This window comes from Delftia sp. K82 (assembly GCF_002193035.1).
Lineage (GTDB): Bacteria > Pseudomonadota > Gammaproteobacteria > Burkholderiales > Burkholderiaceae_C > Comamonas > Comamonas acidovorans.
The window spans coordinates 323,504-375,087 of the sequence record NZ_MYFL01000005.1; the positions used below are offsets into that span (position 1 = coordinate 323,504).

The window sequence follows — 51,584 nt, forward strand, 5'->3', positions numbered from 1 at the left end:
GCGCTGTTTGGCAGGCGTCCTGCGCCAGGCGGGGAAGGCGGCATGCGCGGCGTCCAGCGCGGCGCGGGCCTCGGCGGCGCCGGAGTCGGGCACCTCGGTGATCAGTGCGCCCGTGGCGGGGTCGGTCACTGCCAGGCGTGGGGTTGGGGCGGAGGGCGTGGCCGTCGCGGTCGTCCATTGGCCGGCGATGAAGTTGGCGCTGCGCAGCAGCTCGGGGCGGGTCAGGGTCAGTGGCATGGAATCGGTGGATGCAGGTGTTGTAAGGGGCGGCTCAGCTCACGATGCCCAGGTGCCAGGGCACGAACTCATGGTCGCCCAGGCCCAGGGCCTCGCTTTTGGTGGGCTCGCCGCTGGCGTGGCGCAGGATCTGCGCGAAGATGCGCCGCCCCATCTCGGGCACGCCGCATTCGCCGTCCACGATCAGGCCGCAGTTGATGTCCATGTCTTCCTCCAGGCGCCGGAACATGGGCGTGTTGCTGGCCAGCTTGATGGTGGGCGCGGGCTTGCTGCCGAACATGGAGCCGCGCCCGGTGGTGAAGCAGATCAGGTGCGCGCCGCTTGCAATCTGGCCCGTGGAGGCCACGGGGTCGTAGCCTGGCGAATCCATGAAGACGAAGCCCGGCTCGGTGATGGGCTCGGCGTATTCGTAGACGGCGCGCAGCGGCGTGGTGCCGCCCTTCATGGCCGATCCCAGCGATTTCTCGAAGATGTTGGCCAGGCCGCCGGCCTGGTTGCCGTGGCCGACCACGCCGTTGAACTGGGCGTTCTGGCCGGCCGCGTAGCGCTCCCACCAGGCCAGGCGGTCCAGCAGCTTCTGCCCTACGGCCGGTGTGATGGCGCGGCGCGTGAGCATGAATTCCACGCCATGGATCTCGGGCGTTTCCGACAGGATGGCCGTGCCGCCGTGGCGCACCAGGATGTCCATGGCTGCGCCCAGGGCCGGGTTGGCCGTGATGCCCGAAAAGCCGTCCGAGCCGCCGCACTCCAGCCCGATCTTCAGGTGGCTGGCGCTGACCGTGCTGCGCCGCGCTGCATCGGCCTCGGGCAGCATCTCTTCGATGGCGCGGATGCCTGCCTCTATGGTCACGCGCGTGCCGCCGACCTCCTGCATCACCAGGGTGCGCATGAGCCGGCCTTCGCTCAGGCCCTGCGACTGCACCAGGGCATCGACCTGGTTGCGCTCGCAGCCCAGGCCCACGATGAGCACGCCGGCCAGGTTCGGGTGGCGCGCATAGCCGGCCAGCGTGCGGCGCAGCACGTCGAAATGCTCGCTGGGCGAGGACATGCCGCAGCCGCTGGTCTGGGCGAAGGCCACCACGCCGTCCACGTTGGGGAATGCCGCCATGCGCTCGGCCGTGAAATGCGCGGCAATGCGCTTGATCACCGTGGCCGAACAGTTCACCGACGACAGGATGCCGATGAAGTTGCGCGTGCCCACGCCGCCGCCCGCGCGCACAAAGCCCTGGAAGCTGGCGCGCTGCGCCTCGGGCACATAGTCCACGGGCCGCACATCGGCGCCGAAGGCCGGGTCGCGGTAGTAGTCCACGATGCGCAGGTTGTGGCTGTGCACATAGTCGCCGGCCTCCAGTTCGCGCATGGCCACGCCGATCACGGTGTCGTACTTCTTCACCTGCTCGCCCTCGGCAATGCGGCGCGCGGCGATCTTGTGGCCCGCGGGCACCTGGGCGCGGGCGCGCACGCCCAGTTCGGGAATATCCTGGCCCAGCGACAGAGCGGTCTTGGCGACCAGCACGTTGTCGTTGGGATGCAGGTGCAGCAGGGGGCTATCGGTGCGGGACATGCGGGGCTTTCATCGGTGTGGGTTCGCGGGCTGTCAGCCCTTCATCAATTCGCGCAGCTTGAGCTTGTCGATGAGCACGGTCTCCTTCTGGTAGACCGTGTTCACGTACTTCTCGTAGTCGGGGCCGTCCAGGTAGAGCAGCGGCGCATCCAGCTTCTCGGCCACGGACTTGAACTCGGGGCTGGCCACGGCGGCGCGGAAGGCCTCGCGCAGCCTGGTCGCCACGGCCGGGTCCAGGCCACGCGGCGCGCCAATGCCGTTGGGCGCATCGACCACCACGTCGTAGCCGCATTCGCGCAGCGTGGGCACGTCCTTGAAGCGCGCCGTGCGCTGCTCGCCCCAGGTCGCCAGCAGGCGCAGCTTGCCGGCCTCCACATGGGGAGCCCAGGAGCTGGAGTCGGCCAGCGCATCCACATGGCCGCCCAGCACGCCCTGCAGTGCCTCGGCGCCGCCCTTGTAGGGCACATGGTTGAGCTGTATGCCGGCCACGCCCGCAAATTCCTCCATGCCCACATGCGTGGCACCGCCCACGCCTGCATGGGCATAGGTCACCTGGCCGGGCCTGGCCTTGGCGGCGGCCACGAAGTCCTTGAGCGTCTTGAACGGCGAATTGGCTGGCACGGCAATGCCGAAGGTCTGGCCCGAGGTACGCGCGATGTAGGTGTAGTCCTTGCGCGGATCGGCCTGCAGGCTGCCCAGCTGCGAAAAGCGCGTGACCGAGATGGGAATCTGGCCGATGGTGTAGCCGTCCGCCCTGGCCGAGGCCAGCGCCTTGGCGCCGATCATTCCCGATGCGCCCGCGCGGTTCTCCACCGCGATCGGCTGGCCCAGCAGCTTGCCGGCCACGGTGCACAACGCGCGCATGGACTGGTCGGCCGTGCCGCCCGCCGGCCAGGGGCAGATGAAGGTGATGGGGCGTTCGGGCCAGTTCTGGGCGAAAAGAGGTCCGGTGGCTGCCAGTGCGCTGGCGCCGAGGGTGGCGAGCACGAATTCGCGCCGGCTTGCATGGCGTGTGCGTGGGGTGTTCATCGCTTGTCTCCTGTATTGGCTTTTTGCAGCCCTGTGATCCGGGCCTTGGGCTGACTGGCGCGATTGTTCAGCGCCTGATCATGACAATCCAATGAAAAGATAGACTGGCTTCATAACCTCAAAGCTATGAAGACTCCATGAGCAAGATAGACCGCGTGCTGCGCTCCAACCTCAAGCTGCGCCACCTGCAGCTGCTGGTGGCGCTGGACCAGTTCCGCCACCTGGGCCGCGCCGCCGAGTTCCTGGCCGTGACCCAGCCCGCCGTCTCCAAGACCCTGGCCGAGATAGAGCGCATGCTGGACATGACGCTGTTCGAGCGCTCCACGCGCGGCACCGAGCCCACGGCCGCCGGCGTCAGCATGGTGCGCTTTGCGCGCTCGGTGCTGGCGGGCTTCGAACGCACGCGCGATGAAATGGCGGCCGAGGCCAGCGGCACACGCGGGCGCACCAGCGTGGGCGCCATGGTCGTGGCCACGCCCGTGCTGCTGGCCCGGGCCGTCGAGCAGTTGAAGGTGCGATCGGCCCAGACCACGGTGCTGGTCGAGGAGGGCGATCTCACGCGGCTGCTGCCCAAGCTGCGCATGGGCGAGCTGGACCTGTTCGTGGGCCGGCTGGAACCCGGCTACGCCTCGCCCGACCTGGAGACCGAAGCCCTGTACGACGAGCCCATGGTCGCCGTCGTGCGCCCCGGCCATGCGTTGCTGGCGCAGCCTGCCAGCTGGCAGGCGCTGGCCGACATGCCCTGCGTCATGCCCCCGCCCTGGGCATCGCTGCGCGTGAAGCTGGAGCAGCAGTTCTTCGCCCACGGCCTGCATCCGCCGGCCGACCTGGTGGAGTCCGCCTCATTCCTGTCGCAGATCAGCTTCCTGCACCAGCGCGGCGCCGTGGCCTTCATGGCGCGCGGCGTGGCCGAGCATTTCGCGCAGCAGGGACTGGTCGCCGTGCTGGACCTGCCCGTGCCCATCGACCTGCCGCCCGTGGGCCTGATCACCCTGCGCGGCCAGCCGATGACGGCGACGACGCGGTTGCTGGTGGAGTGTTTGCGGGCGGTGGGGAACGGTCTGGCGTCGCGCTGAAATCGTCTTGGGAAGTGGAAGCGGGAGCGGAAGCGGAAGCGGAAGCGGAAGTGAGCCTGGGGCCGGCCGGATGCCGCGTCAGCTCTGCGCCACCGGCATGCCCACCACCAGCCCGTCGAGCTGCGGCGATACCGTGATCTGGCAGGCCAGCCGCGAGTCGCCGCGCACGTCGAGGGCGAAGTCCAGCATCTCCCTTTCGCCGCCCTGGGCCGGGCCCACGCGGTCCAGCCACTCCGGTTGTATGTAGACATGGCAGGTGGCGCAGGCACAGGCGCCGCCGCATTCGGCATCGATGCCCGGCACGCCGTTGGAGATGGCGGCGCGCATGAGGCTCTGGCCGTCCGTGGCCTGTACCACGTACTCGCGGCCGCTGTGTTCTATGAAGGTGATGGTGGTCATGGCGTGGGTGGGGCTTTGGGGTGGAGGGGCGGGAAACCGGGGTCGGCGCAGTGCGTGGCGGCGATGGCCTTGCGCGCTGCCATGAATTCGCCCGGTGAGTTCACGCATTCGGCGGCGCACAGCTGGCCGCTGCGCAGGTGCAGGACGGCGAACCTGCCGCTGGCCGGGTCGCCGCGCAGCACGGTCTGGTCACCATGGCCGGGCAGGCCGGCGATCTGCAGCTTGGTGTCGTACTGATCGGACCAGAACCAGGGCGCTTCATGGGCGGGCAGTGCGCGGCCCGTGATGGCGCAGGCCGCGCGCCGGGCCTGTTCGAGCGCGCTGGGCACGCTTTCGAGCCGGTGCAGCCCGGGGTAGCCGGCCAGCGGGCGGCGCGTGGCATCGCCTATGGCGTAGATGCCGGCCATGGCGGTACGGCCTTCGCCGTCCACGGCAATCCCGCCCGCGCAGTCCAGGCCGAGGGACTGCGCCAGCTCCACGCTGGGCGCTGCGCCCACGCCGATGAGCACGGCATCGCACTCCAGGCGGGAGCCATCGGCCATCCTCAGGCCCGTGATGCCGGTGGGGCTGTCGCCCTGGATGGCGGTGACCGAGGCGTTGAAATGCACCTCCACGCCCTGGCCTGCATGCAGGCCGTGCAGATGTGCGGCCATCTGCGACGAGGCGCTGCGCGACAGCAGCCTGCCTTCGCGCTCGATGACCCGGACCTGCACCCCCAGCTTGCGGGCCGTGGACGCGACTTCGAGACCCACATAGCCGCCGCCGATGATGGCCAGGCAGCGGGCGGTCTGCAGGTGGCCCCGCAGCGCCTGCGCGTCTTCCATGGTGCGCAGGTAGGTCACGCCGGGCCGCTCACCCCCGGGCAGGGCCAGCCAGCGCGGTGCGGCGCCTGTGGCAATGACCAGGTGGTCGTAGTGCAGTGCCGACCCGTCGTTCAGCGCTACCTGCCGCGAGCCCGGCTCTATGGCCATGGCGCGCACGCCCAGGCGCAGGGCAATGGCCTGGTCGGCATAGGCGCTGGCGGGCCGCAGCAGCAGGTCGTCCGGGCCCATGGCCTGCTGCAGCCAGGCCTTGGACAGCGGCGGGCGCTGGTAGGGCGGCAGGTCTTCGCCGCCGACCAAGGTGATGGGACCCGGGTGGCCGTACTGGCGCAGCAGGGCGGCCAGTGTGCCGCCAGCATGCCCGGCGCCGATGATGACGGCGTGGCCTTGGGGGTGTTGTGCGGGGGTCATGATGCACCTTTGCACGGGGCATGGACTGCGGGGCGGGCGCAGATCTCGGCCCAGGCTTGCCGCATGAAGCGTGCGGCCGCCACGTTCTGCGCCAGCAGGTCATAGCGTGCGCCCAGGCCGTAGTCGGGCAGGTTGATGAATTCGGTGGTGAGGTGGCGCAGCGGACTGTGCGGGTGCGCGTGGTGGTAGGCCAGCACCTTGCGGATGGCCTCTTTGGAGGGCTCCAGCAGGTAGGCGTGCCAGGGCGAATGCCATTCGCCGGGACCGGGCCGCAGCATGGGGTACTGGATGCCCCGGCCCGGGCTGCCGTCCTCGTTGCGGTGCCACAGGTTCAGGGGTTGGTTGGGGCCGGCTGCGCGCAGCTGGGCCCAGCGCACGATGCCCATGTCCAGCCATTGTTCGCACAGCGAGCCGGGCTCGAAGGGGTCCAGCACCAGTTCGCCGCTCTCGACCAGTTCGCGCACGCCCGACAGTTCCTGCTCGGCCGGGTTGCCGATCTTGAAGTTCACATGGCTGTAGTCCAGCGTGAAGTGGAAGGGCACGCCATGCGCCTGCACGCGCCGGGCCACCTCGCGTACGCGCAGGAAATCCTCGGTCCACATGTTGACGTGCAGCTCGAAGCTGGGCTCCACGCCCAGAGACATGGCGTCGTCGTAGACGCGCAGGTAGTGGTCGGTGATCTCGGCATCGTCCAGCACATGGCCGTCGCGGTGGTGCTTGAAGGTCATGATGTTGTGGCAGCGCGCGCCTATGGCCTGGCAGATGCGCAGGTTGTGGGCCAACAGGGCCTCGTCCTCGCCCAGGTGGTAGAACCAGCTGGCCGTGTGCACGGGCAGGTTGAACTCGGCGATGGCGGCCTCGTACTCGGCCATTTGCGTGCGCAGAGGCAGGCGGTCGAAGCAGTCGAAGGCGCCGGTTTCACTGACCAGGCGGAACTGCTCGCGTATGGGCAGCTCCTGAAGGCCGATGGGCTGGTGGCGCGAGGAGCGCTGCACGCCACGGCCGTTGCAGCCGATCGGCGGGAGGGTCGGGTGGGTGTCGTCGTGCATGGCCCGCTCCTCAGCCGCCCGTGGGCGCGCCCTCGATCATGCGGTCCACCATGCGGCGCATGCGCCGGGGGGCCGCATCGATGGCGATCTTGATGGTCTTGCGCGTGGCAAAGCGCTTTTCGTTGCGCTCTATGGCTTCGAGGATGGCCTTGTCCTCGGCGAAGGCGACGCGGAAGTCGGCAGAGAGGGCCGCATTGGTGTCGGCATCGGCCGTGAAGTTCTTGACGTGCAGCCAGTGGTCGATGGAGGTGTTCCGGTCCACGGGCGTCATGAAGTGGCAGGCATAGATCTGCATGCAGTTGTCGCGCCGGCCCTCGGGGGCGCCCGTGCCCGTGGCGGCACTGCCGAAGTCGATGATGGCGATGCTGGGCGCGTGGTAGTGGTAGTAGTGCCAGCGGTCCACGTTGCCGCTGAAATTGCCGTACTTGGCGAACAGCGGAATGGCCGGCGCATCGATGATCCAGCGCCAGGTGACGATGCGGCCGTCCAGCTCCTCGTGGTGCACGGGGATGTCCTCGCTGGCCGCGTTGCCCAGCGTGCTCAGGTGCACGAAGCTCACATGGGCGGGGTCGCAGAGGTTGTCGGCCAGGTTCAGGTAGTTGGCCTCTATGCGCAGCGCATCGCCTTCGACGGCGCTCCACGCCGGGTCGTGGTACTGGGGCAGGTCGAACACCGGCACGCTGTCGGCGCGCGAGGGATCGCCCATCCAGATCCAGACCAGGCCCATGTTCTCCTTGACCGGATAGGTGGTCACCACGGCGTTGCCCGGGATCATGTCCTGGCCCGGCACGCGCGTGCAGCGGCCGCTGCAGTCGAAGGTCAGGCCGTGGTAGCCGCATTCGATGGCATCGCCCTTGAGCTTGCCCATGGACAGCGGCAGCAGGCGGTGGGGGCAGGCGTCCTCCATGGCCACGACGGCGCCGGCCTCGGTGCGGTAGAGCACCACGTCGCGTTCGACGATGCGGTGCGCCGACAGCTGGCGGCCCACGTTGCGCGACCAGGTCAGCGGGTACCAGGTATCGAGTACATAGGTTTCCATGGTGGGCTCCTTGTTGAGTGTTCGCTCAATTTGGTTTGAGTGAACACTCAATTTCAATATGGCGTTTTTCCCTAGAATGGCCGACGCAACGCCCCATTCACCTGACGCCGTGCCCATGACCACTGATCCCGAGGAAGTTCCCGCCACCCCGAAGCGCAAGGCTGCGCCCGCCAGGAAAGCCGCTGCGAAGTCGGCCCCTTCCAAGGCCCCTGCCAAGGCCCCTGCGGGGCGCAAGCGGACTGCCAAGACCGGCAAGACGACCAAGGAGGCCATCTTGCTGGCGGCCGAGATCGAGTTCGCCAGAAGTGGCTACGACGGCGCCAGCGTGCAGCGCATCGGCAAGCAGGCCAAGTGCTACGAGAGCCTTCTCTACTACCACTACGGCAGCAAGGACAAGCTGTTCGCCGCCGTGCTGGAGAACGCCTACCGCAAGCTGGTGGAGGCCGAGGCGAAGCTGCTGGTGGACTTCGACGATCCGCGCGCGGCGCTGGAGGCCGTGGTGCGCTTCATGTGGCGCTACTACCAGGAGCACCCGGAGCTGATCTTCCTGCTCAACACCGAAAACCTGCTCAAGGGCAAGCACCTGAAGAAGGCCTCGGGCATACGCGACTTCTTTCCCAACGCCATCACGCTGCTGCGCAAGGCCGTGGAATCGGGAATGGCCCAGGGCCTGTTCCGTCCCGATGTGCACATCGACGATCTCTACATCACGGTCATGGGACTGGGCTACTTCTACCTCTCCAATCGCCACACGCTGAGCGCCTTCTTCGACAAGGAGCTGCTGCAGCAGGCCGAGCTGCAGCGCTGGGGCGACCACATGGTGGAGACGGTGTTGCGCGTGGTGCAGCAGCCACCGGCCCAGCCCCAGCCCAGGACTCAGAAATAGTGGCGCAGGCCCAAGCCCCAGGTCTGGCCGCTGCCGGCGCCCGTGCCCGTGATGCTGTCGTGCAGGCTGTTGAGGTAGATGTCCGTGCGCTTGGACAGGGGGTAGTCATAGCCCACGGCCCAGGTGTTGCGCTTGGCCTCTTCGGCGCCCGAGGTGCGCGCATGGCCATATGAGGCCAGCACGGCGCCCGGGCCTGCGGGAATCGACAGGCCGAACTGGCCGCTGTTCCTGCGGCGGTCTGCGCCGGCCACGGTGTCGGCCAGCCGCTGGTATTGGGCGAACAGCTTGACCATGCCCAGATCGTAGGAGCCGCCCAGCAGCCAGGCGCTCTGGCGGTCAAAGCCGGTGGCGGTAGCGGTGGTGGCGGCATTGGGATAGGCCACGCTCTGGTAGGCGAGGGCGGCGGCGAATGCGCCGCCCGCATAGCTGAGGCTGGCGCCGTACTTGTCCGCATCGCGGCGCTGGGATGCGGGCGTGCCGGCAGGCGGCTCGAACGAATACTGCAGCCGTGCCGTGAATCCGCCCCAGGACGGGCTGGTGTAGAGCAGGCTGTCACTCCAGCCCGAGTCGCCCCGCAGCGGCGCGGCGGCCGTGCCGTTGGGCCCGAAGCTGTGCAGCACCGCGGGTGAGAACGAAAAGGACCCTGCATACGGGTTGACGGCGATGGTGGCCAGCCAGTAGGGCGTGGTGTTGCGCCCCAGTTGCAGCGTGCCCCAGCCGCTGCTCAGTCCCACATAGGCGCTGCGCGCAAAGAAGGCGTCATTGGCAAAACGCCCTTCGGCGCCGCTGTCCGCGCGGTAGAAGGCCTCCAGTGCAAACACGGCCTTCAATCCAGAACCCAGGTCCTCCGTTCCGCGCAAGGCCCAGAAATTCGTCTGCATGCCGCCTGGCGTGAGCACGCCCGTGCCCTTGTCCGCGCCCAACGGGCGCGAGAACCCCGCGAAGGCATCGATCTGACCCTGCAGCGTGACCTGCGCGCCCGCCGGCAGCGGGGCGATGGCATGGAGCAGGGCAAGTGCCGGGGCGGCCAGGGCAATGGCGTGTCCTGTCCTTGAATGCAGTCTGGGCATGGGGTGTCTCCTCGGTTCTGATCACGGATGTCATTCCGCGGGTTCGGTGTTTTTAAAGCGTATGCACTTGAATTGAGTCGGGTTCACTACAAAGGAGCACCAAGGCATTGCGTGAGTTGATGCCCCTTGTTTCCCTTGCGTGCAGGGATTTTTGTGCGACTTGATCGATGATTGCTATCGGGAAACTACTTGATTTGTTTTTGACTATCGTGCGTAGCATTGAGCGTAGGCACTTGAAATTTCCACTGCAGACAGATGTTTCCACCGGATCCGGCTGCAGTGCGCCAACGCGGCGACGCAGGGCCATGAACGGTGGCAATGGTCAACACAGCAAGGAGCTGAAATGTCAGTTCACAGCAATGCAGGCATTGGCGGTATGCAGGGGCAGGGGGTCCATTTGCGGGAGCAGGAGAAGGAGCGGCGGCAGCTGTACGGGCGTGTGACGTGGCGGCTCGTGCCCTTCTTCTGCCTGTGCTACCTGGCCGCCTATCTGGACCGCATCAACGTGGGGCTGGCCAAGCTGCAGATGCAGCAGGACCTGGGCTTCAGCGAGACGGTCTACGGCCTGGGTGCGGGCCTGTTCTTCGTGGGCTACATCCTCTTCGAGGTGCCCAGCAACCTGGTGCTGGCGCGCATGGGCGCGCGGCTGTGGATCGCGCGGATCATGATCACCTGGGGCCTGATCTCGGGCGCGACCATGTTCGTGAGCACGCCCATGCAGTTCTATGTGCTGCGCTTTCTGCTGGGCGTGGCCGAGGCAGGGTTCTTTCCCGGCGTCATGCTGTACCTGACCTACTGGTATCCCACGCGCATGCGCAGCAAGATCATGGCGCTGTTCCTGATCGGCCTGCCGCTGGCCAGCCTGGTCGGGGCGCCGCTGTCGGGCTGGATCATGACGGCCTTCGCGGGCGTGGGCGGCCATGCGGGCTGGCAGTGGCTGTTCTTCCTGGAGGCGATTCCCTCGGTGGTGCTGGGCCTGCTGGTCTTCGTCTACCTGCCCAACAGCATCGAGTCGGCCCAATGGCTGTCGCCGCGCGACAAGGGCGTGCTGCGCGCCAACCTCGACAGCGACAGGCTGGCCGAGTCCCACCATTCGCTGTGGGCGGCGCTGTCCAGCGGCCGCGTCTGGCTGCTGGGCATGATCGACCTGAGCCTGATGATGTCCACCTATGCGATCAGCTTCTGGCTGCCCACCATCATCCGCGAGGCGGGGGTCAGGAGCACGGCCGAGATCGGCCTGCTCACGGCCGTTCCCAATGCCTTTGCCATCGCTGCGCTGCTGCTCAACGGCATCAGCTCCGACCGGCGCCGCGAGCGGCGCTGGCACATCGTGCTGCCGGCACTGGCGGGCGCGGCCGCCATGGCGCTGAGCACGCTGTACACCGGCCATGTGTTCGCCACCGTGCTGCTGTTCTCTCTGGCGACGGCGGGCATCATGGCAGCCTTTCCCGTGTTCTGGTGCCTGCCCGCCACGTTCCTGACGGGGCCGGCGGCGGCCGCAGGCATTGCGCTGATCGCCTCCATTGCCAACCTGGGAGGCTTTGCGGCCACCTATTTGCTGGGCTGGCTCAAGGATCTCACGCACTCGTCGAGCGCAGGCCTGCTGCTGTTCGCCGCCTGCCTGGTGGCCGGCAGCCTCTTGACGCTGGCCCTGCCCAAGGCCGTGGTCAACCGCTGAGGTCAGCCTGTGCGCCTGTTCAGCGCATGGTCACGAACTCCTCGGCCGCCGTGGGGTGGATGGCCACGGTGTCGTCGAAGTCGCGCTTGGTGGCGCCCATCTTCAGGGCCACGGCAAAGCCCTGCAGCATCTCGTCCATCCCCAGGCCGATGCCGTGTATGCCCACGATGCGTTCCTCGGGGCCCACGCAGACCAGCTTCATGCGTGCGGGCTGGCGGTGGCGCGTGACGGCCGTGTACATGGCGGTGAAGGCCGATTGGTAGACCTTGACCTGATCGTCGCCAAAGCGCTCGCGTGCCTGCGGTTCGGTCAGGCCCACGGTGCCGATGGGCGGGTGGCTGAAGACCACGGTGGGTACGTTGTCGTAGTCCAGGTGCTCGCCGGTCTTGCCGTTGAACAGGCGCTCGGACAGGCGCCGGCCTGCGGCCACGGCAACGGGCGTGAGTTCGATGCGGCCCGTGATGTCGCCCACGGCGTGGATGCCGGGCACATTGGTGTCCTGGAACTTGTCCACCGCGATGTGGCCGCTGTCCTGCAGCGCCACGCCTGCGGCCTCCAGGTTCAGGCCCGAGGTGTCGGGTCGGCGGCCCACGGCCCAGACCACGCAGTCCACGGTGTGGCTGCTGCCGTCCTGCAGTTGCAGATCCAGGCTGCCGTCGGCATTGCGGACCACGGCCTTCGGGGTGGCCTGGCGGTGCACGGCGGGGCCTTCGGCCTCCATGATCTCCATCAGGGTCTGGCTCAGCAGCGGATCGAACCCGCGCAGTGCCGAGTTCTGGCGCAGGAACAGATGGGTCTGCGAGCCCAGCGCGTGCAGCACGCCGGCAATCTCCACGGCGATATAGCCGGCACCCACCACGGCCGTGCGCGCAGGCAGGGCCTTCAGGGCGAAGAAGCCGTCGGAGTCGATGCCCAGCTCGGCGCCCGGAATGTCGGGCCGTGCCGGCCGCGTGCCCGTGGCGATGAGGATGTGATCGGCACTGAGCCGCTGGCCGCCCACCTCCACGGTGCGCGCATCCACGAAGCGGCCAAAGCCCTGGATCAGCTCGACCTTGTTGCGCGCCAGGCCGCTTTCATACGAGGCATGGATGCGGTCGATGTAGGCGCTGCGGCTGTCCAGCAGGCGCTGCCAGTCCAGGCGGTTGACGGTGGCATCCCAGCCGTAGTCGGGGCCGTAGCGGTGCATGGCCTCGCCGATCTGGGCCGCATGCCACATGACCTTCTTGGGCACGCAGCCCACGTTGACGCAGGTGCCGCCGATCTCGCCGGCTTCGATCAGCGCGCAGTGGCGCCCGTGCATGGCGGCGCGGTTGGCCGATGCAATGCCGCCGCTGCCGCCGCCGATGACGATGTAGTCGTAGTGCTTCATGGAGATTCCGTGCTGTGTCTGAGCGGCCCGAATGCCGCAGCCGGCCATCTTGCCCTGTTCGCTGGCCAGGGGCCTGCGGCGGGGGCAATGCCGCCATCTCCGCGCCCAGACGACGGCCCGGTCGACCGGCACATCGCCGCTTTGCAGGCCCGGGGGGCAGCAGGAGTGTGCTGGCGGGTGACGGGACCGTGGCGCGGCAGCCCGCGTTGCGCAGGGGGGGCGGGACGCACTGTCAAGAAAAGCGCAACGCGCAGTCAAGGCGCGGGCAGGTGCGGCCGCTAGGCTCCTGCATTGCCGGTACACCCGGCATGGACCAGAGGAACAGCAAGTTGAAACGGGAGTGCATGTGAGAGAACGAGGCAGTCGCCTTCAGGCGGAATTTTCCAGGGCCATGATGCCGTGGGTGGCGGTATTCGGAGCAGGCCTGCATTGCGCTGCTGCCGTGGCCGCGCCAGCACAGGGGTTGGTCATGACGGGCTACCAGACGCAGTCCAACGCTTTGTATACGAGCATGGTGACCGAATACACGTTCAGCGTGGGCGGTGTGGTGCAGCAAGGCGGCACGCCACCGGCCACAGCGGACTGGGCCACCCCTTCCAACTACTGGGATGGCGGCTGGGCGCTCAACAGCTGGAACGAGCGCTACACATACAGCTACCAGGGCCAGATCCTGCAGACGACCAACCCCCTGGACATTCCTGCGGCGGCAGCCTGGGCCACGATCAGCTCCTTTCAGATCGAGGGGTCCTCCTTCCCGCGTCCCATCGACAGTACTGTTTTCCACTATTCGCTCGATGGCATCCAGACCCTGCTTGCCATGGACGCATCGTCCATCCCCGCCAATGCGGTCTGGGCGGGCCTGTCATCCCTGTCCGATGGGTGGAATGCAACACAAAACCATGGGTTTGCCAGCTATGTGCTGGGCCGCCCGGTCTTCAGTCTGCCTCCCGCAGTCGACCCGCAGGCGGGCGGTGTGACGGCCAAGGCCCGCGTGGCGCTGGACCGGGACGGCACGGGTTACTGGCAGGTACTTGCTGCGGCCGCGGCGGCGCCGGATGCCGCCGCGCTGCGGGCCGGCGGCTCCCCGGTCGGCATGACGGCAGGCGTGGTCCACGATATCGATATCGGGGGGCTGGCGGTGAATACGGCCTACAGGCTGCACTTCATCGCCAGGGATGGCGCAGGCCGCGTGCAGCCGGATGTGGCCAGCGTGCCCTTCACCACGCTCAGGCGGGAGCAGACCATCGACTTTGCGCAGCCGGCGGCGCAAACCTTCGGCACGACATTCACGCCTGTTGCAACGGCTACCTCCGGCCTGGCCGTGACGTTTTCCGCATCTGCGCCAGAGGTTTGCACTGTCGATGCCGCAGGGGTGTTCAGCTTCCATTCCGCAGGCACTTGCAGGATGACGGCCCGGCAGGGCGGCGATGCGACCTATGGTCCCGCCCCCGAGGTGGCTTACCCTGTGACGGTGCAGCCTGCTGCGCAGAACATCGTCTGGAGCATGCCGGCGGCCCTGGTCGTGGATGCACGGGTGGCTCTGAGCGCCGCCGGCGGTGGCTCGTCCCAGGCCGTGCAGTTCAGCTCCCTGACGCCGGCGGCGTGCTCCGTCAGCGGTGCCGAGGTGGCCGGCAGGCTGGAGGGTACGGACAACTGCCTGCTGGCTGCCGATCAACAGGGGGATGCCAACCATCTGCCTGCGGCCCGGCAAGTCCTGTCCTTGAGCATCGGCAAGGGCCCGCAGGCCATTGCCTTCACTTCCGTGGCGCCAGCGGCCGCCAAGGTGGGCGATACCTATGCCGTGGCAGCAACGGGCGGGGCTTCCGGCAAGGTGGTGGTGTTCTCCGTGGATGCGGCGACGGCTGCCCATTGCACCATCGCGGGCAGTTCTGTCTCCTTCACTGCGCCGGGACCCTGCCGCATCCTGGCCGACCAGGCCGGCGACGCGAACTACGAGGCGGCGGCAAGGCAGCAGCAAAGCGTGCAGATCGCCCAGGCCACAACCACCCTGGCGATCACCTCGACCCCCAACCCTTCCCGGCCCGGCGACGATGTGACCATCAGCGTGTCGGCCGTGACCGGGGCACAGGACCGACGGGGGGCGCTGCGGGCGATGGCGGCGGCGCTCCCCTCGGGCAGCATCACGGTCTCGTACAACGGGGCGCAGCTGGGGTCGGCTCCCCTGGTTGGCGGCGCCGCCAGCATCACGGTCCGGCTGCCCGTGGCGGCCGGATCCCACGGCCTTGTGGTCGACTACAGCGGGGATGCAGTCCACGCCCCGATGAGCCAGGGCTTCACACAGGCCGTGGTGGCGGCGCCGGTGCCCACACCTGTGCCGGCCCTGCACACCGTGGCGCTGGTCATGCTGAGCCTGCTGGCGGCCGGGATGGGGGCCGGCAGGCTGCGCAGGGGCCGCATGGGCCGGTAGGCCGGGCTGCCGGGCGGCATGAGAACCCCGGCGTGGCGCCTCAGGCGGCAGCGATGCGCCGGGCGATGGCCTGGCCCACCTCGGTGGTGCTGGCCGTGCCGCCCAGGTCGGGCGTGCGCGGGCCGCTCCTGATGACTTCCTCGATGGCCGAGACGATGGCGTCATGGGCTGCGCGGCCTGCGCCCTGGCCGTGGGTCAGGAAGTCCAGCATCAGCGCCGCCGACCAGACCATGGCGATGGGGTTGGCGATGTTCTTGCCGTAGATGTCGGGCGCCGAGCCGTGCACGGGCTCGAACAGGCTGGGGAAGCTGCGGTCGGGATTGAGGTTGGCCGAGGGGGCCAGGCCGATGGTGCCCGTGGTGGCCGGGCCCAGGTCGCTGAGGATGTCGCCGAACAGGTTGGTGGCGGCCACCACGTCGAAGCGGCCCGGCTGCAGCACGAAGCGCGCGGTCAGGATATCGATGTGCTGCTTGTCCAGCGTGACTTCCGGGTAGGCCTTGGCCACGTCCTCGGCGCGCTGGTCCCACCAGGGCATGCTGATGGCGATGCCGTTGCTCTTGGTGGCCAGGGTGACGTGCTTGCGCTCGCGGCTTTGGGCCAGGTCGAAGGCGTACTTGAGCAGGCGCTCGGCACCCTTGCGCGAGTAGACCGATTCCTGGATCACGATTTCGCGGTCCGTGCCCTCGTACATGATGCCGCCCAGCGAGGTGTACTCGCCTTCGGTGTTCTCGCGCACCACGTAGTAGTCGATGTCGCCGGGCTTGCGGCCGGCCAGCGGGCAGGGCACGCCCTCGAACAGGCGCACGGGGCGCAGGTTGATGTACTGGTCGAACTCGCGGCGGAACTTGAGCAGCGAGCCCCACAGCGAGACATGGTCGGGCACGGTGGCGGGCCAGCCCACGGCGCCGAAGAAGATGGCGTCCATGCCGGAGAGCTGCGCCTTCCAGTCGTCGGGCATCATTTTTCCGTGGGCCAGGTAGTAGTCGCAGTGGGCCCAGTCGAAATGGTGGAATTCGAGCTTGATCGCAAAGCGGCTGGCGGCGGCCTCCAGCGTGCGCAGGCCTTCGGGCATGACTTCCTTGCCAATGCCGTCACCGGCGATGACGGCGATCTTGAATGTGTCTTGCATGGTGTCTGTCCTTGGATCGAATGGATGGATATGAAGCGGCGCCGCTGACAGCCTGGCCGCATGCATGGCATTGTTGGCTGCGCCAGGGCTAAATACAATCGGCCAACTGTGGTTCCATTGTTTACAGATCGTGAATAAACAACCGGCTCCCGAAGACCTGCGTGTCTTCACCGTGGTGGCCCGCAAATCCGGCTTTGCCGCTGCGGCCGAGGAATTGGGTGCATCGCCCGCCTATGTGAGCAAGCGCATCCGCCTGCTGGAGCAGGAGTTGGGCGTGAAGCTGCTGCACCGCACCACGCGCCGAGTGGCCGTGACCGAGGAGGGCGAGCGCGTATTCCACTGGGCGCAGCGCATCCTCGACGACATGGACCAGCTGATGCAGGAGGTGGCCATCACGCGCAGCGAGCCGCGCGGCCTGCTGCGCGTGAGCAGCAGCTTCGGCTTCGGGCGGCATGTGATCGCGCCGGCGCTGTCCCGGCTGGTGGAGCGCCATCCGGGGCTGCAGGTACGGCTGGATGTGTTCGACCGGCTGGTGGATGTGGCGGGGGAGGGCTTCGATCTGGATGTGCGCGTGGGCGACGAGATCGCTCCCCACCTGATTGCGCGGCGGCTGGCCGACAACCACCGCGTGCTGTGCGCGGCGCCTGCCTACCTGGCGCGCCGTGGCACGCCGCGCACGCCGGCCGAGCTGTCGACCCACGACTGCCTGGCCATCAAGGAGCGCGACCAGGCCTTTGGCGTGTGGCGGCTGCGCGCGGGCGCCGCCGAGCAATCGGTGAAGGTCACGGGGCCGCTGTCGGCCAACAACGGCGAGATGGTGGTGCAGTGGGCCGTGGACGGGCGCGGCATTGCGCTGCGCTCGCTATGGGATGTGGGTGCCCATCTGCAGGCCGGGCGCCTGGTGCAGCTGTTGCCCGAATGGCGGCAGGAGGCCAATGTCTGGGCGGTCTATCCGACGCGGCTGCAGCTGTCGGCCAAGGTGCGTGTCTGTGTCGAATTCCTGCAGGAGCACTTTCAGCAGGAATGGGCGGCAGCAGCGTCCTGAAAAGGGCGCGGCTGCCGCAGCAGGCTCAACCTGCCAGGGCGGCCTTGACGGCAGCGGACACCTGGCCCATGTCGGCCTTGCCAGCCAGTTGCGCCTTGACCGCGCCCATGACCTTGCCCATGTCGCCGGGGCCGGAGGCGCCCAGCTCGGCCACGATGGCCTTCACGGCGGTGGCCACTTCCTCGGCCGACATGCGTGCGGGCAGGTAGGCGGTCAGCACAGCCATTTCGGCCTTTTCCTTGTCGGCCAGGTCCTGGCGGCCCGCGCCCTCGAAGGCGGCAATGCTGTCCTTGCGCTGCTTGATCAGCTTGTCCACGATGGCGATGACGGCGGCGTCGTCGAGCTCGACGCGCTCATCGACTTCCTTTTGCTTCATCGCGGCCAGCAGCAGGCGGATGGTGCCCAGGCGTTCGCTGTCCTTGGCGCGCATGGCGGTCTTCATGTCTTCGGTGATCTGGGCCTTGAGGCTCATGGCATTTCTCCTGAGGTAGTGGCGTCGGAAAACAAAAACCAAAAAACAAAAACAAAAAACCCGCGCCTGGCGTCCCGAGCGCGGGTTTTGCGGCTGACGAGAGCCGGCTGGTCAAGGGCTGATCAGTACAGCTTCTTGGGCAGCTGCATGCTGCGAACGCGCTTGTAGTGACGCTTGACGGCGGCAGCCTTCTTGCGCTTGCGTTCGGATGTGGGCTTCTCGTAGAACTCGCGAGCGCGCAGGTCGGTCAGCAGGCCGAGCTTTTCGATGGTGCGCTTGAAGCGGCGCAGGGCAACTTCATAGGGCTCGTTTTCTTTTACGCGGATGGTGGTCATTAGCTAGATTTCCAGATATCTGTGCTGACAGCGGGTTCTCGGGAAGATCGGGCCTGAGAGCCATGTTCAGCGGTTGGTCCCCGTCAATAGTTAACTAGTATTGGCCGACGGGGCAATTGCCAGCAAAGCGGGCGATTATACGCGAGACGAAAGCGATCTGACAAATCACGTACAAGGCAAGGCCTGCGCGCAGGCATACCCGCTGGCCCAGGCCCATTGGAAGTTGTATCCGCCCAGCCAGCCGGTGATGTCCACCACTTCGCCGATGCAGTACAGGCCGGGCTGGGTCTTGCATTCCATGGTCTGTTGCGAAAGCGCACGCGTGTCCACGCCGCCCAGCGTCACTTCGGCCTTCTTGTAGCCTTCGGTGCCGGTGGGCACGATCTCCCAGCGCGACAGGCGCTCGGCCAGCTGGTTCAGGGCCTTGTCCGAGGCTTCGGCAATGGGGCGCTGCCAGGCCGCGTCCTGCTGCACCCAGGCATCGGCCAGGCGCGAGGGCAGCCACTGCGCCAGTTCGTTGGCGATGAGCTTGCGGGAGCGCGACTTGGCCTTGAGCAATTCGTCCTGCAGGTCCACCTCGGGGGCGAGGTTGATGCACAGGGGCGTGCCGGGCTTCCAGTAGCTCGAGATCTGCAGCACGGCGGGGCCGGACAGGCCGCGGTGCGTGAACAGCAGGTCTTCCAGGAAGGCCATGCGTTCCTTCTTGCTGCCGGTGCTGATCTCGACCGGAAGGGCCAGGCCGGCGAGCTGGGCGTAGGGGGCCCAGGCGTCGCCATCGAAGGTCAGCGGCACCAGGCCCGGTGTGCGCTCGACCAGGGGCAGGTCGAACTGCTGGGCCAGGCGGTAGCCGAAGTCGGTGGCGCCGATCTTGGGAATGGACAGCCCGCCCGTGGCGATGACCAGGCTGGGCGCCTGCACGGCGCCACGGCTGGTCTGCAGGCGGTACTGGCCACCGGCATGCGCGACGGAATCGACCTTGCAGGGCTGCCAGCGCTGCACGCCGCCGGCCTGGCATTCGGCCAGCAGCATGGCGATGATGTCCTCGGCCGAGCGGTCGGCGAACAGCTGGCCCTTGTGCTTTTCATGGTAGGCAATGCCGTGCCTGTCCATCAGCGCGATGAAGTCGGCCGGCGTGTAGCGCGACAGGGCCGAGCGGCAGAACTGCGGGTTGCCGCCCACGAAGTGCTTGTGCGGCGCACGCACGTCCAGATCGCGGTTGGTGAAGTTGCAACGGCCGCCGCCCGAGATGCGGATCTTCTCGGCCACCTTCTCCGCGTGGTCCAGGAGCAGCACCGACAGGCCCCGCTGTCCGGCCTGGGCCGCACAGAACAGACCGGCCGCGCCGGCGCCGATGACGATGGCGTCGAAAGAGAGGGAAGAGGTCACAAAAACGTCACTCGGGGGGCAAAAGGGCGCCCATTCTCGCGCACTTGTGCCAGCCCTTCGCGTGCCCTGTGAAACTGGCGTGTCCTGAAGCCAGGGACACCGAGGAAGGGCCGCCCCGCACCGAGGGTGTCGTCCCCCTCTGGGGGAAGGCGCGCAGCGACTCAGGGGGACCTAAAATCCCGTGATGAATTTCCCATCGCACCAGCTGAGCATGACCGTGCTCATGTCGCCCGACATGGCGAACTTTTCGGGCAACGTCCATGGCGGCGCCGTTCTCAAGCAGCTCGACCAGGTGGCCTATGCCTGCGCCAGCCGCTACGCGGGCCGCTATGTGGTCACGCTGAGCGTGGACCAGGTGATGTTCCTGCAGCCCATCCACGTGGGCGAGCTGGTGACCTTCCTGGCCAGCGTCAACCACACGGGCAAGTCGTCGATGGAGATCGGCATCAAGGTGGTGGCCGAGGACATCCGCACCCAGGTGGTGCGCCATGTCAACAGCTGCTTTTTCACCATGGTGGCGGTGGACGAGAACAAGCAGCCTGCGCCCGTGCCCACGCTGGTGCCGGCCACCGACGAGGAAAAGCGCCGCTGGCAGGCTGCGCTGATCCGCAAGGACCTGCGCCGCGAGCTGGCCCAGCGCTTCGAGCAAAGCCGCGTGACGGCCAGCAGTTCGGTCAAGCCGGGCTGAGCGTGGAGGGTGCGGCGGGTGGCCGATGCCAGGTGCCGGGCGCGCTGCCCTGCAACTCGTCCCGCACCTGCTCAATGACGCGCCTGAGGTCTTCCATGGAAGCCGGCTTGGACAGCACCTCGTCGGCACCGGCCTGCAGGTAGCGCAGGGCCTCGGAGGCCTCGGGACTGGCGGTCAGCGCAATCACGCGGCAGCGGCGCAGCTGGTTTTCGGCTTCCCGCCGACGCAGACGCCGGATGAACTCGAAGCCGTCCATGATCGGCATGCGGCCGTCGGTGATGATGAGATCAAAGGACTCGACCAGGCAACGCGCCCAGGCCTCCTGCCCATCGCCGGCCAGCGAGATGCCGTGGCCCAGCGCGGTGAACTGGCTCTTGAGCAGCTCGCGATTGAACAGATAGTCTTCCACGGCCAGGATTCTGAGTTCAGGCTCGGCTGGGACTTCGGGCGGGGGCTCGGTGCCTGTATCGGCCTTTGCACGCAGCTCCAGGGGCGCGGGCATGATCCGGGGCAATACCTCTTCGGCCGACGGCCTATCGTCCGGCTCCACCAGCGGCAGGCTCAACCTGACCGTGAAGCGTGAGCCCCGGCCCGGCACGCTCTCCAGGGTGATGGTCCCACCCATGTGCTCCAGCAGGCGGCGCGTGATGCTCAGGCCCAGGCCGCTGCCGAAGGCCTGGTCCTGATGGGCCCCCGGCACCTGCGAAAAGGGCTTGAACAGCCGGGCCTGGTCCTGCGGCGCAATGCCGATGCCGGTGTCCTCCACCTCCATCTGCAGCAGCAGGCGGTCATGGCGGCGGGTGCCTTGCGCGCGCAGGGTGACGCTGCCGCGTTCGGTGAATTTGATGGCATTGCTCAGCAGGTTGAACAGCACCTGCTTGAGGTGCAGCGGGTCGGCCGTCACGCTGTGGTCCACGCCCTTGCCAACCTGGGTGCGCAGCGACAGCCGCTTGCCGTGCGCCAGGCCCTGCAGCAGCGGGGCCATGTCTTCGATCAGCGGCCGCAGCGCCACGGGCTGGGGCGTGGAGTCGATGTGGCCCGACTCGATGCGGTGCAGGTCCAGCACATTGCCCAGCAGCAGCAGCATGCCCTGTGAGGCCTTGTGGGCCGCGGCCAGCGTATCGCGGTGGGGCAGGCCGAGTTTTTCGCGGTCCTGCGCCAGCTCCAGCAGGCCGATGATGGCGCTCAGCGGCGTGCGTATCTCGTGGCTGGTGGTGGACAGGAACAGGCTTTTGGCCCGGTTGGCGGCCTCGGCGCGCCGCTCGGCACGGCGCGTCCTGCGCATCTGGCGGCTCAGGTAAAAGCCCCAGACCAGGGAGGTGGCCGTGGCCAGCGCCAGCGCTGCCAGCAGCAGCAGCAGGCGCTGGCGGTGCTCGCGCCAAAAGCGCGTGCCGCTGCCGCTATCGCGCGGCGCCCACAGGCGCACGATTTCGGCCATTTCTTCGGGGGAGATGGACAGCTGGGCCTTCTCCAGAATGCTCAGAAGCTCGGGCTCGGCGGCATGCACGGCCAGGCTCACGGGGCGGGTGTAGTCCTCCAGGATGCCGGTGAGCTGCAACTGGTTGCCCAATTGCTGGGCGTTGGCATAGCGCGCTGCGTAGTCGTTGCCGACGAAGGCATCGCTGTCATCGGCTGCCACGCTGGCCAGGGCCTGGGCCAGGTCGGGATACAGCTGCAGCCGTATGCGCGGATGCTCGCGGCGCACCGTGTCTTCCAGGAAGAAGCCAGCCACCATGGCCACGCGCTTTCCCTCCAGTCCCTGCAGGTGGTGTATGCCCTTGTCACGCTGTGTGCCCGCATTCGCCTCGGGCCGGGCCATCACCACCACCGCGCTGCGCAGGTAGGGCGGCAGCAGCTTGATATCGGGCGATGCAATCGGCGGCGAGGTGTAGACGGGGGTGAGCAGGGCCTTGCCCGAGCCCAGAATGGCCTCGAGTTCGGTGTAGTTGCGTGCGGTCACGTAGTCGAACTGCAGGCCGGCGCGGTGGCTGATCAGGTCCAGGTAGTCGGGTCCTATGCCCTCGGCCTGGCGGTCGGCATTCAGCTTTCCCAGCGATCCCAGGGAGCTGTTGAGCACCACGGGAATGCGGGGATGGGCATCCAGCCACTGCTTTTCCGAGGGTGTCAGGGCCACGCGGTCGCTTCCCAGCAGCGGACGGCGGCTGCCGCTCCAGCTGTGCAGAATGTCGTCGCCATGCTGCAAGGTGATGGTGGGCAGGGCCTGGTCCAGATAGGCCTTCAACTGCGTATCGTTATGCCGCACCAGCATGCCGAAGCCTCGGCTCTCTATGGGGGCAAAGCCCTGCACGCGCAGGTTGAGCAGGTAGTTGGCCTGGATCAGGTAGTGCACCGTGACCGTGTCGCCGACGAAGCCGTCGATCTCGCCCAGGCTCAGCGCCTCCAGCGCGCGGCGGGGTGTTTCATAGGTCAGCAGCTCGCTGAGAGGATAGGCGGCCGCAACCTGGGAGCGCAGCAGCTGGTTGGGCGTCATGGCCAGCCGCGCGCCCCGGCGCTCCGCGTCGAAGGGCGCATGCGAGAGCGACACCAGCACGGGCTGGCTGGGCAGGTAGGGCACGCTCAGGGCCAGGTCGGCGCGTTCGGCCTCCAGCTCGGTGCCCTCGCAGGCCAGGTCGATCTCGCCGCGCCGCAGCGCATCTAGCACGGCCACGCGCGATCCATAGGTCTTGAAGCGCACCGGCGTGGGAAACAGCAGGCCCAGGTGGTCGGCCGTGATGCCCTGGAAGCGCTCGCCATCGATCATTTCCAGGGGAGGATGGTCGGGCAGGGAAATGCCCACGGTCAGCGGACCGCGCGCCTGCAGCCATTGGCGGTGCGTGGGCGTGAGCCAGGGTTTTGCACCGGCCGTGACGCGCGTGGCCAGCACCATGTCGGCGCCTCCAGCCAGGCCGGGCATGAGCAGGGTCATGCCAAGCGCGCAGCCGGCCAGCAGCGGCGACCACGTGCGCCGCCATGCGGACAGCCGTATCTGCGCAGCTGTGGAAGTGAAAGTAAGGCCTGGTGTTTTCATGGAATCCCCCGATGGCGCTACCGCCGCCTGGCGGAGCTGACGGTCTGCCAAAACGGTCTAAACGCCGTTTCGGCAGCCAACAGGGGATTTTTAATGAAAACTAATGACTTTTATGAATCGATAGATTTTTGATTGCAGCAATCTCGCACTCAGGCGGCTGCAACCGCAGCGGTGAGCTGCGTCTGAGGTTCGGCCATTGCCCGTACGCCATGGACCACATCGCCAACGACGATGACGCTGGGGCTGCCCAGGCCCGTGTCGGCAATGCACTCCACCAGCGCGCCCAGCGTGGTCAGCGCGTGGCGCTGTTGTGGCAGGCTGGCGTGCTGGATCACGGCCACGGGCGTGGCTGCGGGCAGGCCATTGAGCAGCTCGGCGCGGATGTGCTCCACGCTGCTCACGCCCATGTAGATCACCAGGGTGAGCCGCGCATCGCGCGCGGTGGCGGCCAGCTGGCGCCAGTCGGTGCCGCTGTCGCCGGGCTTGGCGTGGCCCGTGATGAAGACCACGCCGTGCGCCCGGTCGCGGTGCGTGAGCGGGGCGCCCAGGCTGGTGAGCCCGGCCAGGCCGGCCGTGATGCCGTTGATGACCTGGACCTCGACGCCCGCTTCGCGCAGATGCTCCACCTCTTCGCCGCCGCGCCCGAAGATGAAGGGGTCGCCGCCCTTCAGGCGCACCACGGTCTCGCCCTCCTGCACGGCGCTCAGCATGAGCTTTTCGATGAAGGCCTGGGGCGTGCTCTTGCAGCCGCCGCGCTTGCCCACGTAGACGATGCGCGCCGTGGGCGCGGCATGGGCCACGATGGCGTCGCTGACGAGGTCATCGACCAGCAGCACGGTGGCAGCCTGTATGGCCTTGAGGGCCTTGATGGTCAGCAGCTCCGGGTCGCCGGGGCCGGCGCCGACCAGGGTGCAGGTGCCGCGCCGGGCGGTGTTCGCGGGGGTGTGGGACGGGGTCGTCATGGCGGGCTCCGTTTTTTCTGGGGTATTCAGCGAATCTGATCGGCAAGGTGGACGATGTGTTCCACCTGGCGTGTGAGCGCGGGCGGCACGGGCAGCCGGCCCGCGAGCACGTCTTCGGTGTAGCGCGCCGTGGTGTCCACGTCGATCTCGGCGGGCAGGCCCGGCACGTCGGAGGCGGTGCCGCTTTGCTGCTCGGCCAGCAGCTGGTGGGCGCCTGCCACAAAGCCGTCGTAGCGCGGCAGCCGGCGCGGGTCGGCCGCGACCTCGCCTTCCAGCCCGCGCGAGAGCAGGACATTCATGCCCAGTGTCCCGAAGGTGCCGTGCAGCATGGGCAGGTACTCGGGATGGGTGTAGGCCGTCACCAGCAGGGAGGGGCCGTCGCAGGGCGCCAGCAGCTTGACCACGCTGTGGCCCGGGTTGCGCAGGCCGATGACCTCGCGCACGGACAGCAGGCGCGCCAGGGCCGGGTGCAGATGTTCGGTATGGATATGGGCCACCTGGCCGCCGGCCAGGGCCTGGGGAGATGGCAGCGGCGCAATGCCCAGGGCCTGCAGCACATCGCTGGCCAGGATGCGGCGCGCCTCGGTGCGCATGCCGTGCAGCAGCACGGGCAGGCCTTCGCGTGCCAGCAGCAGGGCCAGCAGGGGGGTGAGCACGGGCAGACGGCGCGCGCCGTTGTAGCTGGGCAGCACGATCACGGGGCGGCCATTGGCCGAGGCGGGAAAACGGGCGACGCGCGCATGCACGGCGTCCAGGAAGCCGCTCATCTCCTCGACGGTCTCGCCCTTGATGCGCATGGCGATGCAAAAGGCCCCGATCTCCAGGTCGCTGACGCCGCCGTCCAGCACCTGGCCGAACAGGTCGGCCGCCTGCGGGCGCTCCAGCGCCTTGGCTCCGCGTGCGCCGCGGCCTATTTCCTTGATGTATTGGCTGATGCCCATGGCGTTGCAATCGTGGGTGGAATCCTGTGGGGGCATATTTTCCCGCAGGTTTCATTACTTTTCGCTATATATGCAAACCCGTTGTTCCATCGCCTCTTTCATGCGGACTCCTGGCTCTCCGCCAGGGGTATGTGGCGCACCAGGCGCTTGAGCTCGGGCAGGCAGGAGCCGCAATTGGTGCCGCAGCGCAACCGGCCCTGCAGCGCGGCCAGGCGCGCGTCGTCGCTGCCCTCGCAGCGCGCAAGCGCGCCTGCGATGGCGGTCTCGTCCACATCGAAGCAGGTACAGACCTGGCGCGCACGCGGCTGGATGGCCAGCGGCGCCGAGCCCGAGGGCATGAGCAGCAGGCGGCCATAGTCCTGTGCCGGCACCTGGTCCTGCAGCAGGGTGGACAGCCAGCTGCCCGCGCGCGTGTCGCCGGCCAGCAGCAGGGCCTCGACCGTGGTGGACAGGCTGTGGCGGTCCAGCCGCAGCGCGCGGCTGTGCTGGCGGCGGCGGTCGGTGTAGCGCAGGGTGTCGGCGGCATCCAGGCCCAGCAGGGATTCGATCCGTGCGAGGACGGCCTCGCCCGGCGCCTCATGTGCGGCGGCGCGCAGCAGCACGCCGTGCCGGGCTCGGGCGGCGTCCTGCAGCGGGACGGCATTGCCGAAGGGCACGCAGCTGGCAAAGCCGAAGTGCGGCATGAGGGCGGACAACTGCTCGCGCACGGCCAGCACCCGGTCCTCGGGCAGCCAGGCCATGGCCAGCAGGGTCCAGGGCAGTTCGGCCTTTTGCAGCTTCACGGCCGTGTGCTTGAGTTCGGGCTGCTTGGAGCCGGGGCACAAGGCCGGTGTGGTCAGGGCGTTGATGCCGCCCATTGAAGTGCCGCCCAGGTACTCGCCGCCCCAGTGCATGGCCATGAAGAGCTGGGAGGGCGTCAGCGTGTCATCGGGCTGCACCGGCACCAGCAGGGCGCCGCGCCGGCTGCTCATCTGCACCAGGTCGCCCGCGCGCAGGCCGCGCTCGGCCATGTCCCGCGGGTGCATTTGCAGGCAGGGCTCGGCCGCATGGCCGAACAAGCGGCCCAGCTGGCCCGTGCGGCTCATGCCGTGCCACTGGTCGCGCAGCCGGCCCGTGGTCAGGCTGAAGGGGTAGTGCGCATCGGGCGGCTCGGCCAGCGGCTGCCAGGGCAGCAGGGCAAAGCGTGCGCGGCCATCGGGCGTGGGAAAGCGGCCGTCTTCGTAGAGCCGTGCGCGGCCCTGGGCTGCGCCTTCGGGCAGCGGCCATTGCTGGGGGCCTTGCGCGTCCAGCAGACCCCAGGACAGGCCGGTGATGTCCAGGTCACGCCCGCGCGTGCTCTCGCGGTGCTCGTTCCAGATGGCCTGGGCGCCGGCAGCGGCGTCTTCGGTGTCGTAGGGAAAGAGGCTGGGCCGGCCCGGGCGCAGCCGTGCCTCCATGCGCCGCGCGCAGTCCACGGCAATGCGCCAGTCATGGCGCGCGGCGCCGGGTGCGGCCACGGCGGGGCGCACGCGCGAGATGCGCCTTTCGCTGTTGGTCACCGTGCCGATCTTCTCGCCCCAGGTGGTGGCGGGCAGCAGCAGGTCGGCGTAGGCGCAGGTGGCGGTGGTGGCAAAGGCCTCCTGCACGATGACGAATTCGGCCCGCTGCAGCGCGCGCCGCACCAGGGCCTGGTCGGGCATGCTTTGCGCAGGGTTGGTGCAGGCTATCCACAGCGCGCGGATCTCGCCCTCGGCGGCGGCCTCGAACATCTCCACGGCGGTCTTGCCGGGGCGGTGCGGCACGGCGTCCACGCCCCACAGTGCGGCCACTTCGGCGCGGTGGGCCGGGTTGGCCAGGTCGCGGTGGGCCGACAGCAGATTGGCCAGCCCGCCCACCTCGCGCCCGCCCATGGCATTGGGCTGGCCCGTGAGCGAGAACGGCCCCGCGCCTGCGCGCCCGATCTGGCCCGTGGCCAGGTGCAGGCCGATCAGCGCGGCGTTCTTGGCCGTGCCGTTGCTGCTCTGGTTCAGGCCCTGGCAGTACAGGCTCAGCGTGGCGCCACGGGCGGCGCCGTCGCGTGCATCCCCGCCCAGCGCAAACCATTGCGCGGCCTGGAACAGATCGTGCCGGGGCAGGCCGCAGAGCTCGCCCACGCGCTCGGGCGTGGCCTCCCGCACCAGGGCTTGCAGGTCGGCAAAGCCGCTGGTGTGGCGTGCGATGTAGGCCTGGTCCAGCCAGCCTTCCAGTTCCATGATGTGCAGCATGCCGTGGAACAGCAGGGTGTCGCTGCCGGGGCGCAGCGGCAGGAAGAGGTCGGCCATGCCGGCCGTGTCGGTGCGGCGCGGGTCGGCCACGATGATCTTCATCTGCGGCCGCGCGGCACGCGCCTGCTCGATGCGCCGCGTGAGCACGGGATGCGCCCAGGCCGCGTTGCTGCCCGCGATGAAAAGGCAGTCCGCATGGTCCACATCCTCGTAGCAGGCCGGTGGCGCGTCGGCGCCCAGCGTGAGCTTGTAGCCGGCCACGGCGCTGCTCATGCACAGGCGCGAATTGGTGTCGATGTTGTTGGTGCCGATCAGGCCCTTGGCCAGCTTGTTGAAGACGTAGTAGTCCTCGGTCAGCAACTGGCCGCTCACATACAGGCCCACGGCGTCGGGGCCGTGCTCCTGCACGATGGAGGCCAGCCTGCCGGCGGCCAGGTCCAGTGCGGCATCCCAGCCCACATCCTGGGGCGCCGCGCCGCGCGTGGCACGCAGCGCGGGCTGCAGCAGCCGCGTCTGCTGTGCCAGGGCGGGCGAGGCCGTCAGGTGCAGGGTGCTGCCCTTGGTGCACAGGCGGCCGTGGTTGGCGGGGTGCGCCGGATCGCCGCGCACGCCCGTGATGCTCGCACCATCGCTTTCGATGAGGACGCCGCAGCCTACGCCGCAATAGGGGCAGGTGGATCGGGTTTCTTGCATGGTGGGCCTGGGGTGGATGGGGGAGGGGCAGGGCACGGGCGCCGTCACGCGCCGCTGGCCGGGTCGGTCTGATTGGCCTTGCTGGCTTGGCCTGCTTGACTTTCGCCGAACATGAGGCGGTCGCGCAGTTCCTGCACTGCCACGCCATCGCGGAGCAGGCGGAAGTACCAGCCACCGTCCTCGGTGTCGCCATACAGGCAGGCGCCGACCAGCCTGTCACCGCGCAGCACAAGCTTGCGGTACACGCCCGCGCCGGGGTCGCTGAGCACGATTTCCTCCGTGCCCTCGTCGCCGCGGAAGTCGCCCGCGCTGAACAGATGGATGCCAGTGACCTTGAGCTTGGCCGAGGTCTGCGAGCCCGGATAGCGGCCGATGCCCATCTCCGCCAGGTGGTTGGCCAGCACCTTGCCCTGCTCGAACAGCGGCGCCACCAGCCCGTAGGCCACGCCCCGGTGCGCCGCGCACTCGCCCACGGCGTAGATGCGCGGGTCGGTCACGGTCTGCAGCGTGTCGCTGACCACGATGCCGCGCTGCACGTGCAGGTGCATCTGCTCGGCCAGCGTGGTCTCGGGCCGGATGCCCACGGCCATGACCACCAGCGAGGCCGGTGCCTCGCGCCCGTCCTGCAGGTGCACGCAGGCCACGCGGCCCTGGCCGTCGCCCGTCAGCGCCCGGGTCTGGGCCTGCATCAGAAAGCGCATGCCGCGCTCGGCCAGCGAGGCCTGCAGCAAGGCGGCGGCGGTTTCGTCCAGCTGGCGGTCCAGCAGGCGTTCGCCTGCATGCACCACGGTAACGTCCATGCCGCGCTTCATGAGTCCGTTGGCGGCCTCCAGGCCCAGCAGGCCGCCGCCGATGACCACGGCATGGCGGTGGCTGGCGGCCGCCGCGATCATGGCCTGGGTGTCGGCAATGTCGCGGTAGCCCAGCACGCCTTCCAGCTCGCGCCCGGGCACGGGCAGCATGAAGGGGCGCGAGCCCGTGGCCAGGATCAGCCGGTCGTACTCGGCGCTCACCGGCTGTCCGGCCGCGTCCACGGCGTGCACCACGCGGCGCGCCCGGTCGACTGCGTGCACGCGGCAGCCCGCATGCAGGGTGATGCCGTGCTGCGCATACCAGGACCAGTCGTTGAGGATGATCTCGTCCAGCTGCTGCTCGCCCGCCAGCACGGGCGACAGCATGATGCGGTTGTAGTTGGGGTGGGGCTCGGCCCCGAATACCGTGATCTCGTAGAGGTCGGGCGCGATCTTGAGCAGCTCCTCCAGCGTGCGCACGCCGGCCATGCCGTTGCCCACCATCACCAGCCTGGATTTTTTCATCGTGCCCCCGTTGCGGTTCGGAAAACAAAAAAGGCGTCCCCACGCTGCGCGGCCGATGGCTGCGCGCGGGGTGACGCCTTTGTCCCGGGCCGTGGCACGTCGTTGCGCCTGGCCCTGCGGCCCTGTATGGCCACGCCCGGGATTTAGCAAGCTGCGTGCCAGGCCTGCTGCCCTGTGGCGACTGATCGCCCGGGGACGCGAGCCCGCGCGGCCGTGCCAGGCTGGTGCGCCGCATGCATCAAAGCGGTGCGCGTGCTATCGATACGGTCCTATCAGATGTCTGAATCCAATGGAGATTTTGTTTTTATTTGTTTCAAATGTGGCGGTTCGGGGTAAAAACTTTGAACTCCGGCCAGCGGCTCGCTGGACCGGATGGGGCACGCAGGATTTTTCTTCTTCAAGGGAGGATGCCTATGAGAGTGAATCTGCCGGTCAGTACGCGCGAGTACTCGTTTCCCAAGGGCCAGACCTTGGTCTCCACCACGGACCTGAAGGGCCGCATCCTCTACTGCAACCCGATGTTCATCGAGGTCAGCGGCTACGAGCGCGAAGACCTGCTGGGCCAGCCCCACAACATGATCCGCCACCCCGACATGCCCGAGGAAGCCTTCCGCGACATGTGGGAGACCATCTCGGCGGGCCTGCCCTGGTCCGCCCCCGTGAAGAACCGGCGCAAGAACGGCGACTTCTACTGGGTCATGGCCAATGTCACCCCGCTGATGGATGGCGACCGGCCCTCGGGCTACATGTCGGTGCGCACCGAGGCCACGCGCGAGCAGACCGATGCGGCCGAGCGCCTCTACGCCACCATGCGCGCAGAAAAGGACGCCGGGCGCCGGGTGCACGTGCTGCGTGCCGGCCACCTGCTGCGCAACAACCTGCGCGGCCGCCTGGCCAACGCATTGAGCCTGGGCCTGGCCGGCAAGCTGGTGCTGATCTTCTTCATGGTGGTGGCGGCGGCCTTTGGCGCGGCGCTGGCGGGCGGGCATACGCTGGACGCATGGTCTGCGCTGGCCTGGCTGGCGGTCTGCATCTTCACGGGCCTGGCCGGGGCCTGGGCCTACCGGCTGACCGTGGCGCCGCTGGCGCAGATGGTGCTGCTGGCCAACCGCCTGGCGGCCGGCGACCTGACGCAGACCATACGCATCACGCGCAAGGACGTGGTGGGCGATCTGCAGAAGGCGCTGAGCCAGCTCAACGTGAACCTGCTGTCCATCGTGCGCGATGCGCGCGAGGAAAGCGACAAGATGCAGATCTCCAGCCGGGAAATCGCGCAGGGCAACCATGACCTGTCCGCGCGCACCGAAACCCAGGCGGGCAACCTGCAGCAGACGGCGGCCTCCATGGAGGAGATCACGGGCACCGTCAAGCACACGGCGGACTCGGCCCGCCAGGCCACGGACCTGGCCGCCCAGGCCAGCGAGGTGGCCGAACGCAGCAGCGGCGCCGTCGATGGCGTGGCCGCCACCATGAAGCAGATCCAGGCCGCGTCGGGGCGCATCGGCGAGATCACGCAGCTCATCGACTCCATCGCCTTCCAGACCAATATCCTGGCGCTGAACGCTGCGGTGGAGGCCGCGCGCGCAGGCGACCAGGGCCGGGGCTTTGCGGTCGTGGCGGCCGAGGTGCGCAGCCTCTCGCAGCGCACGCTGGCGGCGGCCAAGGAGATCCGCGAGCTCATCGACGACTCCGCCGCCAAGGTGCTGGACGGCAACCAGAGGACCGAGGTGGCGCAGAAGACCATGATCGAATCGCTGGATCTGGTGCGGCGCGTGAGCCTGCTGATCGGCGAGATCCACAGCGCCTCCAGCGAGCAGCTCAGCGGCATCTCGCAGGTCAATGCGGCCGTGGCGCATCTGGACAGCATCACGCAGCAGAATGCGGCCCTGGTCGAGCAGAACGCTGCATCGGCCATGGCCTTGCAGGCCCAGGCGCAGACCGTGTCGGAAACCGTGCAGGTGTTCCGGCTGGACGCCACGGGCCGCTCGCCTGCCGCAGCGGGCGATGCCGTGGCCCTGCGCCGGTCCATGAAGGCCCAGGCACAGAGCCCGGCAGGCGGCCAGGCACGCAGCCAGTCACGCAGCCAGGTGCAGAGCCCGCCACAGATGCGGCAGGCGCGCACGCAGCCGCAGAGGGTGCTGACCACGACCTGACCTCTGCGGGGTACTGCGGCCGCTGGAAAACATCGTTGACACTTGGGCGTGGCGCCGTCATGTGCGCTGCGCAGGCTTGCGCATACCATGTGGTTTTGTGTTGACCGGGCGACCGGATGAAGGAACGACCATGAACTCCAGCTCTTCCCTGGCCGCCGAACTGATGGCCCAACTGCAGGGCGCGCCCATGCAGCAGATGGCGGACCAGATCGGCGCCAGCCCCGCCCAGACCGAAAGCGCCGTGGGCGCGGCCCTGCCCGTGCTGCTGGCCTCGCTGGGCCGCAATGCGGCCGATCCGCAGGGCGCGGCCAATCTCTTCGGCGCGCTGCAGCGCGACCATGGCGCGGCCAGCGGCGGTGCCGGTGGCCTGGACCTCGGCGGCCTGCTGGGCTCGCTGCTGGGCGGCGGCGCAGGCGCGGGCGCGGGCGGCAATGCAGGTGGCGGGCTCGATGGAGCGGCCATCCTCGGCCACATCCTGGGTGGCAACCAGCAGCGCGCGCAGGACGGACTGGGCCAGGCCACGGGCCTGGGCAGCGGCGGTGCGGCCCAGCTGCTGCAGCTGCTGGCCCCCATCGTCATGTCCTTTCTTGCACAGCGCGTGAGCGCAGGCGGCATGGATGCCGGCGGCCTGGGCCAGGTGCTGGGCCGCGAGCATGCGCAGGCGCAGCAGCAGGGCGGTCTGGGTGGTGGTTTGCTGGGCAGCCTGCTCGATCAGGATGGCGACGGCCAGGTAGGTCTCAGCGATCTGATGAAGATTGGTGGCAGTCTGCTGGGCGGTCGTCGCTGAAATGATGCAACACCCCCTGAGCCGCTTCGCGGCTTCCCCCTCTCTCGCTTCGCGGGAGGGGAACGACGCCGTCGCTGCGAGGCGGCTCTTGCTCGGCGTCCCTGGCTTAGGTAGCGCCAGTCGTATGCGCTGCAGGCGGCTCTATTGCAGGACTAACGGATAGGTTGGGATCAGGGTAACGGGCAGGGCCGGTGCGTGTGCATACACGCGCTGGCCCTGTTGCTTTTTGGGCGCAGTTCGGATGACACTAGAACCGAATTGGCGAACGACTGAAAGGCACCCATGACAGCAGTTGCAGACATTCTCAAGGCCAAGGCCAGCGGCGCGGTGTACAGCATCGCGCCTACCGATTCCGTGCTCGACGCGCTGCGGCTCATGGCCGACAAGGGCATTGGCGCCCTGCTCGTGATGGAGGGCAGCGAGATCGCAGGCATCGTCACCGAGCGCGACTACGCGCGCAAGATCGCGCTGCTGGGGCGCACCTCGGGCGCCACCCTGGTGCGCGACGTGATGACGCGCGACGTGCTCTTCGTCGGCCCCACCCAGACCACGCAGGAATGCATGGCGGTGATGACCGAGAACCGGCTGCGCCACCTGCCCGTGGTGGACGAGGGCGGCAAGCTGCTGGGCCTGATCTCCATCGGAGACCTGGTCAAGGACATCATCTCCGAGCAGAAGTTCATCATCGAGCAGCTGGAGCACTACATCTCGGGCCGGCACTGAACCGGGGCTCGGCCGGCCCGCAATGTGCAGGGCCTGGAAGGCGGCAGGACCGGCGAAGGTTCAGGCCGCCTTTTCCACATGCCCCTGGCGCGTATAGAGGAAGTCGATCACCGCCTTGCGGCACTCGCGGTAGCGGTCGTCCTCGGCCAGCGCCACGCGGTTGCGCGGCCGGGCGATGCCGACTTCCAGCACCTCGCCGATGGTGGCTGCCGGGCCGTTTGTCATCATCACGATCTTGTCGGACAGCAGCACGGCCTCGTCCACATCGTGGGTGACCATGACCACGGTGCTTTGCGTGCGCGCCACGATCTCCAGCAGCTCGTCCTGCAGCTTGGCGCGCGTGAGCGCATCGAGCGCGCCGAAGGGCTCGTCCATCAGCAGCACCTGCGGCTCCATCGACAGCGCGCGCGCAATGCCCACGCGCTGCTTCATGCCGCCCGAGATTTCGCCGGGCCGCTTGTGCGCGGCATGGGCCAGGCCCACCAGCTCCAGCGCGGCCAGGGTGCGTGCCTTGAGCTGGACGCGGCTTTCCGTGCGGCCATAGACGCGCTCCACGGCCAGGTGGATGTTGCCCTCGCAGGTCAGCCAGGGCAGCAGAGAGTGGTTCTGGAAGACCACGGCGCGCTCGGGCCCGGGGCCCTTGATCTCCTTGTTGGCGCACAGCAGCACGCCCGTGGTGGGCGTGGTCAGGCCCGCGATCAGGTTCAGCAGGGTGGACTTGCCGCAGCCCGAGTGGCCGATCAGCGAGACGAATTCGCCCCGCGCAATGGTCAGGTCGATATTGCGCAGTGCCGGAAACAGGCCCTTGGCGGTCTTGAAGCTCTGCTCCACTCCCTGGACCTCGATGAACTTGGACGATGCATTCATGCCTTCACCTCTTCGAACGTAAATGCCGTTGCCAGCTTGACCAGGGCCATCTCCAGCAGCAGGCCCACGATGCCGATCACGAAGATCGCGATGATGATGTTCTTGACGTTGAGGTTGTTCCACTCGTCCCAGACCCAGAAGCCGATGCCCACGCCGCCGGTGAGCATCTCGGCCGCGACGATGACCAGCCAGGCCGTGCCCACGGCCAGGCGCACGCCGGTCAGCATGTAGGGCAGCACGGCGGGGAACAGGATGGTGGTGGCGATCTTCCATTCGCTGAGGTTGAGCACGCGCGCCACGTTCATGTAGTCCTGCGGCACGCGCTGCACGCCCACGGCGGTGTTGATGAGCATGGGCCAGATCGAGCAGATGAAGATGGTCCAGATCGCCGCCGGGTTGGCGCCCTTGAAGACCAGCAGGCCGATGGGCAGCCAGGCCAGCGGCGACACCGGGCGCAGCAGGCTGATCAGCGGGTTGAACATGCGCGACAGGAAGTTGAAGCGCCCGATCACGAAGCCGGCCGGAATGCCGACCAGCGCCGCCAGGCCAAAGCCCACGGCCACGCGCTGCAGCGAGGCGAGCACATTCCAACCCACGCCCTGGTCATTGGGGCCGTTGCGGTAGAACGGGTCGCTGAAAATCTCCACCGCCTGCTGCCAGGTCGCCAATGGCCCCGGAATGCTCTGGCCCGAGCCTGCAGCCACCAGGGACCACACGCCCACCAGCAAACCCAAGCCGCACAGCGGCGGCAGCACGGCCAGCCAGAAGGCACGCGAGAGCGCTGCCCAGTCGCGCGGGGCGGCGGGTGCCCGGGCCTGGGTAGCCGGCGCGGCTGGAGCGGCGGGCCCGGAGACCTGCGCGGAGATCGGTGTGGAAGCGGCTGCCGGCGCGGCAGCGGATTCGGCCGGGAAGTGGAAGACGGCGCTGACCATGGTGTGTTCCTCTGTGGGGTGGGGCTTCAAAGGGGATCTCTCAGGCCTTGATGGCAAAGCTGTCCGCGTACTTGCGCGGATCCTTGCCGTCCCAGACCGTGCCATCCATGAGCTTGCTGCTGCGCATCTCCGCCTTGGGCAGCGGTGCCTTGGCGGCGGTGGCGGCCTGCTGGTAGATGTCCAGGCGGTTGATGGAGCGGGCCACGCCCAGGTAGTCGGGGTGGTCCTTGAGCAGGCCCCAGCGCTTGTGCTGGGTCAGGAACCACATGCCGTCGGACAGGTAGGGGTAGCCCACGCTGCCGTCGCCGTAGAACTTCATGTGGTTGGGGTCGTCCCAGGTCTTGCCCATGCCGTCCTGGTAGCGGCCCAGGATGCGCTGGTTGATGGCATCCACGCCGGTGTTCACATAGGCCTTGCCGGCGATGGTCTCGGCCATGCGGGTCTTGTTGGCCAGGCTCTCGTCGATCCAGCGGCCGGCCTCGATGATGGCCGCCGTCACGGCGCGTGCCGTGTTGGGGTTCTGGCGTGCGAACTCGGCCGTGGTGCCCAGCACCTTTTCGGGGTGGTCCTGCCAGATGGACTGGGTGGTGGCGGCCGTGACGCCGATGCCGTCCATGATGGCGCGGTGGTTCCAGGGCTCGCCCACGCAAAAGCCGTCCATGTTGCCCACGCGCATATTGGCCACCATCTGCGGCGGCGGCACGGTGATGACCTTGGCATCCTTGAGCGGGTGGATGCCGTTGGCCGCCAGCCAGTAGTACAGCCACATGGCATGCGTGCCCGTGGGAAAGGTCTGGGCAAAGGTGTATTCGCGCTTTTCGCTGGCCATCAGCTTGGCCAGGCCCGCGCCATTGACGGCCCCCTTGTCGGCCAGTTTCTTCGACAGCGATATGGCCTGGCCGTTGTGGTTGAGCGTCATCAGCACGGCCATGTCCTTCTTGGCGCCGCCCACGCCCAGGTGCACGCCGTAGACCAGGCCGTAGAGCACGTGGGCAAAGTCCAGCTCGCCGTTGACCAGCTTGTCGCGCACGCTGGCCCAGCTCGCTTCCTTGGAAGGAATGATCTTGACGCCGTACTTCTGATCGATCCCCAGCACCGAGGCCATCACCACGCTGGCGCAGTCGGTCAGCGGGATGAAGCCGATGCGCACCTCTTTCTTCTCTGGCGCATCCGAGCCGGCCGCCCAGGCGCCATGGTGGCCCAGCTGGGTGTAGAGCGCCGCACCGCCTGCCAGCATGCCGGCCTGGCGCAGAAAGTCGCGCCGGGGCAGGGCCGGGCCGGCGGTGAGAGGGCCTGTGGTGGGCTTGGGGCTTGACGCCATGGCGGAACTCCTTCGATCGTCGGGAATGGAACACTTGCAAACGGGCCCTGCTCCAAGCAAAACGGCGTCCTCTCCAGCCGCGCTGCGCGGGGAGAGTGACGCCGTTGTCCTGGGGCCTTGAATCAAGACCGGGGTCCCGGCCGCCTTTGGCCGGGAGTTGCCAAAGTCAATGCAGAAAGCGTGCCAGGCCGTGTTCACAGGGGGCCATGCCGTCCATCGGCCTTGCAGTCCTCGCCGGGCCACCTTCTGGTGCGTTCCATGGCACCAAGTCGGTGCTGCACTGCAGCATGGCTCGCACCGGCCCGGCGTTCAAGGCGCAGGTGGCAGGAGATCGGCCATGGAAAGCACGGCCTGCGCCACATCGGCCAGGCGGCGGTTCTGGTTCATTGCGGTTTGGCGCAGCAGCTTGTGGGCTTCGCCTTCGCTGAGCTGGCGCCGCGCCATCAGCAGGCCCTTGGCGCGTTCCAGCAGCTTGCGCTCCGTGAGCGTGGCCCGTACGGTCTCCAGCTCGGCCTGCATGGCCTGCAGGCGCTGCGACTGGTCCTGCACCAGGTCCATCACGGAACGGTCCAATTGCGGCCCCAGCCGTGCGGCCGGCGGCTGCAGCTCGCCCAGCGCCAGCGTGGCCGAGACCGGCGTGGTCGCCAATGCCTGCGGCGCCTGCAGCAGCGTCTGCAGGGCGGCGCGGGCATCGGCAATGCGGTGCTGGCATTGCTGCTGCAGCTCGGCCGTCAGGCGGGCCTCGACGGTCTGCAGCGCGTCCATGCGCTGCGAGCAGCTGTCGAACCAGGGCTCGGCCATCTCCACGGACAAAGGCGCGCCCGCCGTGGCCGTGCAGCCCACGCGGCGCAGCCGCTCGATCACGGCCAGCGTGGCGTCGGCCGCACTGCTTTCTTGCCACAGGGCCAGGGAATGGGGCGGCGCGAACTCCGCAAAGACCTGAAAGCAGCGCTCCTGCGAGGCGATCAGGTGCAGCCAGTGCTGCTGGCGCGGCGCATCGCTCACGCCCGCGCCGAACGCCGCCACGCCCGTGGCGCGCTCCTGGCCCGCGAACTCCTTGCCCTGCATGAAGTTGAACAAGGCCACCAGCAGGCGCGAGATGCCGGGCTCGGGCGCGCTGTCCGCCGCCTCGAAGACCACGGCCAGCAGGCCGGCCACCAGATCGATATAGAGGGCCGTGGCCGCCTCCGGCGACAGCGCGCGGCTGGCGACGCGCTCGCGCAGCGCGGGCAGGGCGTCCAGGCACTGCAGCACATGGGCGATGCGGCTGAACAGCCGCGCGCCATGGCCGGGGTGGCCGGTGAGTCCCGCACCACCGGGCTGCATGTCCACCCGCTCGAAGCCGTCGCGCGCCGCAGCGGCCATGCGGTCGCACTCGGCCATCTGCGCCAGCCTGGCCGGGCCGCCGCGCGCGCCTGCGCTGGCCAGAAACACGTTGGACAGGCCGCGCTCCTTTTGCAGCGCATGGATGAGGCGGCTGAGCAGATCCACCAGGGCGCTGGTGCGCTGCAGTTGCTCCAGCTCGCCGATTTCGCACTGCCGCGCGGCCACAAGAAAGTTGAGAGCGGTTTTCATGGGGGGCTTGGTCCTGTCTGCCTGCCTTGATGCAGTTTGCCTTGGTGCAAGGGGCCTGGATGCAATTCCCATGCCGGGGGCGTCGCGCGGTGCTTGCATGGGCACGGGATCGATGATTTGATAGAATTTTTTTAATGATTTGAAATTTTCGATACACAAACTGACGTGTAAGCGTGTCGAATGTTTGCAAAGCGAATGGGGCGGTTTTCCAAGAAAAGCCCCATTCATCCGGCGCACATGGCAACGCAGACCACGGCATTGGGCTGCGCAATGCGGCAGTGAGGCTGAATCGGCATGAGTTTGAAATATCACGAGAAGATCGGTTTTTCCCCATGCATTGGCTGTTCATGACCGATGGGGTGTCCCGGCGGATACCAGCGCGCTGGCGCAGCCCGACATTTGCGTGCTGGCTGGCTTCGCTGCTGCCCTGCATGGCGCAGGGTCAGGTGCTTGCGGCCGCCCAGGACGGCGTCGCGTCGGCGCAATTTGCCGATGAGGGCGTCTGGTTCGCTGGATGGCATGCCCTCGGCCCGTGGGGTGCCGGTGCGTTCGTGGCGTTCCTGCTGGTGTGCTCGGTGCTCTACATCCGCATGCGCTGCAAGGCGCAGCGCCTGACGCAGTCGCTCAAGCAGAGCAATGAGAAATTGCTGCGCGCCAATGTGAAGCTCAAGCGCATCGCCTTCAGGGACCCGTTGACCGGTACGGCCAACCGGGCGCTTTTCGAATACCGGCTGGGCCGCACGATTGCGCGCGCCGACAGCTCGGTGGAGCAGCCGGGGCCCTGCGGGCCGGTGCGCGTGGGCCTGCTGTACATCGACCTGGATGGATTCAAGCCCATCAACGATGTGGAAGGCCATGCCGCCGGTGATGCGCTGCTGTGCCAGGTGGCCGTGCGCCTGGGCCATATGACGCGCAAATCGGACACGCTGGCGCGCGTGGGTGGCGACGAGTTCGTGCTGCTGCTGGGCTGCCTGGCTTCGGTGGACGATGCCGTGGCCATGGCCGGACGGGTGCAGAAGGCCTTGAGCCAGCCGTTCGACCTGCCAGGAAAAGCGGTCTCCATCAGCAGCTCCATCGGCGTGGCCATCTATCCCGACCATGGCAAGAAGGAAAAGCTCATGGCGGCGGCCGATGCCGCCATGTACACGGCCAAGCGTGCCGGCGGGAACACCTACGCCATCTTCAAGGAAAGCATGCGCCAGGGCGTGGTCGCGCAGTTCGACCTGCAGCAGGCCCTGCGCCGCGCCGTGGCCAGCGAGCAGCTGGTGCTGTTCTATCAGCCCAAGATCGATACCCGCACGGGCCGCATCCGCAGCGTGGAGGCGCTGGCGCGCTGGAACCACCCGCAGTTCGGCCTGATCAGTCCCCGCGTGTTCATCCCGCTGGCCGAGCGCTTCGGCCTGATCAGCGAGATCGGCGACTGGGTCATCGACGAGGCCTGCCGCCAGACCGCGCAATGGGCGCGCGAGCGGCGCTTCATGCGGGTGTCCATCAATATCTCGGGCTACCAGCTCTTTCAGACGCGGCTGGCGCAGTTCATCGCCGAGGCGATCGCAAGGCACCGCATCCGGCCCGAGCAACTGGTCTTCGAGATCACCGAGTCCGTGGCCATGGAGGACGACAAGACCACGATGGCCGTGATTGCCGAACTCACGGGCATGGGCGTGCAGATCTCCATCGACGACTTCGGCACCGGCTACTCCAGCCTGGCCCTGCTGCGCCAGCTGTGCGCCGACGAGGTGAAGATCGACCGCAGCTTTGTGCGCGACGTGGCCCTCAAGAGCGATGCGCGGGCGGTGGTCGACGCCATCGTGCGCCTGGCCCATGCGCTGGAGCTGCGCGTGGTGGCCGAAGGCGTGACCAACCAGCAGCAGCGCGAAGTGCTGCAGGCGCTGGGCTGCGACGAGCTGCAGGGCTTTTACTTTGCCCGCCCCATGGATGCCCAGGCACTGATCGCCAGCGAAATCTGGACCTCCGACGGCTTCGAGCCCGTGCGGTTCTCGCGCTCTTCCTACATAGACAACCTGTAGCGGAGCGCCGGCCGTGCAACTGCCCGCCTGCCAGGGGCCATTGAGGCCGGTGGCCGTGCGCCGCGCCCGCAGGTTCTACACTTCAGCCCCATGAGTTTGCTGATTCTGGGGATCGAATCCTCCTGCGATGAAACCGGCGTGGCCCTGGTCGAGGCCCCCGATGGCACGGGCGTGCCCACGCTGCTGTCCCATGCGCTGCACAGCCAGATCGACATGCACCGCGCCTACGGCGGCGTGGTGCCCGAGCTGGCCAGCCGAGACCACATCCGCCGCGTGCTGCCGCTGACCGAAAACGTGCTGGGCGAGTCCGGCCGCACGCTGGACCAGGTCGATGTGATCGCCTTCACGCGCGGCCCCGGCCTGGCCGGCGCGCTGCTGGTGGGTGCGGGCGTGGCCTGCGCCATGGCTGCGGCATTGAACAAGCCTGTTCTGGGCGTGCACCACCTGGAAGGCCATCTGCTGTCGCCCTTCCTGAGCGCCGATCCCCCCGAATTCCCCTTCGTGGCCCTGCTGGTCTCGGGCGGCCACACGCAGCTGATGCGCGTGGACGGCGTGGGCAGCTACGCCATCCTGGGCGAGACCATCGATGACGCGGCCGGCGAGGCCTTCGACAAATCGGCCAAGCTCATGGGCCTGCCCTATCCGGGCGGTCCCGTGCTCTCGCGCCTGGCCGAAGGCGGCGATGCCCAGGCCTTCAAGCTGCCCCGGCCGCTGCTGCATTCGGGCGACCTGGACTTCTCCTTCGCCGGCCTGAAGACGGCCGTGCTGACCCAGGCGAAGAAGCTGGGAGATGACCTTGAGGCGCGCAAGGCCGACCTGGCCGCCAGCACGCAGGCCGCCATCGTCGAGGTGCTGGTCAAGAAGACCCTGGCCGCGCTGCAGCAGACCGGCATGAAGCGCGTGGTCGTGGCCGGCGGCGTGGGTGCCAACAGGCTGCTGCGCTCCCAGCTGGATGCGGCCTGCGCCAAGCGCAAGCTGCGCGTGCACTACCCCGAGCTGCACCTGTGCACCGACAACGGCGCCATGATCGCCATGGCCGCCGCCATGCGCCTGCAGGCGGGCCGGGAAGTGGCCAACAGGCACTACGCCTTCGACGTCAAGCCGCGCTGGCCGCTCGATTCGCTGGCCTGATTCTTCGGCCGCCTCTGCCATCCCCATCGCCGCGCTGTGCGGCGGGCCACCTCGAGGCGCAGCCTGTGCAGCACAAAAAAAGCCCGGCATGTGCCGGGCTTTGAAAACGGGCTGTCACCTTGCTAAGAGGAGGGAAGAAAGGATGGTTGACAGCCCGGGTGCACAAACTCGATGACCGGATTTACTGGATGCTCAGCGTGGTGGCCTTGCTCTGCGGCTCCAGGCGGGCCAGGGACAGCGTGAGCACGCCGTTTTCCAGCTTTGCGCTGCTGGCGGCAGTGTCGATCTCATGGTCCAGCTCCCAGGCGCGCTGCACCTGGCGGGGCGCACCCTCGACGCTGGACAGACGGACCACGGCGCCTTCGATGCTCAGCTGCAGCTGCTCGCGGGACAGGCCGGGCACATCCAGCTGCAGCGTCGTGGCCTTTTCATCGCGCTGCACCTGCACCGACGAGGGAGAGTGGGCGGCGTTGCCCAGGGTGCCTTGCAGGAAGCGCTGCAGGGCCAGATCGGCGGCTTGGGGGTTGAAGGCGTTGCGGCGGAGAACAGGCGAGAAGATCATGGTGAAGTGGCTCCTATAAACTGCGCGGCTTCATCGAAGTTGTCGCCGCATGGAGCGTAGTTGAGCGGCGTTGAACGCATTTCAAGAGGGAAAAAGCCATGAATAAATTGCGCCGCAAGGTCTTGAAAAGCGGTGCCATGGCGCTATTTGCTGCGCCCGCGGTGGCGGCCCTGGCCGCAAACGAACGCGGACAGCCCGTGCCCCCGCCGCTTGGCGAGCCCATACGGCTGGCGCTGATCGAAAGCCTGTCCGGCCCCTTTGCCAACACGGGCGAGGCCGTGTTCCGCAACCTGCTGTGGGCCACCGAGCGCGTGAATGCGCGCGGCGGTGTGCCACTGCCGGCCGCGCAGGGCGGCGCCCGGCCCCTGGCCATCGAACGCCATGACAGCAAGGGCCAGAACGAGGAGGCGCTGTCCGCGCTGCGCGCAGCCATCGACGGCGGTGCGCGCGTGGTCATGCAGGGCAATTCTTCGGCCGTGGCCGCCGTGCTGGTCGATGCCATTGCCAAGCACAACGAGCGCGATCCGGCCCGGCGCGTGCTGTACCTGAACTACTCGGCCGTCGATCCTGCGCTCACCAACGAGCGCTGCAGCTTCTGGCACTTTCGCTTCGACGCCCATGCCGACATGCGCATGGCCGCGCTGATGCAGGTGCTGCGCGAGGACGCGGCCGTGCGCAGCGCCTACCTGATCGGGCAGGACTACAGCTTTGGCCAGGCCGTGCTGCGCGAGGCAAGGCGCCAGCTGGCCGCGCAGCGGCCCGATGTGGCCATCGTGGGCGACGAGCTGCACCCCGTGGGCCGCGTCAAGGACTTTGCGCCCTATGCCGCCAAGATCAAGGCCAGCGGTGCCCAGGCCGTGATCACGGGCAACTGGGGCAACGATCTGATGCTGCTGGTCAAGGCCGCGCGGGAGGCGGGTTTTGACGGCCGCTTCTACACCTTCTACGGCAATGCGCTGGGTGCACCCGCCGCTTTAGGCGAGGCCGGCGTGGGCAAGGTGCTGGCCGTGGCCGACTGGCTGCCCAACGTGCCGGGCCCCGACAGCCAGGCCTTCTACAAGGCATTCCGCGAGCGCTTTCCCAGGCCTGCCGATGACTATGTGCACATGCGCATGCAGCTGATGATCGAGGCCCTGGCCCAGTCCATGGCGCGTGCGGGCAGCACCGACACGGTGGCCGTGGCGCAGGCGCTGGAAGGCGCCGAGGTGGTGCTGGCCGGGCGCAAGGGCCGCATGCGCGCGGCCGACCACCAGTTCCAGCAGGCGCTGGTGGTCGGCGTCATGGACAGGCAGGGCGCGCCCGGCGTGCCCTTCGATGTGGAGGGCTCGGGCTACGGCTTCCGCGTGGTGCGAGAGATCGAGGCGGCGCGTGCCGAGCAGCCTGCGATGTGCCGCATGCGCCGGCCCTGACCGCCTCGACGGTTTGGATGGCCCGGATCAGCGGCCCATGGCCGCAGCGACTTCCTGGCCCAGTTCGATCACGGACAGCGCGTAGTAGCTGGACCAGTTGTAGCGCGTGATGGCATAGAAGTTCTCCGTGCCCGCGATGTACAGCGGCTGGCCCTGCGCGCCGTTTTCCAGCTTGACCAGGGCCAGCGGCCCTTGATGCGCCGCGCCGCTGCCCGGCAGTTGCACGCCGCGCGCAGCCATCTCGTCGGCCGTGAACTGGGGCAGGATGTCGGGCGCCAGCAGGGCGGCCAGGTCGGCGCCCTGGGCCTGCATGATCACAGGGTAGTGGGTGGGCATGCCGCTTTTCCAGCCATGCGCGACAAAGTAGTTGGCCACCGAGCCGATGGCGTCGGCCGCGCTGCCGAACAGGTCGATGCGGTCGTCGCCGTCGAAGTCCACCGCCCACTTCACCCAGCTGCTGGGCATGAACTGGCCCATGCCCATGGCACCCGCGTAGCTGCCGCGCAGCGAGAACGGGTCCGTGCCCGCACGGTACGTGAAGCGCAGGAACTGCTCCAGCTCGCCGCGGAAATACTCGGTGCGTGCCTGCGCGCGGGGGTGGGCTGCGGGGAAGTCGAAGCTCAGCGTGGCCAGGGCGTCGATCACGCGGAAGTTGCCCATCTGCTGGCCGTAGATGGTCTCCACGCCGATGATGCCGACGATGATTTCGGCCGGCACGCCGTACTGCTTTTCGGCACGCGCCAGCGCGGCGGCATTGGCCTGCCAAAAGCGGGTTCCGGCGCGTATGCGCACGGGCTCGACAAAGCGGCTGCGGTAGACGCCCCAGTTCTTGGCCGTGCCCTGGGCAGCCGGCGTCATCAGGCGGGGAACCTGGGGCAGAAAGCGCGCCTGGGCAATGGTGTCGCGCACCCAGTCCACCGGCAGGTCGTGGCGCATCGCAATGTCGGCGGCCATCTGCATGGCATCAGGCCGTTCGCCGTAGGGCGTGCTGCCCTGCACGGTCCTGGCCACGGCGGCGCCGCCTGCCGCTGTGGCGGCGGCAGCAGCGGCCGTGCGCTTTTTCGTGGAAGGTTTGGCCGTGGACTTGGCTGCGGGCTTGGCTGCGCCGGTCTGGGCGGGCGCCGGCTTGCTGGCCAGCGCGCCGCAGGGCAGGGCGGCGGCCGCGAGCAGCAGCAGGGCGGAAGGGATCAGTCGTTGCTTGGTCATGGTGTGCTTGTCGTGGGGCCGGCAGCGGCGGCTTGTGGCCGTGGCTGCGGAGTGCGTGGCCAGTCCAGCGCCCGCCATTGGCGTCGCAGGGCGGGCAGGCCGGGGGTATCGGGTGCGGATTTGGGTGCGGACTGGGGTGCGTATAGGGGGACGGATTGGGGGGCGCGTGCGTAGCGCTGGCGCTCCATGTCCAAAAGCCAGTCGTGCAGGGCCTTGGCGGCCGTGGCGTCGTCCTGGCCCCAGCGGTCCATGACCTGGGCTGCCAGCGCGCGCGGGGGCAGGCTGGCATCGGCCTGCAGGCCGATGCGGCGCAGCCGGGCGCGGGTCCTGTCCATCAGGCGCAGCCATTCATCGCGGCTGTTGCGCTGGGCGCGGGCCATCCAGGCCAGCCAGGCCAGTGCGGCCACGCCGGCCAGTGCGCCCAGCAGGCGCAGCATGTCCACCCACGATGGCGACTGCACGCCCAGGTTCTTGAGCAGGTCCAGCTGGCGGCTTTGCGTGTAGTTCAGCACCCACTGGTTCCAGCCGTTGTTGACGGCCTCCCACACGGCGCGCATCTGCTGCAGCATGCCCACGCCCACGAAGTTGCCCACGGCGCCCGCAATGGCACCCTGGGGCGCGCGCAGGCGCTGGAACTCGCCCACGCGCGACGGGGCCACGGCGCCGGTGGGGTCGATGCGCACCCAGCCCTCGTCCTCCAGCCAGACCTCGGTCCAGGCGTGGGCGTCGGCGTTGCGCACGGTCCAGTAGCCATCGACAGGGTTGCGCTCGCCGCCCTGGTAGCCGGTGACGATGCGGGCAGGCACGCCCATGCCGCGCATCAGCACGGCGAAGGCCGAGGCGATGTGCTCGCAGAAGCCCTCTTTGCTGTCGAACCAGAAGTCATCGGCCGTGTGCACGCTGTCCACCACGCCGGGCTCCAGCGTGTAGGTGTAGCCACCCGTGCGCAGGCGCGCCAGCGCGGCCTGTACCCAGGCGCGGGGCGGGGCTTCGGCCAGTTGCGGGTCGGCGCGCATCTGCCGGGCCAGCGCCAGTGTGCGCGGGTTGCTGCCTTCGGGCAGCTGGGTGTAGCGGCGCAGGGCGCGCGTGGGCTGCAGCGGCCCGTAGCTGAACTGCACATGGCTTTGGGCGCTGATGCGCACCACGTCGGTGATGGGGCGCCAGGTCAGCCATTGCAGCTGGGGCGTCATGCGGGCGCTGCCCATGCCCGGGGGCAACTCGGGAGCCCTGGCCGCGGCGTCCAGCAGGGGCAGCCAGGGGCGGCGGCTGGGCTCGATGGTCATCTGGTAGCTTACCCCCTCGCCGGAGACGCGCAACTGCGCGTCCTCCAGAACGGCCTCCGTGTCCATCTGCCATTCCTGTCCGTCAAAGCGCGACAGAACGGGCCCCCGGAAATACAGGGTGTTGGCAGGCGGAGAAGCACCATCGGGCGTATCGAAGCGCAGGCGCAGGGCCACGTTTTCGTCCAGCACCAGCGAGGCCATGGAGCCCACGCGCATGTTTTCCGACAGGCCGCTGCGGCCGGCCAGGTCGTTGCCAGGCACACCCCACAGCGGCGCCATGCGCGGGAAGAACAGGAACAGCGCCACCATCACCGGCGTACCCCACAGCGCCAGCAGGGCTGCCGTGCGCAGCGCCTGCGTCAGCGGCGGGCGGCCGGCGGTCATGTGGGCATTGACCAGGGCCGTGAGCAGGCCCAGCAGGCCCAGCACCATGGCCAGGGCCAGCGGCAGGGACTGCGAGTAGAAGAAGTTGGCCAGCAGCGCGAAGAAGCCCAGGAAGAACACCACCATGGCATCGCGCCGGGCGCGCAGCTCCAGCGTCTTGAGCGCCAGCAGCAGCACGATCAGGGTCACGCCCGCATCGCGCCCGATAAAGGTGCCATGCGAGACCCAGGTGGCGCCCACGGCCAGCAGCAGCAATCCACCCAGCACCCAGCGGCCGGGCAGGGGCTGGCCGCGCCAGGCCAGCATGCCGCGCCACAGCAGCAGGCCGGCCACGAAGACCATGGTCCACCAGGGCGTGTGGGCGGCCTGGGGCATCAGCACCCAGGCGACCACGGCCAGCAGGAACAGGGTGTCGCGCGCATCGCGCGGCAGGGCGGCCAGGCGCTGGCGCCAGGGGGCCGCAGGCTGCGCAATGGCTTGGAAGGAGGAGGGCATGGACGTGCGATTCATGGGCAGGCCGCCAGGGCTTCCAGGCAGAGCGTGGCGTGGGCCGCGCCCTGGTCGGGGGCGATCTCGCGGCCGTCGGGCAGGCGCAGGCCCCAGGTCAGGTCCTGCTGGCGTGCGACCAGCACCCAGGCGGTCAGGCGGCTGAGGCGGGCCTCGGGGTCGGCCAGGCCGGTGGCCTTGGCGTCCAGCCACAGGCGGTGCTGCTGGGACAGCGGGCGGTCGCGGCTCACCAGCTGGTCACTGCCCGTGGCAAAGGCCTGAGCGGCCTTTTTCCAGACCACCAGCTTGAGCGCATCACCGCGCCGGTAGGCTCGCACGCCATCGAACTCGTCGCCGTGGCGCGTGGAGGCCGCGCTGCGGCCGCCGGCATCGGCACTGGCCGCAGGCAGGGGCGGAGGATTGTGTTCGGGCGCCGGGTAGATCCAGGCCTGGGTCTGCGCGCGCCACAGCGCCCAGACGCGGAAGGTGCCCAGCGGGTAGCGTGTGGCCGCCGTGATCGTGGGCAGCGATTGCAGGCCTCGGCGCAGTGGCGTGAAAGCCAGTTGCGCCGTGGTGCTGCCCTGTGCCGGGACATCGATCCAGGTCCAGTCGGTGGCCGCCGTATCGGCTTGCACGGCAAGGCCTATGCCCCAACGCGTGCTGCGGCGTGCGTTGTGCAGAACCACGTCGAAGCGGCAGGGCTGGCCGGCAAAGCTGCCGGCCGGCGGCAGCAGATGCAGCGCCAGGCCGCGCAGATTGCCGTGGCCGACCACCATGCCCGCTGCCGCGCTGCCGGCCAGCAGGAACGTCAGCAGATAACCCAGGTTGAGCTGGTAGTTGATGGCGGCCACCAGCAGCACGCACAGCGTCAGCGCCAGGGCCCAGCCTGCACGCGACGGCATGATGTAGACATTGCGCTGGGTCAGCTTCAGGCTGTCCGTGCGGGGCAGGCGGGCATGCCACCACTGGCGCACGCGCCGCGCGGGAGACCAGCGCTGGCGCAGCGATGCCCCCGGCTGGGGGGCGCCGGGCGAAGACGCGGGGGCGGCCGGCATCAGCGCAGCGCCACGGCGTCCAGCATGGCGCGCACCTGCTCCACGGCGCCCCGGCCGCTGGAGCCTATCGGCACCAGGCGGTGGGCTGCCGTCTGCGGCAGGATGGCCTGCACATCGTCGGGCGCCACATAGTCGCGCCCCTCCATCAGGGCCACGGCCCGGGCCGCACGCAGCAGCGCAATGCCCGCGCGAGGCGACAGGCCCTGCACGAACCACTGGCCCGAGCGCGTGGCTTCCAGCAGGTCCTGCACATAGTCCAGCAGGGCATCGCTGGCATGCACCTGCAGCACGGCAGCCTGCAACTGCTGCAGCTCGTCCGTGGTCAGCAGCGGTGCCAGCGCGTCGGCCTGGGCGCGCCGGCCATTGCCGGACAGCAGGGATCGCTCGGCCGCGCGGTCGGGATAGCCCAGGCTGATGCGCATCAGGAAGCGGTCCAGCTGGCTTTCGGGCAGCGGGAAGGTGCCCAGCTGTTCCTGCGGGTTCTGGGTGGCGATCACGAAGAAGGGCTCGGGCAGGCGGTGCGTGCGGCCCTCGGCCGAGACCTGTCGCTCCTCCATGGCTTCGAGCAGGGCGCTCTGCGTCTTGGGGCTGGCGCGGTTGATCTCGTCGGCCAGCAGCACCTGGGCGAAAACGGGGCCCGGGTGGAAGACAAAGGTCTCGCTGGCGCGCTCGTAGATGGACACGCCGGTGAGGTCGCTGGGCATGAGGTCGGCCGTGAACTGCACGCGCGAGAACTGCAGCCCGAAGCTGTGTGCCAGCGCATGCGCCAGCGTGGTCTTGCCCACGCCGGGAACGTCTTCCAGCAGCAGGTGTCCCCCGGCCAGCAGGCAGGCCACACTGTCGCGGACCTGAGCCGGTTTCCCTGCAACCACCGTGTTAAGCTGATCCAGAAGCGCCTTGATCTTGTGTGTTGCTTGCATGGCGCGACGTTATCCTAAAAAAAACATCGCGGAGACATCACTGTGGGCAAGACGGGTTATTTCACCCATAGGGAGTGCTGGCGGCATGAGATGGGGCCGGGGCACCCGGAATGCCCGGCCCGGCTCGATGCCATCGAGGACCGGCTGCTGGTGACCGGCGTGGCCGATGCGCTGGAGCGGCACGAGGCCCCCCAGGCCTCGCTGGCCGATATCGAACTGGCCCATGACCGCATGCATGTGGCCGCGCTGCAGGGCCTGACACAGCGCCTGGTCGAGGAGCAGCAGGCCGGCGGCCCCGAGTACTCCCAGATCGACACCGACACCTCCATCAACAGCCATACCTTCTCGGCCGCCCTGCATGCGGCCGGCGCCGCGCTGGCGGCCACCGATGCGGTGATGGCCGGCGAGCTGGAGAACGCCTTTTGCGCCGTGCGCCCGCCGGGCCACCATGCCACGCGCCACCAGGCCATGGGCTTTTGCTTCTTCAACAACGTGGCCGTGGGCGTGAAGTACGCGCTCAGCCGCCACCACCTCAAGCGCGTGGCGGTGATCGATTTCGACGTGCACCACGGCAACGGCACGGAGGACATCCTCTCCGGCGACGACCGCGTGCTCATGTGCGGCATCTTCCAGCATCCGTTCTACCCCTTCAGCGGCGACCAGCATCCAGCCGCCAACATGGTCAACGTGCCGGTGGCCGCCTATACCAAGGGCATGGACATCCGCGAGATCGTCGAGATGATGTGGATTCCGCGCCTGGAGGCATTCAAGCCCGAGCTGATCTTCATCAGCGCCGGCTTCGACGCCCACCGCGAGGACGACATGGGCCAGCTGGGCATGACCGAGCAGGACTTCACCTGGATCACCTCGCGCATCAAGGACATCGCGCGGCGCTTTTCCAAGGGGCGCATCGTCTCCTGCCTGGAAGGCGGCTATGTGATGGGGCCGCTTGCGCGCAGCGTGGAAGCGCACGTGCGCGTGCTGGCCGACCTCTGAACCGGATCTGGAGCACCATGAACGCGAGCACCCCTCCTTCTGAAGCCAGCCCCCTGCTCGACGTGCAGCGCGACGCGCGCGGCGTCGTGCGGCTCACGCTCAACGACCCGCAGCGCTTCAATGCCCTGGGCGAGCAGATGCTCACGCAGCTGCAGCAGGCGCTGGACGACGTGGCGCGCGACGAGTCCGTGCGCGTGGTCGTGCTGGCTGCGGCCGGCAAGGCCTTTTGCGCCGGACACAACCTCAAGGACATGGCGGCCCATCCGCAGCTGGACTACTACCAGAAGCTGTTTGCCCAGTGCAGCCGCATGATGCTGTCCATCCATCGGCTGCCCGTTCCCGTGATCGCGCGCGTGCACGGCATTGCCACGGCGGCAGGCTGCCAGCTCGTGGCCCAGTGTGATCTGGCCGTTGCTGCGCAGGCGGCACGCTTTGCCACCAGCGGCATCCACTATGGTCTGTTCTGCGCCACCCCCAGCGTGCCGCTGGTGCGCAATGTGCCGGCCAAGCAGGCCATGGAGATGCTGCTCACGGGCGACTTCATCGACGCCCAGCAGGCGCTGGAGCAGGGCCTGGTCAACCGCGTGGTGGCCGAGGAGGCGCTGGACGATGCAGTCGAGCACTTCGTGCAGTCCATCGTCAGCAAGCCCCGTGCGGCCGTGGCCATGGGCAAGGCGCTGGTCCACCGGCAGCGCGAGATGGGCATCGAGGCGGCCTACCAGCTGGCCGGCCAGACCATGGCCGCCAACATGATGGATGCCGACGCCCAGGAGGGCGCCCAGGCCTTCGCCGCCAAGCGCGAACCGGCCTGGAAGACGGGCCGCTGACCGACCTGCATGTAGGTCCCGGTCCGGTCGGCCTGTCCTGGATCTGCGCGATGATGGCGGCCTGCGCCCTTGCGGCGGAACGGCCCTGACCCATGGACATCTTCGACAAGCTCATCAACGACTTCCAAAGCTCCAGCGCCTGGCTGGAGTTCTCCGTGCTCATCGCCTGCCTGCTGCTGGCCTACGGCGCCATGCGCGGCCTGCATGCGCGCTACGGCCATCTCAACGATGGAAAGCCCTCCGTATGGATAGGCCGCCATGCGCTCGATGGCGCCCTGTTCCCGCTGCTGGCGCTGGTGCTGGTCTTCACCAGCCAGGAGATCCTGGCGCGGTTTTCCACGGTGTTCTGGCTGCGCGTGGCCGTGTCGCTGCTGGTGTCCCTGTCGGTGATCCGCTTCGTGGCGCGGGTGCTCAGCCGGACCTTCCCCCACTCCACCGTGGTGCGCCTGATCGAACGCATCTTCTCCTGGCTGGCCTGGGGCGCGGCCGTGCTGCACAGCATCGGCCTGCTGCCGCAGGTCATGGAGGAGCTGGAGGCCCTGCAGTTCAACATCGGCAAGACGCCGGTCAGCCTGCTCAACCTGATCGAGGGCACGCTGTCGGCGGGCCTGATGATGGTGGCCGTGCTGTGGGTGGCAACGCTGTTCGAGCAGAAGGTCATCAACCAGTGGGTCAGCGATCTGTCCATGCGCAAGGTGGCCATGAACATCACGCGCAGCGTGCTGATCCTGGTGGGCCTGCTGGTGTCGCTGTCCATGGTGGGCGTGGACCTGACGGCGCTGTCCGTCATGGGCGGCGCCATCGGCGTGGGCCTGGGTTTCGGCATGCAGAAGATCGCCTCCAACTACGTCAGCGGCTTTCTGGTGCTGATCGAGCGCGCGCTGCGCATCGGCGACAACGTGCGCGTGGATGGCTTCGAGGGCCGCATCACCGACATCCGCACGCGCTACACCATCATCCGCGCGCTCAACGGCCGCGAATCCATCGTGCCCAACGAGACGTTGATCACCCAGCGTGTGGAGAACCTCACCGGATTCGACGTCAAGTTCGGCCTGTCCACCAACATCGTCGTGGGCATGGACAGCGATGTGGAGCAGGTGCGCGGCATCCTGCTCGAAGCAGCAGCCGCGCAGCCGCGCGTGCTCAAGACGCCGGCGCCTTCGGTGGCACTGGTCGACTTCGTCGAGCAGGGGCTGCAGTTCAGTCTCAGCTACTACATCAACGACCCGCAAAATGGCCAGGGCAATGTGCGCTCCGAGGTGAACCTCGCCGTGCTGCGCGGCCTGCGTGCCGCAGGCGTGAGCCTGCCGGTCCCCAAGCAGGTGGTGCAGATCACCGAACGCGGGGGCGTGGTGGCTCAGGCAGCAGAGAAAAGCAGCTAGGATTATTCCTAGGTGCATACCCTGAGTTCAGGCTGTTCCCCCGCAGGAAATCTCAAGGGTCGTGCTTAAAATGGCACGATCGTTCTTTTTTGTGAGCGCGCATGCGGCCCTCGGCCGTCAGGGAAACCTGACGCAGCTGCTGCAGCGCCGCATACAATGATTTCGGTTTACGTAAACGTCAATCTATCAATCAATCAGGAGCCGCTGCAATGAAGGTTTTGGTCCCGGTCAAGCGCGTGGTGGACTACAACGTGAAGGTCC

Annotated in this window: 42 protein-coding genes (1 of these 42 cut by a window edge); 15 read left to right on the forward strand and 27 right to left on the reverse strand. The window is 68.2% G+C overall.

The features are described 5' to 3' along the window. The 3 genes in view from KDK82_RS28300 to KDK82_RS28310 are tightly spaced (at most 34 nt apart) and all read right to left on the reverse strand, a layout consistent with a single transcriptional unit that may run on beyond the window. Positions 1-237 carry the 5' end (the start) of an NAD-dependent succinate-semialdehyde dehydrogenase gene (locus tag KDK82_RS28300; RefSeq protein WP_088166827.1) on the reverse strand. It extends 1,251 nt beyond the left edge of the window, so only the first 237 of its 1,488 coding nucleotides appear in the window; the start codon lies at positions 235-237; the stop codon falls past the left edge of the window. Positions 238-271: 34 nt separating this feature from the next. Then, a complete protein-coding gene (locus KDK82_RS28305; RefSeq protein WP_088166828.1) occupies positions 272-1,801 on the reverse strand; it encodes a UxaA family hydrolase in 1,530 nt (509 codons plus the stop codon). Between the two features lie 33 nt (positions 1,802-1,834). Continuing rightward, a complete protein-coding gene (locus KDK82_RS28310; RefSeq protein ID WP_013803495.1) occupies positions 1,835-2,830 on the reverse strand; it encodes a tripartite tricarboxylate transporter substrate binding protein in 996 nt (331 codons plus the stop codon). 137 nt (positions 2,831-2,967) lie between these two features. Between KDK82_RS28310 and KDK82_RS28315 the strand changes: the two genes are divergently transcribed. Then, positions 2,968-3,906, forward strand: coding sequence for a LysR substrate-binding domain-containing protein (locus KDK82_RS28315; protein ID WP_088166829.1), 939 nt, complete (start codon positions 2,968-2,970; stop codon positions 3,904-3,906). 78 nt (positions 3,907-3,984) lie between these two features. On the opposite strand, the gene KDK82_RS28320 is transcribed toward KDK82_RS28315, so the two are convergent. From KDK82_RS28320 to KDK82_RS28335, 4 genes are read right to left on the reverse strand one after another with little or no spacing between them, the layout of a single operon-like run. Beyond that, entirely contained in the window at positions 3,985-4,305 is a 321-nt protein-coding gene (locus tag KDK82_RS28320) for a 2Fe-2S iron-sulfur cluster-binding protein (RefSeq protein WP_088166830.1), read from the reverse strand. Continuing rightward, positions 4,302-5,537, reverse strand: coding sequence for an NAD(P)/FAD-dependent oxidoreductase (locus KDK82_RS28325; protein WP_088166831.1), 1,236 nt, complete (start codon positions 5,535-5,537; stop codon positions 4,302-4,304). The genes KDK82_RS28320 and KDK82_RS28325 overlap by 4 nt, the downstream gene beginning before the upstream one ends. Further along, on the reverse strand, positions 5,534-6,586 hold the full coding sequence (locus tag KDK82_RS28330; protein ID WP_088166832.1) for a xylose isomerase: 1,053 nt from the start codon (positions 6,584-6,586) through the stop codon (positions 5,534-5,536). The genes KDK82_RS28325 and KDK82_RS28330 overlap by 4 nt, the downstream gene beginning before the upstream one ends. Positions 6,587-6,596: 10 nt before the next feature. Further along, positions 6,597-7,625, reverse strand: a complete 1,029-nt coding sequence (locus KDK82_RS28335; RefSeq protein WP_034391421.1) for an aromatic ring-hydroxylating dioxygenase subunit alpha — start codon at positions 7,623-7,625, stop codon at positions 6,597-6,599. A 115-nt stretch (positions 7,626-7,740) separates the two neighbouring features. On the opposite strand from KDK82_RS28335, the gene KDK82_RS28340 reads away from it, so the two are divergent. Further along, positions 7,741-8,511 carry a TetR/AcrR family transcriptional regulator gene (locus KDK82_RS28340; RefSeq protein WP_179217986.1) on the forward strand — a complete coding sequence of 257 codons (771 nt, stop codon included), beginning with the start codon at positions 7,741-7,743 and terminating at the stop codon, positions 8,509-8,511. Here the strand turns inward: KDK82_RS28340 and KDK82_RS28345 are convergent. Then, positions 8,502-9,581, reverse strand: coding sequence for a porin (locus KDK82_RS28345; protein ID WP_088166834.1), 1,080 nt, complete (start codon positions 9,579-9,581; stop codon positions 8,502-8,504). The two genes, KDK82_RS28340 and KDK82_RS28345, sit on opposite strands and share 10 nt — an antisense overlap. A gap of 376 nt (positions 9,582-9,957) precedes the next feature. On the opposite strand from KDK82_RS28345, the gene KDK82_RS28350 reads away from it, so the two are divergent. Beyond that, positions 9,958-11,259, forward strand: a complete 1,302-nt coding sequence (locus KDK82_RS28350) for an MFS transporter (RefSeq protein ID WP_088166835.1) — start codon at positions 9,958-9,960, stop codon at positions 11,257-11,259. A 19-nt stretch (positions 11,260-11,278) separates the two neighbouring features. Here the strand turns inward: KDK82_RS28350 and gorA are convergent, their stop codons facing one another. Continuing rightward, entirely contained in the window at positions 11,279-12,628 is a 1,350-nt protein-coding gene (gorA, locus tag KDK82_RS28355; protein WP_071954757.1) for a glutathione-disulfide reductase, read from the reverse strand. Positions 12,629-13,097: 469 nt separating this feature from the next. Here gorA and KDK82_RS28360 point away from each other — a divergent pair, with 469 nt between their 5' ends. Then, entirely contained in the window at positions 13,098-15,056 is a 1,959-nt protein-coding gene (locus KDK82_RS28360; RefSeq protein ID WP_256974568.1) for an Ig-like domain-containing protein, read from the forward strand. A 40-nt stretch (positions 15,057-15,096) separates the two neighbouring features. Here KDK82_RS28360 and KDK82_RS28365 read toward each other — a convergent pair whose 3' ends face one another. Next, entirely contained in the window at positions 15,097-16,185 is a 1,089-nt protein-coding gene (locus tag KDK82_RS28365) for a tartrate dehydrogenase (protein WP_016449730.1), read from the reverse strand. 130 nt (positions 16,186-16,315) lie between these two features. Between KDK82_RS28365 and KDK82_RS28370 the strand changes: the two genes are divergently transcribed. Further along, complete coding sequence (locus KDK82_RS28370) at positions 16,316-17,230, forward strand: LysR substrate-binding domain-containing protein (RefSeq protein WP_179217987.1); 915 nt, start codon at positions 16,316-16,318, stop codon at positions 17,228-17,230. Between the two features lie 25 nt (positions 17,231-17,255). Here KDK82_RS28370 and KDK82_RS28375 read toward each other — a convergent pair whose 3' ends face one another. From KDK82_RS28375 to KDK82_RS28385, 3 genes are all read right to left on the reverse strand, one after another. Next, positions 17,256-17,702, reverse strand: a complete 447-nt coding sequence (locus KDK82_RS28375) for a GatB/YqeY domain-containing protein (RefSeq protein WP_012204282.1) — start codon at positions 17,700-17,702, stop codon at positions 17,256-17,258. A 122-nt stretch (positions 17,703-17,824) separates the two neighbouring features. Beyond that, complete coding sequence (rpsU, locus tag KDK82_RS28380; RefSeq protein WP_012204283.1) at positions 17,825-18,037, reverse strand: 30S ribosomal protein S21; 213 nt, start codon at positions 18,035-18,037, stop codon at positions 17,825-17,827. Positions 18,038-18,202: 165 nt separating this feature from the next. Next, positions 18,203-19,423 (reverse strand): NAD(P)/FAD-dependent oxidoreductase, encoded by a 1,221-nt coding sequence (locus tag KDK82_RS28385; RefSeq protein ID WP_088166837.1) that lies wholly within the window; start codon positions 19,421-19,423, stop codon positions 18,203-18,205. 184 nt (positions 19,424-19,607) lie between these two features. Between KDK82_RS28385 and KDK82_RS28390 the strand changes: the two genes are divergently transcribed. Further along, entirely contained in the window at positions 19,608-20,111 is a 504-nt protein-coding gene (locus KDK82_RS28390) for an acyl-CoA thioesterase (RefSeq protein ID WP_013803479.1), read from the forward strand. On the opposite strand, the gene KDK82_RS28395 is transcribed toward KDK82_RS28390, so the two are convergent. The 5 genes from KDK82_RS28395 to KDK82_RS28415 all read right to left on the reverse strand — a co-directional run bounded on the left by KDK82_RS28395 (position 20,098) and on the right by KDK82_RS28415 (position 29,294). Beyond that, positions 20,098-23,037 (reverse strand): transporter substrate-binding domain-containing protein, encoded by a 2,940-nt coding sequence (locus KDK82_RS28395; RefSeq protein ID WP_088166838.1) that lies wholly within the window; start codon positions 23,035-23,037, stop codon positions 20,098-20,100. The two genes, KDK82_RS28390 and KDK82_RS28395, sit on opposite strands and share 14 nt — an antisense overlap. Before the next feature lie 251 nt (positions 23,038-23,288). Then, complete coding sequence (gene cobA / locus KDK82_RS28400; protein WP_013803477.1) at positions 23,289-24,101, reverse strand: uroporphyrinogen-III C-methyltransferase; 813 nt, start codon at positions 24,099-24,101, stop codon at positions 23,289-23,291. Between the two features lie 26 nt (positions 24,102-24,127). Continuing rightward, positions 24,128-25,042: a DNA-binding protein YbiB gene (ybiB, locus tag KDK82_RS28405; protein WP_088166839.1), complete on the reverse strand. Its 915-nt coding sequence runs from the start codon at positions 25,040-25,042 to the stop codon at positions 24,128-24,130. A gap of 98 nt (positions 25,043-25,140) precedes the next feature. Further along, entirely contained in the window at positions 25,141-27,978 is a 2,838-nt protein-coding gene (locus KDK82_RS28410; RefSeq protein ID WP_088166840.1) for a nitrate reductase, read from the reverse strand. A gap of 44 nt (positions 27,979-28,022) precedes the next feature. Further along, positions 28,023-29,294 (reverse strand): NAD(P)/FAD-dependent oxidoreductase, encoded by a 1,272-nt coding sequence (locus tag KDK82_RS28415; protein WP_088166841.1) that lies wholly within the window; start codon positions 29,292-29,294, stop codon positions 28,023-28,025. 413 nt (positions 29,295-29,707) lie between these two features. Here KDK82_RS28415 and KDK82_RS28420 point away from each other — a divergent pair, with 413 nt between their 5' ends. From KDK82_RS28420 to KDK82_RS28430, 3 genes are all read left to right on the forward strand, one after another. Continuing rightward, positions 29,708-31,447 carry a PAS domain-containing methyl-accepting chemotaxis protein gene (locus KDK82_RS28420; RefSeq protein ID WP_088166842.1) on the forward strand — a complete coding sequence of 580 codons (1,740 nt, stop codon included), beginning with the start codon at positions 29,708-29,710 and terminating at the stop codon, positions 31,445-31,447. 130 nt (positions 31,448-31,577) lie between these two features. Beyond that, on the forward strand, positions 31,578-32,234 hold the full coding sequence (locus KDK82_RS28425; protein ID WP_034391443.1) for a DUF937 domain-containing protein: 657 nt from the start codon (positions 31,578-31,580) through the stop codon (positions 32,232-32,234). A gap of 282 nt (positions 32,235-32,516) precedes the next feature. After that, positions 32,517-32,957, forward strand: a complete 441-nt coding sequence (locus KDK82_RS28430; protein WP_034391444.1) for a CBS domain-containing protein — start codon at positions 32,517-32,519, stop codon at positions 32,955-32,957. Positions 32,958-33,017: 60 nt separating this feature from the next. Here the strand turns inward: KDK82_RS28430 and KDK82_RS28435 are convergent, their stop codons facing one another. The 4 genes from KDK82_RS28435 to KDK82_RS28450 form a co-directional block, all read right to left on the reverse strand. Further along, entirely contained in the window at positions 33,018-33,824 is an 807-nt protein-coding gene (locus KDK82_RS28435; protein WP_088166843.1) for an ABC transporter ATP-binding protein, read from the reverse strand. Next, a complete protein-coding gene (gene ntrB, locus KDK82_RS28440; RefSeq protein WP_063326783.1) occupies positions 33,821-34,756 on the reverse strand; it encodes a nitrate ABC transporter permease in 936 nt (311 codons plus the stop codon). The genes KDK82_RS28435 and ntrB overlap by 4 nt, the downstream gene beginning before the upstream one ends. Positions 34,757-34,796: 40 nt before the next feature. After that, entirely contained in the window at positions 34,797-36,077 is a 1,281-nt protein-coding gene (locus tag KDK82_RS28445) for a CmpA/NrtA family ABC transporter substrate-binding protein (RefSeq protein ID WP_088166844.1), read from the reverse strand. A gap of 309 nt (positions 36,078-36,386) precedes the next feature. Next, complete coding sequence (locus KDK82_RS28450; protein WP_088166845.1) at positions 36,387-37,652, reverse strand: nitrate regulatory protein; 1,266 nt, start codon at positions 37,650-37,652, stop codon at positions 36,387-36,389. A 332-nt stretch (positions 37,653-37,984) separates the two neighbouring features. On the opposite strand from KDK82_RS28450, the gene KDK82_RS28455 reads away from it, so the two are divergent. Continuing rightward, positions 37,985-39,682: a bifunctional diguanylate cyclase/phosphodiesterase gene (locus tag KDK82_RS28455; protein ID WP_088166846.1), complete on the forward strand. Its 1,698-nt coding sequence runs from the start codon at positions 37,985-37,987 to the stop codon at positions 39,680-39,682. Positions 39,683-39,772: 90 nt separating this feature from the next. Beyond that, a complete protein-coding gene (tsaD, locus tag KDK82_RS28460; RefSeq protein ID WP_063326779.1) occupies positions 39,773-40,813 on the forward strand; it encodes a tRNA (adenosine(37)-N6)-threonylcarbamoyltransferase complex transferase subunit TsaD in 1,041 nt (346 codons plus the stop codon). Positions 40,814-40,994: 181 nt separating this feature from the next. Here the strand turns inward: tsaD and KDK82_RS28465 are convergent, their stop codons facing one another. Next, the gene (locus KDK82_RS28465; protein WP_034391459.1) at positions 40,995-41,375 is read right to left on the reverse strand and encodes an Hsp20/alpha crystallin family protein; all 381 of its coding nucleotides are present in this window, start codon (positions 41,373-41,375) and stop codon (positions 40,995-40,997) included. Positions 41,376-41,473: 98 nt separating this feature from the next. Between KDK82_RS28465 and KDK82_RS28470 the strand changes: the two genes are divergently transcribed. Beyond that, a complete protein-coding gene (locus tag KDK82_RS28470; protein WP_088166847.1) occupies positions 41,474-42,784 on the forward strand; it encodes a branched-chain amino acid ABC transporter substrate-binding protein in 1,311 nt (436 codons plus the stop codon). Between the two features lie 27 nt (positions 42,785-42,811). Here KDK82_RS28470 and mltB read toward each other — a convergent pair whose 3' ends face one another. The 4 genes from mltB to KDK82_RS28490 are packed head-to-tail and all read right to left on the reverse strand — an operon-like array spanning position 42,812 to position 48,118. Continuing rightward, entirely contained in the window at positions 42,812-43,990 is a 1,179-nt protein-coding gene (gene mltB, locus KDK82_RS28475) for a lytic murein transglycosylase B (RefSeq protein ID WP_088166889.1), read from the reverse strand. Then, on the reverse strand, positions 43,987-46,167 hold the full coding sequence (locus KDK82_RS28480; RefSeq protein ID WP_088166848.1) for a DUF3488 and transglutaminase-like domain-containing protein: 2,181 nt from the start codon (positions 46,165-46,167) through the stop codon (positions 43,987-43,989). The genes mltB and KDK82_RS28480 overlap by 4 nt, the downstream gene beginning before the upstream one ends. Next, positions 46,164-47,198 carry a DUF58 domain-containing protein gene (locus KDK82_RS28485; protein WP_088166849.1) on the reverse strand — a complete coding sequence of 345 codons (1,035 nt, stop codon included), beginning with the start codon at positions 47,196-47,198 and terminating at the stop codon, positions 46,164-46,166. Before KDK82_RS28485 ends, KDK82_RS28480 begins: the two co-directional genes overlap by 4 nt. Further along, positions 47,198-48,118 (reverse strand): MoxR family ATPase, encoded by a 921-nt coding sequence (locus KDK82_RS28490; protein ID WP_088166850.1) that lies wholly within the window; start codon positions 48,116-48,118, stop codon positions 47,198-47,200. The genes KDK82_RS28485 and KDK82_RS28490 overlap by 1 nt, the downstream gene beginning before the upstream one ends. A 90-nt stretch (positions 48,119-48,208) precedes the next feature. Between KDK82_RS28490 and KDK82_RS28495 the strand changes: the two genes are divergently transcribed. The 3 genes from KDK82_RS28495 (at position 48,209) to KDK82_RS28505 (ending at position 51,323) form a co-directional block, all read left to right on the forward strand. Next, complete coding sequence (locus KDK82_RS28495; protein WP_049801441.1) at positions 48,209-49,114, forward strand: histone deacetylase family protein; 906 nt, start codon at positions 48,209-48,211, stop codon at positions 49,112-49,114. Between the two features lie 17 nt (positions 49,115-49,131). Next, positions 49,132-49,941 (forward strand): enoyl-CoA hydratase, encoded by an 810-nt coding sequence (locus KDK82_RS28500; protein WP_088166851.1) that lies wholly within the window; start codon positions 49,132-49,134, stop codon positions 49,939-49,941. Positions 49,942-50,033: 92 nt separating this feature from the next. Continuing rightward, on the forward strand, positions 50,034-51,323 hold the full coding sequence (locus KDK82_RS28505) for a mechanosensitive ion channel family protein (RefSeq protein WP_063326775.1): 1,290 nt from the start codon (positions 50,034-50,036) through the stop codon (positions 51,321-51,323). Positions 51,324-51,584: the final 261 nt, after the last annotated feature.

Excerpts from the sequence above, each read along its gene's own strand:
- rpsU (WP_012204283.1), bottom strand. The coding sequence starts at position 18,037 with ATGACCACCATCCGCGTAAAAGAAAACGAGCCCTATGAAGTTGCCCTG.
- KDK82_RS28310 (WP_013803495.1), bottom strand. The coding sequence starts at position 2,830 with ATGAACACCCCACGCACACGCCATGCAAGCCGGCGCGAATTCGTGCTC.
- KDK82_RS28340 (WP_179217986.1), top strand. The coding sequence starts at position 7,741 with ATGACCACTGATCCCGAGGAAGTTCCCGCCACCCCGAAGCGCAAGGCT.
- cobA (WP_013803477.1), bottom strand. The coding sequence starts at position 24,101 with ATGACGACCCCGTCCCACACCCCCGCGAACACCGCCCGGCGCGGCACC.
- mltB (WP_088166889.1), bottom strand. The coding sequence starts at position 43,990 with ATGACCAAGCAACGACTGATCCCTTCCGCCCTGCTGCTGCTCGCGGCC.
- KDK82_RS28390 (WP_013803479.1), top strand. The coding sequence starts at position 19,608 with ATGAATTTCCCATCGCACCAGCTGAGCATGACCGTGCTCATGTCGCCC.
- KDK82_RS28365 (WP_016449730.1), bottom strand. The coding sequence starts at position 16,185 with ATGCAAGACACATTCAAGATCGCCGTCATCGCCGGTGACGGCATTGGC.
- KDK82_RS28430 (WP_034391444.1), top strand. The coding sequence starts at position 32,517 with ATGACAGCAGTTGCAGACATTCTCAAGGCCAAGGCCAGCGGCGCGGTG.
- KDK82_RS28345 (WP_088166834.1), bottom strand. The coding sequence starts at position 9,581 with ATGCCCAGACTGCATTCAAGGACAGGACACGCCATTGCCCTGGCCGCC.
- KDK82_RS28410 (WP_088166840.1), bottom strand. The coding sequence starts at position 27,978 with ATGCAAGAAACCCGATCCACCTGCCCCTATTGCGGCGTAGGCTGCGGC.
- KDK82_RS28350 (WP_088166835.1), top strand. The coding sequence starts at position 9,958 with ATGCAGGGGCAGGGGGTCCATTTGCGGGAGCAGGAGAAGGAGCGGCGG.
- KDK82_RS28450 (WP_088166845.1), bottom strand. The coding sequence starts at position 37,652 with ATGAAAACCGCTCTCAACTTTCTTGTGGCCGCGCGGCAGTGCGAAATC.
- KDK82_RS28395 (WP_088166838.1), bottom strand. The coding sequence starts at position 23,037 with ATGACCCTGCTCATGCCCGGCCTGGCTGGAGGCGCCGACATGGTGCTG.
- tsaD (WP_063326779.1), top strand. The coding sequence starts at position 39,773 with ATGAGTTTGCTGATTCTGGGGATCGAATCCTCCTGCGATGAAACCGGC.
- KDK82_RS28495 (WP_049801441.1), top strand. The coding sequence starts at position 48,209 with ATGGGGCCGGGGCACCCGGAATGCCCGGCCCGGCTCGATGCCATCGAG.
- KDK82_RS28425 (WP_034391443.1), top strand. The coding sequence starts at position 31,578 with ATGAACTCCAGCTCTTCCCTGGCCGCCGAACTGATGGCCCAACTGCAG.
- KDK82_RS28375 (WP_012204282.1), bottom strand. The coding sequence starts at position 17,702 with ATGAGCCTCAAGGCCCAGATCACCGAAGACATGAAGACCGCCATGCGC.
- KDK82_RS28455 (WP_088166846.1), top strand. The coding sequence starts at position 37,985 with ATGCATTGGCTGTTCATGACCGATGGGGTGTCCCGGCGGATACCAGCG.
- gorA (WP_071954757.1), bottom strand. The coding sequence starts at position 12,628 with ATGAAGCACTACGACTACATCGTCATCGGCGGCGGCAGCGGCGGCATT.
- KDK82_RS28335 (WP_034391421.1), bottom strand. The coding sequence starts at position 7,625 with ATGGAAACCTATGTACTCGATACCTGGTACCCGCTGACCTGGTCGCGC.
- KDK82_RS28500 (WP_088166851.1), top strand. The coding sequence starts at position 49,132 with ATGAACGCGAGCACCCCTCCTTCTGAAGCCAGCCCCCTGCTCGACGTG.
- ntrB (WP_063326783.1), bottom strand. The coding sequence starts at position 34,756 with ATGGTCAGCGCCGTCTTCCACTTCCCGGCCGAATCCGCTGCCGCGCCG.
- KDK82_RS28480 (WP_088166848.1), bottom strand. The coding sequence starts at position 46,167 with ATGAATCGCACGTCCATGCCCTCCTCCTTCCAAGCCATTGCGCAGCCT.
- KDK82_RS28435 (WP_088166843.1), bottom strand. The coding sequence starts at position 33,824 with ATGAATGCATCGTCCAAGTTCATCGAGGTCCAGGGAGTGGAGCAGAGC.
- KDK82_RS28470 (WP_088166847.1), top strand. The coding sequence starts at position 41,474 with ATGAATAAATTGCGCCGCAAGGTCTTGAAAAGCGGTGCCATGGCGCTA.
- KDK82_RS28465 (WP_034391459.1), bottom strand. The coding sequence starts at position 41,375 with ATGATCTTCTCGCCTGTTCTCCGCCGCAACGCCTTCAACCCCCAAGCC.
- ybiB (WP_088166839.1), bottom strand. The coding sequence starts at position 25,042 with ATGGGCATCAGCCAATACATCAAGGAAATAGGCCGCGGCGCACGCGGA.
- KDK82_RS28485 (WP_088166849.1), bottom strand. The coding sequence starts at position 47,198 with ATGCCGGCCGCCCCCGCGTCTTCGCCCGGCGCCCCCCAGCCGGGGGCA.
- KDK82_RS28415 (WP_088166841.1), bottom strand. The coding sequence starts at position 29,294 with ATGAAAAAATCCAGGCTGGTGATGGTGGGCAACGGCATGGCCGGCGTG.
- KDK82_RS28490 (WP_088166850.1), bottom strand. The coding sequence starts at position 48,118 with ATGCAAGCAACACACAAGATCAAGGCGCTTCTGGATCAGCTTAACACG.
- KDK82_RS28325 (WP_088166831.1), bottom strand. The coding sequence starts at position 5,537 with ATGACCCCCGCACAACACCCCCAAGGCCACGCCGTCATCATCGGCGCC.
- KDK82_RS28315 (WP_088166829.1), top strand. The coding sequence starts at position 2,968 with ATGAGCAAGATAGACCGCGTGCTGCGCTCCAACCTCAAGCTGCGCCAC.
- KDK82_RS28505 (WP_063326775.1), top strand. The coding sequence starts at position 50,034 with ATGGACATCTTCGACAAGCTCATCAACGACTTCCAAAGCTCCAGCGCC.
- KDK82_RS28320 (WP_088166830.1), bottom strand. The coding sequence starts at position 4,305 with ATGACCACCATCACCTTCATAGAACACAGCGGCCGCGAGTACGTGGTA.
- KDK82_RS28360 (WP_256974568.1), top strand. The coding sequence starts at position 13,098 with ATGACGGGCTACCAGACGCAGTCCAACGCTTTGTATACGAGCATGGTG.
- KDK82_RS28330 (WP_088166832.1), bottom strand. The coding sequence starts at position 6,586 with ATGCACGACGACACCCACCCGACCCTCCCGCCGATCGGCTGCAACGGC.
- KDK82_RS28305 (WP_088166828.1), bottom strand. The coding sequence starts at position 1,801 with ATGTCCCGCACCGATAGCCCCCTGCTGCACCTGCATCCCAACGACAAC.
- KDK82_RS28420 (WP_088166842.1), top strand. The coding sequence starts at position 29,708 with ATGAGAGTGAATCTGCCGGTCAGTACGCGCGAGTACTCGTTTCCCAAG.
- KDK82_RS28445 (WP_088166844.1), bottom strand. The coding sequence starts at position 36,077 with ATGGCGTCAAGCCCCAAGCCCACCACAGGCCCTCTCACCGCCGGCCCG.